51 protein-coding genes, 2 tRNA genes and 1 pseudogene (1 of these 54 only partly in view) are annotated in these 55,866 nt (G+C 70.8%); 24 read left to right on the top strand and 30 right to left on the bottom strand.

The genetic code is table 11. The features are described 5' to 3' along the window. Window positions 1-563: the 3' portion of a DsbE family thiol:disulfide interchange protein gene (locus ACFSOX_RS10570; RefSeq protein ID WP_378477773.1), read on the top strand. The gene continues 31 nt to the left of window position 1, outside the view; only the last 563 of its 594 coding nucleotides appear in the window; the start codon falls outside the window, past its left edge; its stop codon occupies window positions 561-563. 248 nt (window positions 564-811) lie between these two features. Further along, a complete protein-coding gene (locus tag ACFSOX_RS10565) occupies window positions 812-946 on the top strand; it encodes a hypothetical protein (protein WP_378477772.1) in 135 nt (44 codons plus the stop codon). Between the two features lie 409 nt (window positions 947-1,355). On the opposite strand, the gene proB is transcribed toward ACFSOX_RS10565, so the two are convergent. Then, entirely contained in the window at window positions 1,356-2,531 is a 1,176-nt protein-coding gene (gene proB / locus ACFSOX_RS10560; RefSeq protein ID WP_378477771.1) for a glutamate 5-kinase, read from the bottom strand. A gap of 282 nt (window positions 2,532-2,813) precedes the next feature. Between proB and ACFSOX_RS10555 the strand changes: the two genes are divergently transcribed. Continuing rightward, window positions 2,814-3,554 (top strand): DUF72 domain-containing protein, encoded by a 741-nt coding sequence (locus tag ACFSOX_RS10555; protein ID WP_378477770.1) that lies wholly within the window; start codon window positions 2,814-2,816, stop codon window positions 3,552-3,554. A 186-nt stretch (window positions 3,555-3,740) separates the two neighbouring features. On the opposite strand, the gene ACFSOX_RS10550 is transcribed toward ACFSOX_RS10555, so the two are convergent. Beyond that, on the bottom strand, window positions 3,741-4,652 hold the full coding sequence (locus tag ACFSOX_RS10550; protein ID WP_378477769.1) for a PepSY domain-containing protein: 912 nt from the start codon (window positions 4,650-4,652) through the stop codon (window positions 3,741-3,743). 222 nt (window positions 4,653-4,874) lie between these two features. Between ACFSOX_RS10550 and ACFSOX_RS10545 the strand changes: the two genes are divergently transcribed. Continuing rightward, window positions 4,875-5,459: an MOSC domain-containing protein gene (locus ACFSOX_RS10545; RefSeq protein WP_378477768.1), complete on the top strand. Its 585-nt coding sequence runs from the start codon at window positions 4,875-4,877 to the stop codon at window positions 5,457-5,459. A gap of 245 nt (window positions 5,460-5,704) precedes the next feature. Here the strand turns inward: ACFSOX_RS10545 and ACFSOX_RS10540 are convergent, their stop codons facing one another. Next, entirely contained in the window at window positions 5,705-7,327 is a 1,623-nt protein-coding gene (locus ACFSOX_RS10540) for an ABC-F family ATP-binding cassette domain-containing protein (protein WP_378477767.1), read from the bottom strand. A 115-nt stretch (window positions 7,328-7,442) separates the two neighbouring features. Continuing rightward, window positions 7,443-7,532, bottom strand: a tRNA-Ser gene (locus tag ACFSOX_RS10535). A 383-nt stretch (window positions 7,533-7,915) separates the two neighbouring features. On the opposite strand from ACFSOX_RS10535, the gene rplU reads away from it, so the two are divergent. The 6 genes from rplU to obgE all read left to right on the top strand — a co-directional run bounded on the left by rplU (window position 7,916) and on the right by obgE (window position 11,224). Further along, the gene (rplU, locus tag ACFSOX_RS10530) at window positions 7,916-8,272 is read left to right on the top strand and encodes a 50S ribosomal protein L21 (RefSeq protein WP_378477766.1); all 357 of its coding nucleotides are present in this window, start codon (window positions 7,916-7,918) and stop codon (window positions 8,270-8,272) included. 100 nt (window positions 8,273-8,372) lie between these two features. Further along, window positions 8,373-8,648 carry a 50S ribosomal protein L27 gene (rpmA, locus tag ACFSOX_RS10525; RefSeq protein WP_378477765.1) on the top strand — a complete coding sequence of 92 codons (276 nt, stop codon included), beginning with the start codon at window positions 8,373-8,375 and terminating at the stop codon, window positions 8,646-8,648. Between the two features lie 157 nt (window positions 8,649-8,805). Then, complete coding sequence (locus ACFSOX_RS10520; RefSeq protein ID WP_378477764.1) at window positions 8,806-9,420, top strand: GNAT family N-acetyltransferase; 615 nt, start codon at window positions 8,806-8,808, stop codon at window positions 9,418-9,420. An 82-nt stretch (window positions 9,421-9,502) separates the two neighbouring features. Then, window positions 9,503-9,742, top strand: coding sequence for a type II toxin-antitoxin system Phd/YefM family antitoxin (locus ACFSOX_RS10515; protein WP_378477763.1), 240 nt, complete (start codon window positions 9,503-9,505; stop codon window positions 9,740-9,742). After that, entirely contained in the window at window positions 9,739-10,176 is a 438-nt protein-coding gene (locus tag ACFSOX_RS10510) for a type II toxin-antitoxin system VapC family toxin (RefSeq protein ID WP_378477762.1), read from the top strand. Before ACFSOX_RS10515 ends, ACFSOX_RS10510 begins: the two co-directional genes overlap by 4 nt. Window positions 10,177-10,183: 7 nt before the next feature. Further along, window positions 10,184-11,224 carry a GTPase ObgE gene (obgE, locus tag ACFSOX_RS10505; RefSeq protein WP_378477761.1) on the top strand — a complete coding sequence of 347 codons (1,041 nt, stop codon included), beginning with the start codon at window positions 10,184-10,186 and terminating at the stop codon, window positions 11,222-11,224. A gap of 25 nt (window positions 11,225-11,249) precedes the next feature. Here the strand turns inward: obgE and ACFSOX_RS10500 are convergent, their stop codons facing one another. Then, on the bottom strand, window positions 11,250-11,828 hold the full coding sequence (locus ACFSOX_RS10500; protein WP_378477760.1) for a L,D-transpeptidase family protein: 579 nt from the start codon (window positions 11,826-11,828) through the stop codon (window positions 11,250-11,252). A gap of 123 nt (window positions 11,829-11,951) precedes the next feature. Between ACFSOX_RS10500 and ACFSOX_RS10495 the strand changes: the two genes are divergently transcribed. Beyond that, window positions 11,952-12,638, top strand: a complete 687-nt coding sequence (locus ACFSOX_RS10495; RefSeq protein WP_111358883.1) for a response regulator transcription factor — start codon at window positions 11,952-11,954, stop codon at window positions 12,636-12,638. 256 nt (window positions 12,639-12,894) lie between these two features. Next, the gene (locus ACFSOX_RS10490; protein WP_378477759.1) at window positions 12,895-13,350 is read left to right on the top strand and encodes a cyclic nucleotide-binding domain-containing protein; all 456 of its coding nucleotides are present in this window, start codon (window positions 12,895-12,897) and stop codon (window positions 13,348-13,350) included. A gap of 62 nt (window positions 13,351-13,412) precedes the next feature. Here the strand turns inward: ACFSOX_RS10490 and ACFSOX_RS10485 are convergent, their stop codons facing one another. The 8 genes from ACFSOX_RS10485 to tesB form a co-directional block, all read right to left on the bottom strand. Beyond that, entirely contained in the window at window positions 13,413-14,228 is an 816-nt protein-coding gene (locus ACFSOX_RS10485) for an exodeoxyribonuclease III (protein WP_378477758.1), read from the bottom strand. 250 nt (window positions 14,229-14,478) lie between these two features. Then, window positions 14,479-15,270, bottom strand: a complete 792-nt coding sequence (locus ACFSOX_RS10480; protein ID WP_378477757.1) for an outer membrane lipoprotein carrier protein LolA — start codon at window positions 15,268-15,270, stop codon at window positions 14,479-14,481. Window positions 15,271-15,462: 192 nt separating this feature from the next. Continuing rightward, a complete protein-coding gene (locus ACFSOX_RS10475) occupies window positions 15,463-17,994 on the bottom strand; it encodes a DNA translocase FtsK (RefSeq protein WP_378477756.1) in 2,532 nt (843 codons plus the stop codon). 63 nt (window positions 17,995-18,057) lie between these two features. Further along, window positions 18,058-19,287, bottom strand: a complete 1,230-nt coding sequence (locus tag ACFSOX_RS10470; protein WP_378477755.1) for an aminotransferase class I/II-fold pyridoxal phosphate-dependent enzyme — start codon at window positions 19,285-19,287, stop codon at window positions 18,058-18,060. Window positions 19,288-19,697: 410 nt separating this feature from the next. Beyond that, a complete protein-coding gene (locus tag ACFSOX_RS10465) occupies window positions 19,698-21,140 on the bottom strand; it encodes an ammonium transporter (RefSeq protein ID WP_378477754.1) in 1,443 nt (480 codons plus the stop codon). Window positions 21,141-21,168: 28 nt separating this feature from the next. After that, on the bottom strand, window positions 21,169-21,507 hold the full coding sequence (locus ACFSOX_RS10460) for a P-II family nitrogen regulator (protein WP_111359962.1): 339 nt from the start codon (window positions 21,505-21,507) through the stop codon (window positions 21,169-21,171). Window positions 21,508-22,061: 554 nt separating this feature from the next. After that, the gene (locus tag ACFSOX_RS10455; RefSeq protein ID WP_378477753.1) at window positions 22,062-22,400 is read right to left on the bottom strand and encodes a P-II family nitrogen regulator; all 339 of its coding nucleotides are present in this window, start codon (window positions 22,398-22,400) and stop codon (window positions 22,062-22,064) included. A gap of 374 nt (window positions 22,401-22,774) precedes the next feature. Beyond that, on the bottom strand, window positions 22,775-23,644 hold the full coding sequence (gene tesB, locus ACFSOX_RS10450; RefSeq protein ID WP_378477752.1) for an acyl-CoA thioesterase II: 870 nt from the start codon (window positions 23,642-23,644) through the stop codon (window positions 22,775-22,777). Window positions 23,645-23,860: 216 nt separating this feature from the next. Between tesB and ACFSOX_RS10445 the strand changes: the two genes are divergently transcribed. Further along, window positions 23,861-25,081, top strand: a complete 1,221-nt coding sequence (locus tag ACFSOX_RS10445) for a ubiquinone biosynthesis hydroxylase (RefSeq protein ID WP_378477751.1) — start codon at window positions 23,861-23,863, stop codon at window positions 25,079-25,081. A gap of 150 nt (window positions 25,082-25,231) precedes the next feature. On the opposite strand, the gene ACFSOX_RS10440 is transcribed toward ACFSOX_RS10445, so the two are convergent. From ACFSOX_RS10440 to ACFSOX_RS10420, 5 genes are all read right to left on the bottom strand, one after another. Next, complete coding sequence (locus ACFSOX_RS10440) at window positions 25,232-25,858, bottom strand: glutathione S-transferase family protein (RefSeq protein WP_378477750.1); 627 nt, start codon at window positions 25,856-25,858, stop codon at window positions 25,232-25,234. A 158-nt stretch (window positions 25,859-26,016) separates the two neighbouring features. Further along, window positions 26,017-26,217 (bottom strand): Trm112 family protein, encoded by a 201-nt coding sequence (locus tag ACFSOX_RS10435; RefSeq protein ID WP_378477749.1) that lies wholly within the window; start codon window positions 26,215-26,217, stop codon window positions 26,017-26,019. Window positions 26,218-26,386: 169 nt separating this feature from the next. Beyond that, the gene (locus ACFSOX_RS10430; protein WP_378477748.1) at window positions 26,387-27,061 is read right to left on the bottom strand and encodes an LON peptidase substrate-binding domain-containing protein; all 675 of its coding nucleotides are present in this window, start codon (window positions 27,059-27,061) and stop codon (window positions 26,387-26,389) included. A gap of 62 nt (window positions 27,062-27,123) precedes the next feature. Continuing rightward, window positions 27,124-28,035 carry a tetratricopeptide repeat protein gene (locus ACFSOX_RS10425; RefSeq protein WP_378477747.1) on the bottom strand — a complete coding sequence of 304 codons (912 nt, stop codon included), beginning with the start codon at window positions 28,033-28,035 and terminating at the stop codon, window positions 27,124-27,126. 82 nt (window positions 28,036-28,117) lie between these two features. After that, window positions 28,118-28,693, bottom strand: a complete 576-nt coding sequence (locus ACFSOX_RS10420) for a prolyl-tRNA synthetase associated domain-containing protein (RefSeq protein WP_378477746.1) — start codon at window positions 28,691-28,693, stop codon at window positions 28,118-28,120. A gap of 219 nt (window positions 28,694-28,912) precedes the next feature. Between ACFSOX_RS10420 and ACFSOX_RS10415 the strand changes: the two genes are divergently transcribed. Beyond that, window positions 28,913-28,987 (top strand) — tRNA-Gly (locus ACFSOX_RS10415). 426 nt (window positions 28,988-29,413) lie between these two features. Here the strand turns inward: ACFSOX_RS10415 and ggt are convergent. After that, window positions 29,414-31,144 (bottom strand): gamma-glutamyltransferase, encoded by a 1,731-nt coding sequence (ggt, locus tag ACFSOX_RS10410; RefSeq protein WP_378477745.1) that lies wholly within the window; start codon window positions 31,142-31,144, stop codon window positions 29,414-29,416. Between the two features lie 251 nt (window positions 31,145-31,395). On the opposite strand from ggt, the gene ACFSOX_RS10405 reads away from it, so the two are divergent. Together ACFSOX_RS10405 and ACFSOX_RS10400 are read left to right on the top strand one after the other, a co-directional pair. Beyond that, a complete protein-coding gene (locus tag ACFSOX_RS10405) occupies window positions 31,396-36,306 on the top strand; it encodes an NAD-glutamate dehydrogenase (RefSeq protein ID WP_378477744.1) in 4,911 nt (1,636 codons plus the stop codon). An 89-nt stretch (window positions 36,307-36,395) separates the two neighbouring features. Continuing rightward, window positions 36,396-36,743: a hypothetical protein gene (locus ACFSOX_RS10400; RefSeq protein ID WP_378477743.1), complete on the top strand. Its 348-nt coding sequence runs from the start codon at window positions 36,396-36,398 to the stop codon at window positions 36,741-36,743. Here ACFSOX_RS10400 and ACFSOX_RS10395 read toward each other — a convergent pair. The 7 genes from ACFSOX_RS10395 to rsfS form a co-directional block, all read right to left on the bottom strand. After that, window positions 36,688-37,191, bottom strand: a complete 504-nt coding sequence (locus tag ACFSOX_RS10395) for an RNA pyrophosphohydrolase (protein WP_378477742.1) — start codon at window positions 37,189-37,191, stop codon at window positions 36,688-36,690. The two genes, ACFSOX_RS10400 and ACFSOX_RS10395, sit on opposite strands and share 56 nt — an antisense overlap. Before the next feature lie 210 nt (window positions 37,192-37,401). Continuing rightward, window positions 37,402-38,364, bottom strand: a complete 963-nt coding sequence (locus ACFSOX_RS10390) for a tripartite tricarboxylate transporter substrate-binding protein (RefSeq protein ID WP_378477741.1) — start codon at window positions 38,362-38,364, stop codon at window positions 37,402-37,404. Between the two features lie 168 nt (window positions 38,365-38,532). Then, on the bottom strand, window positions 38,533-39,819 hold the full coding sequence (locus ACFSOX_RS10385) for a divergent polysaccharide deacetylase family protein (protein WP_378477740.1): 1,287 nt from the start codon (window positions 39,817-39,819) through the stop codon (window positions 38,533-38,535). A 205-nt stretch (window positions 39,820-40,024) separates the two neighbouring features. Next, window positions 40,025-41,374: a S41 family peptidase gene (locus tag ACFSOX_RS10380; RefSeq protein ID WP_378477739.1), complete on the bottom strand. Its 1,350-nt coding sequence runs from the start codon at window positions 41,372-41,374 to the stop codon at window positions 40,025-40,027. Continuing rightward, window positions 41,371-42,699, bottom strand: coding sequence for a murein hydrolase activator EnvC family protein (locus tag ACFSOX_RS10375; protein WP_378477738.1), 1,329 nt, complete (start codon window positions 42,697-42,699; stop codon window positions 41,371-41,373). The genes ACFSOX_RS10380 and ACFSOX_RS10375 overlap by 4 nt, the downstream gene beginning before the upstream one ends. Before the next feature lie 147 nt (window positions 42,700-42,846). Continuing rightward, window positions 42,847-43,329 (bottom strand): 23S rRNA (pseudouridine(1915)-N(3))-methyltransferase RlmH, encoded by a 483-nt coding sequence (rlmH, locus tag ACFSOX_RS10370; RefSeq protein WP_378477737.1) that lies wholly within the window; start codon window positions 43,327-43,329, stop codon window positions 42,847-42,849. A gap of 16 nt (window positions 43,330-43,345) precedes the next feature. Next, window positions 43,346-43,744: a ribosome silencing factor gene (gene rsfS, locus ACFSOX_RS10365; protein WP_378477736.1), complete on the bottom strand. Its 399-nt coding sequence runs from the start codon at window positions 43,742-43,744 to the stop codon at window positions 43,346-43,348. Between rsfS and ACFSOX_RS10360 the strand changes: the two genes are divergently transcribed. Then, the gene (locus tag ACFSOX_RS10360; RefSeq protein WP_378477735.1) at window positions 43,725-43,961 is read left to right on the top strand and encodes a hypothetical protein; all 237 of its coding nucleotides are present in this window, start codon (window positions 43,725-43,727) and stop codon (window positions 43,959-43,961) included. The genes rsfS and ACFSOX_RS10360 overlap by 20 nt on opposite strands. 6 nt (window positions 43,962-43,967) lie before the next feature. Here the strand turns inward: ACFSOX_RS10360 and ACFSOX_RS10355 are convergent, their stop codons facing one another. Together ACFSOX_RS10355 and ACFSOX_RS10350 are read right to left on the bottom strand one after the other, a co-directional pair. Next, window positions 43,968-44,765: a nicotinate-nucleotide adenylyltransferase gene (locus tag ACFSOX_RS10355; RefSeq protein ID WP_378477734.1), complete on the bottom strand. Its 798-nt coding sequence runs from the start codon at window positions 44,763-44,765 to the stop codon at window positions 43,968-43,970. Between the two features lie 61 nt (window positions 44,766-44,826). Further along, window positions 44,827-46,137 (bottom strand): glutamate-5-semialdehyde dehydrogenase, encoded by a 1,311-nt coding sequence (locus tag ACFSOX_RS10350; RefSeq protein ID WP_378477733.1) that lies wholly within the window; start codon window positions 46,135-46,137, stop codon window positions 44,827-44,829. 243 nt (window positions 46,138-46,380) lie between these two features. Here ACFSOX_RS10350 and ACFSOX_RS10345 point away from each other — a divergent pair, with 243 nt between their 5' ends. Together ACFSOX_RS10345 and ACFSOX_RS10340 are read left to right on the top strand one after the other, a co-directional pair. After that, a complete protein-coding gene (locus ACFSOX_RS10345; protein ID WP_378477732.1) occupies window positions 46,381-46,635 on the top strand; it encodes a hypothetical protein in 255 nt (84 codons plus the stop codon). Between the two features lie 103 nt (window positions 46,636-46,738). Beyond that, window positions 46,739-47,770 (top strand): hypothetical protein, encoded by a 1,032-nt coding sequence (locus ACFSOX_RS10340; protein ID WP_378477731.1) that lies wholly within the window; start codon window positions 46,739-46,741, stop codon window positions 47,768-47,770. Window positions 47,771-47,846: 76 nt separating this feature from the next. On the opposite strand, the gene grpE is transcribed toward ACFSOX_RS10340, so the two are convergent. After that, window positions 47,847-48,584 carry a nucleotide exchange factor GrpE gene (gene grpE, locus ACFSOX_RS10335; RefSeq protein WP_378477730.1) on the bottom strand — a complete coding sequence of 246 codons (738 nt, stop codon included), beginning with the start codon at window positions 48,582-48,584 and terminating at the stop codon, window positions 47,847-47,849. A 118-nt stretch (window positions 48,585-48,702) separates the two neighbouring features. After that, a complete protein-coding gene (gene hrcA, locus ACFSOX_RS10330) occupies window positions 48,703-49,776 on the bottom strand; it encodes a heat-inducible transcriptional repressor HrcA (RefSeq protein ID WP_378477729.1) in 1,074 nt (357 codons plus the stop codon). A 253-nt stretch (window positions 49,777-50,029) separates the two neighbouring features. Here hrcA and rph point away from each other — a divergent pair, with 253 nt between their 5' ends. The 5 genes and pseudogenes from rph to ACFSOX_RS10305 all read left to right on the top strand — a co-directional run bounded on the left by rph (window position 50,030) and on the right by ACFSOX_RS10305 (window position 55,721). Next, window positions 50,030-50,743 (top strand): ribonuclease PH, encoded by a 714-nt coding sequence (rph, locus tag ACFSOX_RS10325; protein ID WP_378477728.1) that lies wholly within the window; start codon window positions 50,030-50,032, stop codon window positions 50,741-50,743. Window positions 50,744-50,897: 154 nt separating this feature from the next. Then, window positions 50,898-51,545 (top strand): RdgB/HAM1 family non-canonical purine NTP pyrophosphatase, encoded by a 648-nt coding sequence (gene rdgB / locus ACFSOX_RS10320; RefSeq protein WP_378477727.1) that lies wholly within the window; start codon window positions 50,898-50,900, stop codon window positions 51,543-51,545. Window positions 51,546-51,549: 4 nt separating this feature from the next. After that, window positions 51,550-52,737: a radical SAM family heme chaperone HemW gene (gene hemW, locus ACFSOX_RS10315; RefSeq protein ID WP_378477856.1), complete on the top strand. Its 1,188-nt coding sequence runs from the start codon at window positions 51,550-51,552 to the stop codon at window positions 52,735-52,737. An 858-nt stretch (window positions 52,738-53,595) separates the two neighbouring features. Then, window positions 53,596-54,315 carry a prolipoprotein diacylglyceryl transferase family protein gene (locus ACFSOX_RS10310; protein WP_378477726.1) on the top strand — a complete coding sequence of 240 codons (720 nt, stop codon included), beginning with the start codon at window positions 53,596-53,598 and terminating at the stop codon, window positions 54,313-54,315. Next, window positions 54,312-55,721, top strand: a pseudogene (locus tag ACFSOX_RS10305) (radical SAM protein). Before ACFSOX_RS10310 ends, ACFSOX_RS10305 begins: the two are co-directional and overlap by 4 nt. The last annotated feature ends 145 nt before the right edge of the window (window positions 55,722-55,866 follow it).

Genomic DNA, 55,866 nt, shown 5'->3' with positions numbered 1-55,866 from the left:
CGCGACGGCGCTGGATCCTGCTGCTGCCGCTGGTGATCTTCATCGCGCTCGCCGGCCTGTTCCTCTACCGGCTCGGCGCCGGCGACCCCTCGGCCCTGCCCTCCGCCCTGATCGGCCAGCCGGCGCCCGCCACCACGCTGCCCGGCATCCCCGGGCTGGAGCGCGACGGCACGCCGGTGCCCGGCATCGACACCGCCGATCTCAAGGGCGCCGTCACGGTGTTCAACGTGTGGGCGTCGTGGTGCGTGCCGTGCCGGGACGAGGCGCCGCTCCTGATGCGGCTCGCCGAGGACAAGCGCATCCGCATCGTCGGGCTGAACTACAAGGACGAGCCGGCCAATGCGATCAAGTTCCTGGAGCGCTACGGCAACCCCTATCACGCCACGGGCGCCGATTCGCGCGGCCGCGCCGGCATCGAATGGGGCGTCTACGGCGTCCCCGAGACCTTCGTGCTCGCCCGCGACGGCACCATCGCCTACAAGCTGGTCGGCCCGATCACGGCCAAGAACCTCGACACGGTGCTGAAGCCGGAGATCGAGAAGGTCTTGGCGAAGGGGTCGTAGCTCGGCTGTGGCGTCGACCGTTATCCGTCACCCTGAGGCGCCCGGCGAAGCCGGGCCTCGAAGGGCGACGGCCCGAGCGCCGATGCCGTTTCTGGTGGCCACATCCTTCGAGGCTCGACCACGCAAGTCGGCTGTAGCCGACTTGCGCACTTCCGTGCTGATCTCGGGTAAACCCGAGATCAGTGGCCGAGCACCTCAGGTGAGGGGAAATTCTCGATCTGACGCGACGGTTCGGTTCGGAGCGAGCCATGATTGATCCGAAGCAGTCCGAGGAGCCCGAGGAGGTCGAGGATCCGTTCGTGATGTTCACCGAATGGGCGAGCGAGGCTGATGAGGCAGCATATTCCTGCCTCTCAGACACCAACGCAGCCGAGCCTCGTTGATCATCTGACGTGATTTTTCATCAGCGCAATTAGCATCTCGACTCCGTTGGAGGATGTTCCAACCATCTGTAAAAGAATGAAAAAGCAGATTGCACGACTAAAGATCAAAAGCGCAAAGGCGGCTACACCGGGCCAACCGCGCCCTTTGTGTCTACGGTTTCCCCAGCTCGGAAACTCAAAGTCGGGCTGCATGGCTCGCTCCTCCGCTAAAGGCGTCGCCACGTCTGTGCTCGCGGCGATTCAACAGCGCGAGCATCCCACGGTCTGAGCGGCGTCAAGCGATACGCTTGAGGAGTTCTCTCTCACACATAAGATTATCTTCTTATACCTAGAGCGTGTTCTACGCCTGTTCCTCTGGTCGAGTGTCAAGCGATACCGATCAAGGGTTTGCTGAGACGGCGCTGACGCCCTACCCCCACGCCACGACGAGATCGTCGCGGTGGATGACGGCGGTGCGGCCGTGGGTGCCGAGGATCTTCGGGATGTCGGCCGAGGAGTGGCCACGCAGGCGCTCGGCATCGGCGGCGTCGTAGGCGACGAGGCCGCGGCCGATCTCGTGGCCGTCCGGCCCGCGCACCAGCACGGCGTCGCCGCGGGAGAACTCGCCGTCGATGCGCACGATCCCGGCCGGCAGCAGGCTCTTGCCGCGGCGCAGCGCCGCGACGGCGCCCGCGTCGATATGGAGCGTGCCCTTCGGCTCCAGCGAGCCGGCGATCCACTTCTTGCGCGACGTGACGGGATTGCCGGCCGCCAGGAACCAGGTGGCGCGCGCCCCGTCGGCGACGGCGCGCAGCGGGTGGTCGACCCGGCCCGAGGCGATCACCATGTGGGTGCCGCCCGTGGTGGCGATCTTGGCGGCCTCGATCTTGGTGCGCATGCCGCCCTTGGAGAGCTCCGAGGCCGACTCGCCCGCCATGCCCTCGATCTCCGGCGTGATGCCCTCGACCACCGGGATCAGCGTGGCGTCCGGGTTCTGGCCGGGCGGGGCCGTGTAGAGGCCGTCGATGTCGGAGAGGAGCACCAGCAGGTCGGCGCTCGCCATGGTGGCGACGCGCGCCGCGAGGCGGTCGTTGTCGCCGTAGCGGATCTCGTTGGTGGCGACGGTGTCGTTCTCGTTGATCACCGGCACGGCCCGCCAATCGAGCAGGCGTGCCATGGTGGAGCGGGCGTTGAGGTAGCGGCGGCGCTCCTCGGTGTCGCCGAGCGTCACCAGGATCTGCCCCGCCGTGATGCCGTGGCGACCGAGCGCCTCGGCCCAGATGCGGGCGAGCGCGATCTGGCCGATCGCCGCCGCCGCCTGGCTGTCCTCCAGCGCCAGCGGCCCGCGCGGCAGCCGCAGCATCGAGCGGCCGAGCGCGATGGCCCCCGAGGAGACGACCAGCACGTCGCGGCCCTCCTGGTGGAGGCCGGCGATGTCCTCGACCAGCGAGGCGAGCCACGTCTCCTTCAGCCCGGTCTCCTGGTCGACCAGCAGGGCCGAGCCGACCTTGACGACGATGCGGCCGAAGTCGCGCAGCGCCGGCAGCCGGCCGGGCGGCGCGGTCGCGGCGCCGGGGGCGGTGTCGGAGGGGACGGAGCCGGACATCTGGCGGACGACGGTTCTTCTGGTCGAGGACGGGTGACGGGTCACGGACGGCACGGCGAGCAGAGCCTGACAACGACAGCGATGGGCCTGGCATCCCACACCGGGCGCGGGTTGGCAATCGAGCCGAGCGCGCCTGCGACCCGCCCCGGCGGTGCCGCGGTAAGGGCTTGCGATCGCGCCGAAACCGAGTTGCGCCGCCGGGGTTTACACCGCGAGAGCGGCCGTCTGGTGCCGCCGTGGCGTGGCCGCCGAGCGCCGCGCGAGAAAAAAGGAGGCCGGCCCGTGCCCGAGACGTCGACGGTCCATATCGGAACCTCGGGCTGGAGCCACGACGGCTGGCGCGGCGTGTTCTTTCCGAGCGACCTGCCGAAGCGCAAATGGCTCGCCTGGTACGGCGGCCGCTTCGACACCACCGAGATCAACGGCTCGTTCTATCGCACGCCGCCGCTCGGCGCCGTCTCCGCCTGGCGCGACCAGACGCCCGAAAACTTCGTCTTCGCCTGGAAGGCGTCGCGCTTCATCACCCACTGGAAGCGGCTGTCGCCACGCACCGCCGAGAGCCTGAAGCTGATGGAGACGCGGCTCGCCATGCTCGGGCCGAAGGCGGGACCGGTGCTGTTCCAGCTCCCGGCTCGCTTCGGCGTCGACCACGAGCGGCTACGCGTCTTCCTGGATCTGCTGTCGCCCGGCCGCCCCTATGTGCTGGAGGTGCGCGACCCGAGCTGGTTCGACGACGAGGTCTTCGCGCTGCTGCGACGGCACGACGTGGCGCTGTGCCTCTCCGACCATCGCGACGCCCGCACGCCGTGGCAGCTCACCGCCCGCCACGTCTATGTGCGCGGCCACGGCCCGCCGGGCGACGACCACGACCGCTACCCCGAGGCGACGCTGCGCGACTGGGCCGACCACATCCGCACCTGGCAGCGGCAGATGCGCACCGTCTACGTCTATTTCGACAACGACCGGAAAAGTGCCGCCCCGCACGACGCACAGCGCCTGAAGGAGATTTTACAGGAGGGGTGAGGCCACGGTCATCCCGGGGCGCGAACCGCAGGTCCGCGGGCCCGGGATCCATACTCCCGGTGCGGGTGGCCCGCGAGAAACTTTGGTATAGGGGTCCGGCCGCGGCGCTTTCGCGCCGCCCCGGGACGACGGAGACCGGACGTCATCGACTCACGCCGAGCACCACCGTTCAGGTCGGTCCGCACCTCACGCCGCCGCCGTCTTGGCCCCCGCCCGGCTCCGGTTGCGCAGCCGCCTCACCTGCCGGCGACCCCACAGCCAGACGCCCGTGACCATCAGGCCGATCAGCGCGACGGACGTGATCACGTTGATCAGGGCCGACCAGGCGCCCGCCCAGTTGCCCTCGTGGATCAGCCGCGGCCAGTTGCGCCCGGTCTCGACCAGACCGGCGCGGCCGACCGCGTAGACCTTGTACTCGCCGCCGTCGTCGACGCGGGCGAGCAGCGCCCGGCCGCGCTGGCGCAGCCACAGGAGCGATGCAGCGTCGTGCCGGGCCGTCACCATGCCGACCGCCTCGCGCAACGGCACCACCGGGCCGGCCGCCGGCGGCGCCCCGGTGAACGAGATGCCGAAGGCGAGCGCCAGCCCGGTGAGCGGGCTCAGGATCACGAGCGGCAGGCCGATCCACGCCACCCCCTTGTGCCAACCGGCAAGGTTGTTGGCGAGGCGCGGCCAGCCCATGAGAACGCCCAGCACGGCGACCACCAGCATGGCGACGGTGCTCGCCGTCACCAGCCAGCCGAGATCCCAGATCAGCCGCTCGTGCATCTGGCGCGCGGTCAGCAGCACGCGGGCGAGCGGCCCGATGTCGGCGCGCTCGGCACCGGTCGAAAGGTCGACGACGATCGGTTGGGCGCGCACGCCGGAAATCACCAGCGAGCCGTCATAGGGCCGCAGCGCGACGCCGCGCGCCTTGCCGTCGGGATCGTGGCGGGCGATCAGCGCGTCGAGCTGCGCCGCCGTGACCGCGCCGGGCGAAGAGCCGGCGATCATCGGCTCGAACGACAGGATCAGCCCGGTGACGAGCACGACGGCGAGCGGCAACGCGAACACGAGGGTGATCCAGCGATGCAGCCGAAGAAGCAGCGGACGCGACATGACGGCTCCGATGGTGCCTCGCGCCGCGCGCGGGCAGCGGCCCGGTCGGGCGAGTCTCGTGACCTTTCGGCCCCCTTATTGCGGCACCGCCCCTGACGACCGGCTGACGACGGCTCGGGACAGCGGGTCGGGACGGCGGGTCGGGACGGCGGCTTGGATCGCGGCCGCCGATGGGCTACGCCTCTCGCCCGGGGCTCGCGACCGACAGCCAGAGGATGATCCGTGCCGACCGATGCGCCTGCGCGACCCTTCGTCTCCTCGGTTCACGCCGCCGCGAGGCACAGCTTCGGCAAGCCCCCGACCCTGTGGATCCGCCTGATCGAGAACCTGGGCGTCGAAGGCGACGCCCATGCCGGCGCGACCGACCAGCACCTCTATCACATCCGCCGCTTCGGCCCGACCCCGAACCTGCGCCAGGTGCATCTGATCGCGGCGGAGACGCTGGAGGAACTGGCCGGCAAGGGCCATGCCGTGCGACCAGGCGATCTCGGCGAAAACATCTCGACCCGGAACATCGACCTGCCGGCACTGCCGACCGGCACACGGCTGCAGCTCGGATCCGACGCCGTGATCGAGCTGACCGGCCTGCGGAACCCGTGCGTGCAGATCGACAATTTCCAGAAGGGCCTCTTGAAGCACCTGGTCGAGCGCGGCCCCGCCGGGGTCGCTCTCAAATGCGGCGTGATGAGCATCGTGATCCGGGGCGGCGAGGTGCGCCCGAACGACGCGATCACGATCGAGCTGCCGCCGCTGCCGCACCGTCCGCTGGTCTACGCGCCGCCGGTGCCGGCCGACGCGAAGGTGTGATTTTCGCCTCTCCGTCACCTCTCCCCAGCGGGGAGAGGTCGACGCGCGCAGCGCGTCGGGTGAGGGGGTGCCACCCTCTCGATCAAGACAATCGGCGTCGGCACCCCCTCACCCCAACCCTCTCCCCGCCGGGGAGAGGGAGCCGCGCAGCATACGCCGCGGCTTCAGAGGATACTTGCAGCACTGTATCCGTGCTGACCGGCAGCGTAGGCGCGTGCCGCACGGCCCATATTGAGGCGACCTGATCAGTTCCGCAGGCCCGGCGCCTCGTGGCCGGTGCGGGCGACGTATTCGGTGTAACCGCCGCCGTACTGGTGGACGCCGTCCGGCGTCAGCTCCAGCACCCGGTTCGACAGCGCGGCGAGAAAATGCCGGTCGTGCGAGACGAACAGCATGGTGCCTTCGTAGTTCGCCAGCGCGCCGATCAGCATCTGCTTGGTCGCGATGTCGAGATGGTTGGTCGGCTCGTCGAGCACCAGGAAGTTGGGCGGATCGTAGAGCATCAGCGCCATCACGAGCCGCGCCTTCTCGCCGCCGGAGAGCACGCGGCAGCGCTTCTCGACGTCGTCGCCCGAGAAGCCGAAGCAGCCGGCGAGCGTGCGCAGCGAGCCCTGGCCGGCCTGCGGGAACGCGTCTTCCAGCTGCTCGAACACGGTGCGGTCGCCATCGAGCAGATCCATGGCGTGCTGGGCGAAGTAGCCCATCTTGACGCTGCCGCCGACCGTGACGGTGCCGGCGTCGGGCGCGGTCGCGCCGGCGACGAGCTTGAGAAGCGTCGACTTGCCGGCGCCGTTGACGCCCATCACGCACCAGCGCTCGCGCCGCCGCACCATGAAGTCGAGGCCCTCGTAGATGCGCTTCGACCCGTAGCCCTTGTGCACGCCCTTGAGACTCACGACGTCCTCGCCGGAGCGCGGCGCCGGCGGAAAGTCGAACAGCACGGTCTGGCGCCGCCGCGGCGGCTCGACCTTCTCGATCTTGTCGAGCTTCTTCACCCGACTCTGAACTTGCGCCGCGTGCGAGGCCCGCGCCTTGAAGCGCTCGATGAACTTGATCTCCTTGGCCAGCATCGCCTGCTGGCGCTCGAACTGCGCCTGCTGCTGCTTCTCGGCGAGCGCGCGCTGGCCCTCGTAGAACTCGTAGTCGCCCGTGTAGGTGGTGAGCGCGCCGCCGTCGATCTCGACGATCTTGTTCACGACGCGGTTCATGAAGGCGCGGTCGTGCGAGGTCATCACCAGGGCGCCCTCGTAGCCCTTCAGGAACTGCTCGAGCCAGATCAGGCTCTCGATGTCGAGATGGTTCGACGGCTCGTCGAGCAGCATGGCGTCGGGGCGCATCAGCAGGATCCGGGCGAGCGCCACCCGCATCTTCCAGCCGCCCGACAGCGCGCCGACGTCCCCCTCCTGCATGGCCTCGTCGAAGCCGAGCCCGGCGAGCACCTCTCGGGCACGCGCCTCGAGTGTGTAGCCGTCGAGCTCCTGGAACCGGTGCTGCACCTCGCCGTAGCGCTCGATGATCGCCTCCATCTCGTCGGCGCGATCGGGATCGGCGAGCGCATGCTCGAGCTCCTTCAGCTCGGCCGCGACGGCGCTCACCGGGCCGGCGCCGTCCATCACCTCGTAGAGGGCGCTGCGGCCGGCCATCTCGCCGACGTCCTGGCTGAAGTAGCCGATGGTGACGCCGCGATCGACCGCCACCTGGCCCTCGTCGGGCGGCTCCTCGCCGGTGATCATCCGGAACAGCGTCGTCTTGCCGGCGCCGTTGGGGCCGACCAGCCCCACCTTCTCGCCGCGCTGGATCGCCGCCGAGGCCTCGACGAACAGGAGATGGTGACCGTTCTGCTTGGAGACGGAATCGAGGCGGATCATGCGGACGGGCTTTTCGGACCATGCGGACGGCGGCCGGTCCGGGCCCGCGACGGCGGCGCGTCGCAGCGGCGAGACCGGGGCGCCGTCGATGTTTAAGGAATCGGTGGAGCGCGAGTGGCGGAGAGGGGGAGATTCGAACTCCCGATACGGTTACCCGTATGCCGCATTTCGAGTGCGGTGCATTCAACCACTCTGCCACCTCTCCGCGGGGCCGAGTGCGGGCGTCGCCGCCCGGCGGGACGGACTTCTACAGAACCGGCCGCGCCGACACAAGGGGCCACGCGAACGGCGGCGCGAGCGGTGAGGCAGGTCGGCCGATGCGTGACCGGACAACGGGTTCGGAGGCGACAACCGTCGGCCGAATCGACGCGCCTTCCTTGACTCGGCCGGGAGCCGTCGCCATAAAACCGTCGTGCGGCGCGGGCCCTCCGGGGCCCGCGCCTTCCCACATGGCCGCGCCGGCCCGCGCTCTCCGGGTGCAAGCCTCTGGCAAGGCTTCAGAATTCGGCCGTTCGCGCGGTCGAGATGTGCAACCGACTGAAAGAAGCCGGCCCCTCAAAGGTCGGATCCGAACACGAGGACAGAAAGATGTTCGCAGTCATCAAGACCGGCGGTAAGCAGTACCGCGTGGTCGCCGACGACCTGCTGCAGGTCGATTCCGTCGCGGGCGAAGCCGGCGACACCGTCACGTTCGGCGAGGTGCTGGTGGTCGGCGGGGACGAGACCCTGCTCGGCGTCCCGACCGTCGCGGGCGCCTCGGTGGCCGGGACGATCGTCCGCCAGGGCCGTGGTCCCAAGGTGATCGCCTTCAAGAAGCGCCGCCGCAAGAACTCGCGGCGCAAGCGCGGCCATCGCCAGGACTTCACGCTGGTCCGCATCACCGAGATCCTGACCGACGGCAAGGCGCCGTCGCGCCAGCCCGAGGCCGCCCCGACGGCGGAGTGAGGCGGGAGCAGGGCCGGCGCGGTTAACTCTTCGTGTCCGGCCCGGTGATGATTTGGTCACAGTTCGTCGATAGACCCCTAGATCGAAACGGATTCGAGCCATGGCTCACAAAAAAGCAGGCGGCTCCTCGCGCAACGGCCGCGATTCGGCAGGCCAGCGCCTGGGCGTGAAGATGTTCGGTGGCGAGCGCTGCCGGGCGGGAAACATCATCGTGCGTCAACGCGGCACCAAGTGGCATCCGGGCGTGAACGTCGGCCTCGGCAAGGACCACACTCTCTTCGCGCTCGTCGACGGCACGATCGCGTATCGGACCAAAGCCAAGGGCCGCACCTACGTGTCGGTGGTACCGGCGACGACGCAGGCCGCGGCCGAGTAGACGGTGGATCACTTCGGGGTCCGCCGGCGCAAGTCTCCCGGCGGATCCGCGAAGGACAAGCGGGTTCCGAGAAGGGGAGACCGGAGAGCGCCGGCCTCCCCTTCTCTTTTGGCCTTCCAGGTCGGATGGCCTTCCAGTTCGGAAAACGGAGCCCGCCATGACCATCCTCGAACGACCCAGGGGCGACCTGCACGAGGCGTGTAGCCTCGTCCTCGAGACCGACCGGCTGATTCTGCGAGCGCCGCGCCTCGAGGACGCAAAAGCCGTAGCGACGCTCGCCGACGACCGCCGGATCGCCGAGAACACGTTGCGTATTCCGCATCCCTACGGTCTCGGCGACGCCGAGGACTGGATCGCCGTCAGCAATCTCGACGGCGGCGAGGACACGTTCCTGATCACCCGGGCCGACGACGGCGCCGTGCTCGGCTCCTGCGCCCTGCGCTGGACGACCGACGAGACCCCGGAGATCGGCTACTGGCTCGGCGCCCCCCATTGGGGCCGCGGCTACGCCACCGAGGCGGCCCGCGCGCTGATCGACCACGCCTTCGGCGAGCACCGCGTCGAGGCGATCGTCGCCGGCGCCCGCACCTCGAACCCGGGGTCGCGCCGGGTGCTGGAGAAGTGCGGCTTCCAGTGGACCGGGGTCGAGCTGCACCGCATCCGCGCCATCCGCTCGTCGGCGCCGTTCGACCGCTTCCGCCTGGAGCGCGCCATCTGGACGTCGCTGAAAGGCTGGGGCCGCACCGCCACCAGGGTGCGCTGCTCGGCGTGAGGCCGGGCCCATCCGGGCGTCGACCGGACGTCGACGCCCGAATCCGGTTGGAGTCGGCGAAATTCGAGCCTATTTTTCAACCATGGGCACCCACAGGGTCGAAGCGACAGACCAGCTCACCGATCTGATCGACCGCGCCGAACGGGGCGAGGAGGTCGTCCTGACGCGTCAAGGCCGGCCAGTGGCCACCATCACCCCGGTGGAGAAGCCAGTGTCGGCGGAAGCCGTGCAATGGCTCATCGCGAACCGGGTCAAGGGACGGAAGGGACGTCTCGATGCGGGCGCTCTGCTCCGGGAGATTCGTGACGAGGGAGAGCGGTGAGGGTTTACTTGGACGCCAGCGTCCTGGTCGCGGCGTTCACGGACGACCTCCACAGCGGCACGGCAGACGCCCTGCTCCTGACGGCGCCGAGCCTCGTCGTCAGCGACTTCGCCGCGGCCGAATTCGCTTCGGTGATCGCACGGCAGGTCAGGATGCAAGCGCTCACGGTCGACGACGCCCGCATCGTGTTCGACAATTTCGACGATTGGGTCGCGCGTGAAGCACGACGGGTCGAGGTAACGGCGAGCGACGTCGCGCTTTGTACGACGTTCATTCGTCGCCTCGACCTCAACCTGCGGGCTCCGGACGCGATCAACATCGCGATCGCCCAGCGAATCGGGGCTCGACTCCTGACCTTCGATGTCGGTATGGAGGCGGTCGCGCGAAAACTCGGCGTTCCAGTCCTGGAGCACGGCGCGACCAACCCGCCGTGATGAGCGCATGAAATTCCTCGACCAGGCCAAGATCTACATCCGCTCCGGCGACGGCGGGGCGGGCTGCGTCTCGTTCCGGCGCGAGAAGTTCATCGAGTTCGGCGGCCCGAACGGCGGCGACGGCGGCCGCGGCGGCGACGTCGTGGCCGAGTGCGTCGACGGCCTCAACACGCTGATCGACTATCGTTATCAGCAGCACTTCAAGGCCAAGACCGGCACCCACGGGATGGGCAAGAACCGCGCCGGCGGGCGCGGCGCCGACGTCGTGCTGCGCGTGCCGGTCGGCACCCAGATCTTCGACGAGGACAACGAGACGCTGCTCGCCGACCTCACCGCGGTCGGCCAGCGCGTCGTCATCGCCAAGGGCGGCAACGGCGGCTTCGGCAACGCCCATTTCAAGTCGTCCACCAACCAGGCGCCGCGCCGTGCCAACCCCGGCCAGCCGGGCGAGGAGCGCACCATCTGGCTGCGCCTCAAGCTGATCGCCGACGCCGGCCTGGTCGGCCTGCCGAACGCCGGCAAGTCGACGTTTCTCGCCGCGGTGAGCGCCGCGAAGCCGAAGATCGCCGACTATCCGTTCACGACCCTGCATCCGCAGCTCGGCGTCGTCTCGATCGACGGCCGCGAGTTCGTGCTGGCCGACATCCCGGGCCTGATCGAGGGGGCGAGCGAAGGCGCCGGCCTCGGCACCCGCTTCCTGGGCCATGTGGAGCGCTGTCGCGTTCTCTTGCACCTCGTCGACGGCACCTGCGAGCACGCCGGCAAGGCCTACAAGACGGTGCGGGGCGAGCTCTCGGCCTACGAGCACGACCTCGACCAGAAGCCCGAGATCGTCGCGCTCAACAAGATCGACGCGCTGTCGCCCGAGGATCTCAAGCAGCAGGTCGCCCGCCTCAAGCGTGCCGCCAAGACGACGCCCCTCCTGCTCTCCGGCGCCACCGGCAAGGGCGTGCCCGAGGTGCTGCGCGCCGTGCTGGCCGTGGTCGACGGCGAACGCGCCGCCGAGACCGGCGACCAAGAGGCCGAGGCCGCCGGCTGGCGGCCCTGAGTTCCGCGGATCGGCGCCTCCTCCTTCACCCGACGACGATCCGGGTCCGCGGCCCGATCTTTTCCAGGAGCCGGCGCAGATCGCGCGGGGCGAGCGCGATGCAGCCGGCGGTCGGCGCGAATCCCTCGCGGGCGACGTGGATGAACACGGCGCTGCCCCGTCCCGCGATCCGGGGCCGGCGGTTGTGGTCGATCTCGATCACCACGTCGTAGAGCCGGTCGTCGCGCCACAGCATGTCGCCGGGCTCGACCGTTCCGTCGGCCCGCCGGACGCGGCGGAACGGCCGGTTGTAGCGGCGGTCGGCGGGATCCTCGCACCACGCGAGGTCCGGCGTGATGCGCCTCGCCGGCAGGCCGCTGCGCGGGATCGGCCCGCGGTCGGCCCGCCACCAGAGCCGCACCGGGCGGTATCGGCCGCGCGGCGTACCGCCGTCGCCCTCGCGCTTGTCGGTCTTCAGCCCCGTCCGACCGAGGGCGACCGGCAGGCGCAACGGTCCGGCGATCAGCCAGCCGCGGGTCGGGGCGCCGGGGCGCGCCGTCACCACGATGCGGGAGAGGGGCCGGCTCCGGCCCTCCACCTTTCGTCCATGGGTCTGAGGAATCAAGGGTATGGCCACCTTCCGGTGCGTCGGGACGCTTGCTCTTTTATGCCCGAATGCTCTACTTCGCGCACACTCGCGTGATTTGTGCGCGTCCCGTGCGTGCGCGTGCGCCAGAGGCCTCGACCGATGCCGAATGCCCGGAAGATCCTGATCGTCGACGACGAGGCCGAGCTGCGCGAGGCCCTGGTGGAGCAGCTCTCGCTCCACGACGAGTTCGAGCCCGAAGCCGTCGACACCGGCGCCAAGGCCGTGCAGGCCGCCAAGGCCGGGCCGTTCGATCTGGTGCTGATGGATGTCGGTCTGCCCGACATCGACGGCCGCGAGGCGGTGCGCATCCTGCGCAAGAACGGCTTCAAGGCGCCGATCATCATGCTGACCGGCCACGACACCGACTCCGACACGATCCTCGGGCTCGAATCGGGCGCCAACGACTACGTGCCGAAGCCCTTTCGGTTCGCGGTCCTGCTCGCGCGCATCCGCGCCCAGCTCCGCCAGCACGAGGCGAGCGAGGACGCGGTCTTCGCCATCGGCCCCTACACGTTCCGGCCGAGCTCCAAGCTCCTGGTCAGCCCGAAGGGCAACAAGGTGCGGCTGACCGAGAAGGAGACGGCGATCCTGCGCTTCCTCTACCGGGCCGGGCAGAAGCCGGTGTCGCGCGACGTGCTGCTGCAGGAGGTCTGGGGCTACAATTCGGGCGTCACCACCCACACGCTCGAGACCCACATCTACCGGCTCCGCCAGAAGGTCGAGCGCGACGCCGCCAATCCGGCCATCCTGGTCACCGAGGCGGGCGGGTACAAGCTGGTGCCGTGAGCGGGGCGCCGGCCAGAGGCCGCCGGCAGCCCGGCCCGAACCGTTCGCCCGCAGCCCCGGGAGACCGGGCGGGACGGGAATTTCTGTTTAAGGTTATCGGATTACGATTCGGCTGCGGGGAAGTTCGGAATCCACTTTCGCCGAACTCGCGGTAAATTCGAGTGAGCCGGTCGCCGGGGGCGCGGCCGGTCCTGCCCTCACGGAACCGGCCGTCCCGGAAATCGCCCCCACTGTCCGGCAGCGTCGCTTCGCCCCAATGAGCATCGAGGACGATATCGGCTTCCTGGCGAGCGTGCCGACGTTCCGCCTGCTCGGGCCGGGTGCGCTGCGGATTCTCGCGATCGGCTGCGAGAGCCGGTCGCTCGATTCCGGCGACGTGCTGTTTCGGGCCGACGAGCCCGCCGACTGCGGCTACGTGGTTCAGGAGGGGGCCTTCCGGCTCGACTCGGGCCGCCCCGACGGGCCGCTGGTTTCGGTCGGCCCCGGGGTGCTGCTCGGCGAGATGGCGCTCCTGATCGACACGATCCGACCGGTCACCGCCACGGCGACCGAGCCTTCGACCGTGATGCGCATCCCGCGCCAGCTCTTCCTCAAGATGCTGGAAGGCTTTCCGGACGCCGCCTTCCGGCTGCGCGACCACCTCGCCAGCCGGGCACTGGAGACCGCGGAGGACATCGCCCAGGTGCGAGCCCATCTCGACATCGGGCGGTGAGCATTTTCGGCCAGTGATGCATCAAATCTCCCAGTGATGCATCACTGTGCGATTCTGGAACCTCAAATCTCCAGCTTCACCGTCACGGGCACGTGGTCGGAGGGCTGGGGCCAGCCGCGCGCCGCGCGGGTGACGGTCATGGACGACACCCGGTCGCCGAGCACCGGGCTCACCCAGACGTGGTCGAGCCGTCGGCCGCGGTCGGAGGCGGCCCAGTCGGCCGCCCGGTAGCTCCACCACGTGTAGAGCTTCTCGCTCGGCGGCACATGCGCCCGCATGGCGTCGATCCAGGCGCCCGCCTTCTGCACGGCGACGAGCTTCTCGCACTCGACCGGGGTGTGCGAGACCACCTTCAGCATCTGCTTGTGGCTCCACACGTCGTGCTCCAGCGGGGCGACGTTGAGGTCGCCGACCAGGATGGCGCGGGCGCCGTTCGCCGGATGCAAGCCGTCGGCGACGCGCATCTCGTCGAGGAACTGCAGCTTGTGGGCGAACTTCGTGTTCGCCACCGGGTCGGGCTCGTCGCCGCCGGCCGGGACGTAGAAGTTGTGCAGCGTCGCCGGATCCTTGAGGCCCGTCGTCTCGCCGAACGTCACGGCGACGTGGCGGCAGTCCTGCTTGTCGCAGAACGCGCGCGTTGCGGTCGCCTCGAACGGCAGGCGGGAGACGATGGCGACGCCGTGATAGCCTTTCTGGCCGCTCATCGCGACATGGCCATAGCCGAGCTTCGCCAGCCTTTTCAGCGGGAAAGCATCGTCCGGGCACTTGGTCTCCTGTAGGCAGAGGACGTCCGGCCGGGTCGCCTTCAGAAATTTCGCCACGAGCTCGATCCGCAGCCGGACCGAGTTGATGTTCCAGGTGGAGATGGTGAGGGGCATCGGAACCTTCGTTTCGGTCCCTTGATAGCCCGGATGCGGGCCGGAGCAAGGCCGAAACCCATAGCGATGCGGCCTATCGCCCAGCGTTCCACGGACCCGTCGCCCCTGGTCGGAATTTATACGACCTTGAGCGCCCTTGCCCTGCTCCGAGGGACACCGATGTCGTCGTCCGAGACGATCGGCATCCCCGTGACGGGCGACCTGCTGCGGGCGACCCGCGACAGCGTCGCGGCGGCCCCGCCGCGCGCCCCTACTGCAGCACGCGCTCGTAGTTGATCTTGAACAGGCCGGGGTCGGGCTTGGCGCTCGGGTCGAGATTGTAGACCGCGACCGTGGTGTCGTAGCCTTGGGGGTCGGTCACGGTCCACTGCTTGAGCTGCATGTCCTTGGCGCCGAACATCATCATCAGCTTGTGGGTGCCGGTGAGCGCCTGCTTCTCCTCGATCACGATGGTGACGAACACGTCGTCGGCCGAGACCGAGACCACGTTGGTGTCCTTGGTGAGGTCGATCTTGTCGACCAGCAGATAGCGCAGCGGCGTCTGCGACAGCGGATAGAGATCCTGGGTGGCGAGCTTGCGGTCGCGCACCACCACCGAGTTGCCGTCGGCGACGACGTCGATCGGGCTCGGCGGGTTGTACTCGAACCGCACCTTGCCGGGCTTCTGGATGTAGAACTGGCCCTCGGTGCGGCCGCCGTCGGGGCCGACCTGGATGAAGTTTCCGGTGAGGGCGTGGACGCCCGACAGATAGCCGCTGACCTTGTCGGCCAGCAGCTTCTGCGAGCCGTCGAGGCCGCGACCCTGGGCCGGTGCGGCGACCGGGACGATCGAGCCGGTGGGCGGGGTGCCGGTCAGGGTCGGCGCCGACAGCGGCGCACGCGCCGGGGGCGTCGCCTGGGCGACACGCTTCTTGGGCGAGGGCACCGGCAGCGGAACCGTCTCGGCCGCCGAGACAGCGGTGGCGCCGACCAGGCAGGCGGCGAGCAGGCACGTCCCGAGCGTCAAGCTGCCGATCCGCGCGGCCGCCCCCGAAGTCCGCATGTTCATCTCCGATTCACCCCATCCTCAGAGACAAGACCTGTCGTCCAGGTCTATGGCGATTTCGCGGCCCGGGGGCCACGGCGCGGCGGCCCGACGGGCCACCGGCCTCCCAATGTGCTCCGATCCCGATGCTCCGACCCCGGCGTTCCGGCGCGACTCGCGGCGCGGCCTTCGGCCAGCATAGCGGGTCGCTCAGAAACTGTCCTCGCCGCCCTCGCCGCCCACCAGAATCTCGCGCTTTCCCGCGTGGTTGGCCTGGCCGACGATGCCCTCCTGCTCCATCCGCTCCATCAGCGAGGCGGCCTTGTTGTAGCCGACCTGGAGGCGGCGCTGGATGTAGCTCGTGGACGCCTTGCGGTCGCGCAGGACGACCTGGACGGCCTGCTGGTAGAGGTCGCCGCCCTCCTGGCCCATGGCGGTGCCGTCGAACACGGCCTCGCCGTCGCCCTCGGGCTCCTCGGCCGTGACCTCCTCGACATATTGCGGGGTGCCTTGCGCCTGCAGGTGGCGGACGATCTTCTCCACCTCCTCGTCGGACACGAACGGACCATGGACGCGGCTGATGCGGCCGCCGCCCGCCATGTAGAGCATGTCGCCCTGGCCGAGCAGCTGCTCGGCGCCCTGCTCGCCCAGAATGGTCCGGCTGTCGATCTTCGACGTCACCTGGAAGGAGATGCGGGTCGGGAAGTTGGCCTTGATGGTGCCGGTGATGACGTCGACCGAGGGACGTTGCGTCGCGATGATGACGTGGATGCCGGCGGCACGCGCCATCTGGGCGAGGCGCTGCACGGCGCCCTCGATGTCCTTGCCGGCGACCATCATCAGGTCGGCCATCTCGTCGACCACCACGACGATGTAGGGCAGCGGCTCGAGGTCGAGCTCCTCGGTCTCGTATATGGCCGTGCCGGTCTCCTTGTCGTAGCCGGTGTGCACGGTGCGCGACAGCCGCTCGCCCTTCGCCTTCGCCTCCTGGAGGCGGGCGTTGTAGCCGTCGATGTTGCGCACGCCGACCTTGGAGAGCTTCTTGTAGCGGCTCTCCATCTCGCGCACCGCCCATTTGAGCGCGACCACGGCCTTCTTCGGGTCGGTGACGACAGGCGTGAGGAGATGCGGGATGCCGTCGTACACGGACAACTCGAGCATCTTGGGATCGACCATGATCAGCCGGCACTGGTCCGGCCGCAGCCGGTACAGGAGGCTGAGGATCATGGTGTTGACGGCGACCGACTTGCCCGAGCCGGTGGTGCCGGCGATCAGGAGATGCGGCATGCGGGCGAGGTCGACGATGACGGGATCGCCGCCGATCGTCTTGCCGAGGCAGAGCGGCAGCTTGGCCGAGGAGTCGTGATACTGCTCGGCGGCCAGCATCTCGCGCAGATAGATCTTCTCGCGCGTGGCGTTGGGCAGCTCGATGCCGATCACGTTGCGGCCCGGCACCACGGCGACGCGCGCCGACACGGCACTCATCGAGCGGGCGATGTCGTCGGCGAGCCCGATCACCCGCGACGATTTGATGCCCGGCGCCGGCTCCAGCTCGTAGAGCGTGACGACCGGCCCCGGATGCGCATCGAGAATCTCGCCGCGCACGCCGAAGTCGCCCAGCACGGTCTGCAGCGCCGCCTCGTTGGCCTTGATCAGGTCCATCGAGGGCGCGTGACGGTCCGACGCCTTGGGCGCGGCGAGCAGGTTGACGGAGGGCAGCTCGTACTCGCTCGCCTTCGCCTTGGCGGGCGGCTTCTTGGGCGGCGGAAGCTTCTTGGCCGCACGCCGGGGCGCCGGCTCCTCCTCGGCCTCGTCCTCGACCTCCGGCTCCTCGGCCGCGTCGAAGGGCGGCGCCTCGTCGTAGGCGCGCCGCTCGGCCGGGTCGCCGGTGTCGCCGTCGAAGCGCGGCTCGCGCCGCTCGAAGGTGCGGTGGTCGATGTCGGGCTCGCGCGTCGTCTTCAGGAGCTTGACGCCGGCCAGCACGCCGTGCCGGGCGAGCCGCAGCGCCCGTGCCTTCAGGCTGAGCAGCGAATGCACGACCAAGCCGAGCGAGATCGAGGCGCGGTCGCGACCCGTGTCGTCCTCCTCGTCCTCCTCGCCGTCGCGCGCAACGGGCGGCGGCGGGGCGGCCTTCCTGGCCGCCGGCTTCGCCGGCGCAGGCGCATCGGGATCGACCGCGGCGAAGCCGACGCCGCTGGCGAACAGGAGAGCCGCGACAGCCAGCACACCGTAGACGGCCGCCAGGACCATGGTGCCGGTGCCGGCCGGCAACAGCGACACCGGGCCGCGCACCAGAAAATCCCCGATCACGCCGCCGAGCCCGCTCGGCAGTGGCCAGGCGGCGCTGCGCGGCAGGCAGGCCGCGAAGCCGGCGGCGAGCGGCGCGCCGAGCGCCCAGGCCAGCACCCGCCACCTCTCGCGATCGAACCGGCGCAGATGGGCGAGCCGCCAGCCCCAGGCGGCGACCGGGCCGACCAGCGCCAGGGTGGCGAGGCCGAACAGCTGCATGAACAGGTCGGCCGCGATGGCGCCCGGGGCGCCGAGCAGGTTGCGCACCGGCGCCGCGGTGGCGTGGCTGAGGCTCGGATCCTTCACCGACCAGGTGACGAGCGCCGCCGTGCACAGCATCGCGAGGCCGACCAGCACGAGCCCGACGAGCTGGCGGATGCGCCGCTCCAGCCCGGCCCGGAGCTCGTCCGGCAGCAGGGTCGCCGCTCCGACTCGGCGCTGCAGTGCGGGCATTGCGTCCCCGTGTCTGCCCGGGCGCCCGCGGAATGCGGTCGCCGTGTCCTCGAAAGATCGAGCTCAGTCCAGCACGGCGACGAGGCGATGCAGCGCCTCGGCCGTGGTCTCCTCGTCCTGAACCATCGCGAGCCGGATGTAGTCGGCCCCCGGATTGCTGCCGTCGGCCTGATCGCGCGCGATGTAACGGCCCGGCAGCACGCGCACGCCGGCCTCCCGCCACAGCGTCAGCGTCACGGCCTCGCTGCCGCCGAGGGCGGCGACGTCGAGCCACAGATAGAAGCCGCCGGCCGGCCGCACATAGCCCCAACGGTCGCCGACGATCTGGTCGGCGAGGTCGAATTTTCGCCCGTAGAGACGCCGGTTCTCCTCCACGTGCGCCTCGTCCGCGTAGGCCGCGGCGGCGACGGCCTGGGCGACGCCCGGCACCTGCGGCGCGGCGACGTTGCGCAGATCGAGGAACTTCTGGAGGAACGCCGCCTCGCCGGCCACGAAGCCGACGCGCAGGCCGGGCAGGTTCGAGCGCTTCGACAGCGACTGGAACACCACCGCGTTGGAGAAGTCGGCGCCGGCCGCCTGCAGGATGCCGGGCGGCGGCTCGCGGGTGTAGATCTCCGAGTAGCATTCGTCGGCGAAGACGAGAAAACCGTGCTTGCGCGCGAGCCCCAGCAGGCGGGCCAGATAGTCGAGGTCGGCGACGGCCCCCTGCGGATTGGCCGGCGAGGCGATGTAGAGCGCCACGGTGCGGGCGAGCAGCGCGTCGTCGAGGGCGTCGAGATCGGGCAGGAAGCCGTTCTGCTTCAAGGCCGGCATGTAGACGACCTCGCAGTCGGCCACCGTGCCGCCGGCCGGATAGGCGGCATAGAACGGGTTCGGCACCAGGACGGCGGGCTTGCCGGGCCGCGGACCGCGGCGCGCCTCGACGAAGCGCTTCGCCGCGATGGCGCCGAGGAACAGCCCCTCGCGGGTGCCGCACAGGACCAGCACCTCGCTCCCCGCATCGACGGGGCGCGGCAGGCCGTAGCGCCGCGTCAGCCAGCCGGCGGCGGCCTCGCGGAACGCGTCGGTGCCCTTGCCGGCCGGATAGCGGCCGAGCGAGGCGAGGTCGGCGACGAGCGCGTCCTTCACGAAGGGCGGGATCGGGTGCTGCGGCTCGCCGATCGACAGGTTGATGGGGGCCTGCGCCGGCACGACGCCCGCGAGCAGCTCGGTGAGCCGCACGAAGGGCGAGCGGGTGTCGGGCGGCCTCGCGGGCGAGGCCGAGGGCGCGCAGGCGGCGGAGGTCATGGACATCGGATCGTGCGGCTCGTGGGCGGGCGCGCCGGACGGCGCGGCCACGTCGGGGTGAAGCTTAGAGGGGGCGAGGTTAAGGCGCGATTAACCATCGACCGTCAAGGGGCGGGGGCGATGGGATGGATCTGACGACCTGGCCGCGAGCGTCCCTCGTTGCCGTCGTTCCGGGGCGCGGCCCGATCGGTCCGCGAGTCCGGAATCCAGCGGCAAGCTCCACAGTCCGGGCTGGATTCCGGGTCCGCCGCGGGCGCGCCGTCCCGGAATGACGGCACATAAAACGGCCCATAAAAAGGAGGCCCCGACACAGGGTCGGGGCCTCCCAGCGGACGGGGCGGTGCCGGGTCTCCACCCCGTCCGTATCGGGCCGCGATGCGTGTCCCGAAGGACGCGCATCGCGGGTGAGACCGGTCTCACATGTTGTAGGCGCGCTCGCCGTGGTCGGCGAGGTCGAGGCCCTCGCGCTCCTGCTCGGCGGTCGGCCGCAGGCCGACGACGAGGTCGACGATCTTGTAGAGGATCGCCGAGCCGACGCCCGACCACACGATGGTCAGGCCGACGGCCTTGAGCTGCGAGATGAGCTGCGCCATCTGGTCGAAGTCGGCGACCTTGGCGGCGACGTAGTCGTAGACGCCGGTGCCGCCGAGCGCCGGGTTGACCAGGATGCCGGTGCCGATGGCGCCGATGATGCCGCCGACGCAGTGGATGCCGAACACGTCGAGGGCGTCGTCGTAGCCGAAGGCGTTCTTCACGACCGAGCAGAAGAACAGGCAGACGATGCCGACGATCAGGCCGAGCACGATGGCGCCCATCGGGCCCGCGAAGCCGGCCGCCGGGGTGACGGCGACGAGGCCGGCGATGCAGCCCGACAGCGCGCCGAGCAGCGACGGCTTGCCCTTGACGATCCACTCCGCGAACATCCACGACAGCGCGGCGGCGGCGGTGGCGACGAAGGTGTTCAGCATCGCGAGCGCGGCCGCGCCGGAGGCCTCCAGCGCCGAGCCGGCATTGAAGCCGAACCAGCCCACCCACAGCAGGGCGGCGCCGATCATCGTCTGGGTCAGCGAGTGGGGGGGCATCAGCTCCTTGCCGAAGCCGATGCGGCGGCCGACGATCAAGGCACCGACGATGCCGGCGATGCCGGCGTTGATATGCACCACGGTGCCGCCGGCGAAGTCGAGCGCGCCCCACGAGAAGATCTGGCCGGCGTCGGCCATCACCTCGTCGAGCTTGGCCTGGGCGGCCGCCTTGGCGGCCTCGTCGGTCGCGGCGGCGACCGCGGCGGCGGCCTCGGCGATCGCGTCGGGGCCGGCCCAGTACCACACCATGTGGGCGATCGGGAAGTAGATCAGCGTGACCCACAGCGGGATGAACAGGGCGAGCGCCGAAAACTTCATGCGCTCCGCGAAGGCGCCGACGATCAGGGCGGGCGTGATCGCCGCGAAGGTCATCTGGAAGCAGACGTAGATCATCTCGGAGATGTTGGCGCCGACCGTGAAGGTGCCGGCCGCCGATTCCGGCGTCACGCCCGAGAGGAACAGCTTGGAGAAGCCGCCGATGAACGGCGAGCCGCCCGTGAAGGTGACGCTGTAGCCGTAGATCGCCCAGATCACGCAGCAGATGCAGACCGTGTAGAACACATGGGCCAGCACCGACAGCATGTTCTTGGAGCGCACCAGGCCGCCGTAGAACAGCGCGAGGCCCGGGATCGTCATCAGCAGCACCAGCACGGCCGACGTCATCATCCAGGCGTTGTCGCCCTTGTTGATGGTCGGCGCCGCCCAGGCGGAGCTCGTCGCCAGCGTCGCCACCGCGAAAGCCGCGATGCCCGCACGATACGGATTCTTTGTTGTCATCATGTCACTCCTGTCCGTTGGGTGCGGATCACAGCGCCGCATTGTCGGTTTCGCCGGTCCGGATGCGGACCGCCTGATCGATGCCGACGACGAAGATCTTGCCGTCGCCGATCTGGCCGGTCTTGGCGGCGCCCGAGATCGTCTCGATCACCTTCTCGACCTGATTGCTCGGCACCGCGATCTCCACCTTCACCTTCGGCAGGAAGCTCACGGCGTATTCGGTGCCACGATAGATTTCGGTATGGCCCTTCTGGCGCCCGTAGCCTTTCACCTCGGTGACGGTCATGCCGTAGACGCCGATGGAGGTGAGCGCATCGCGGACCTCGTCGAGCTTGAATGGCTTGATGATGGCCATGACGATTTTCATAGAATCGATCCCCGCTGGAGCCCCCTCTGGCCGAGGCGGGCTGAAATAACGGCTCGGCGCGCGAGATCGCCCCCCGCAGGCTTAGCCGGGGGAAGCCGAATCAAACCGCGTGCCAACCCGGGTTCCCTTCGGGGGATCCATGATTCCGCGGTGCTTTGTCGCGTGGCCGTCGGAGGGGCGCGACGCCGGGTGCGCCGGAGGGGGTGAAAAGGCGGGCAGTCGCCGCGCGACGGCCACACGCTGCGCAATCGGCGGGCGTTTTCTGCCCAATTAATGATCAGAGAGGGGGCGGACGTTACCGCGGCGTAAACCGCACGCGACCAAAGGATGATCGCCGAGGGGCGGCGGCCGCGAGACGAGCTCGCAGGTGCCGCGCCTCGCACGGTCCGTCATCCCGGCGGGCGACCGAAGATCCGCGAGCCCGGGATCCGTAATCCCGGTATCGGTGGCCCGCGACAGGCAGGGCAGTTCGGATCCCGGGCACGGGCCCTTGCGGGCCCCGCGCCGTGGGACGACGGCGCACTTCTGCAACGCCCCGCGCGGGCGCGCGACGGCTACAGCGCGTCGGCGTCGGACTCGCCGGTGCGGATGCGCATCGCCCGGTCCACCTTGGTGACGAAGATCTTGCCGTCGCCGATCTGGCCGGTGCGGGCGGCGCCGCTGATCGCCTCGATCACGCTGTCGACCCGGTCGGCCGGCACCACCACGTCGATGCGCACCTTGGGCAGGAAGCTCACCGCGTATTCGGCGCCCCTGTAGATCTCGGTGTGCCCCTTCTGGCGGCCGTAGCCCTTCACCTCGGCGACCGTCATGCCGGTGACCCCGATGCGGGTCAGCGCCTGGTGCACGTCGTCGAGCTTGAACGGCTTGATCACCGCGATCACGAGCTTCATGGCGGCCCCCTCTGTCGTGTTCGGCGGCCGTGCGGCCGCCGGGCGGTGCCGTGCCCGGCTCGGCCGACGGCACCGCGATGGACGAAGCATGGAAATGACGTCCGTGCGCCGAAAAACCGCGCCGACGCCGGAAGAGCGAGCCGTCACACTACGACAAGGAAACGCCGCCGTCAGCCGCCCTGTGGGCCGACCGGCCGCGCCGGCCGGCGCACCGATCAGACCGATTCCGGCACGTCCCACCCGGGGGTCTGTCCGAGGCGGCGCGCAGCGCCGAAGCCGGGCTCCCGCCGAGAGCTGCGAGCGCGCCGCTGGATTCGGGGTTCGCGGCGATGCCGCGCCCCGGAATGACAGAGACCCGTCGAGCGGATATCGACTCAGCCGTGACGTGGCCGCACCACGCCCTCCTGCGCCACCGAGGCGACCAGCGTCCCGTCGCGCGCGAAGATCAGGCCGCGGCCCAGCCCGCGGGCGCCGTGCGCGTTCGGGCTGTCCTGGCAGTAGAGCAGCCACTCGTCGGCCCGGAACGGCCGGTGGAACCACATCGCGTGGTCGAGGCTCGCCGCCATGATGTCCTTCTCGAACAGGGTGCGGCCGTGCGGGATCATCGAGGCGTCGAGCAGCAGCATGTCGGACGCGTAGGCGAGCACGCAGCGGTGGATCGCCGGCTCGTCGGGCAGCCGCCCGGTGGTGCGGATCCACACGTGGAAGCGACCCTCCGGATGCGCCTTGCCGAGATAGCGCTCGAACTCGACCGGGCGCAGCTCGATCGGCCGCTCGCGCTCGTAATAGCCGCGCACCGGATCGGGCATCAGCGGCAGGATGCGCTCCTTCAGCTCGAGCTCGCTCGGCAGGTTCTCGGGGCCCGCCACGTCGGGCATCGCGAACTGATGCTCGAAGCCCTCCTCGGGGCGATGGAACGACACCATGGCCGAGTAGATCGGCCGGCCGTGCTGGATCGCGGTGACGCGCCGTGTCGTGTAGCTCTTGCCGTCGCGCAGCCGCTCGACCTCGTAGATGATCGGCACCTTGGGATCGCCGGCGAGCAGGAAGTAGGCGTGCAGCGAATGCGGCGGCCGCTCGGCGATCTCCGCCACGGTGCGGCAGGCGGCGACCAGCGCCTGGCCGATCACCTGGCCACCGAAGACGCGCTGCCAGCCCGACTGCGGCGAGCGTCCGCGAAAGAGGTTCACCTCGAGCGGCTCGAGATCGATGACGGACAGAAGGTGCTGGACGGCGGACGCCATGAGTTCACGACCTGTCGTTTCGCTGGGATGTCGCAGTGACGCCGGCGCAGCCCCCGAAGTCAAGGCACCGCGCGTGGCGCCGCGCGTCTCCGCGACAGCGGGCGCGACGGTGCGGGGGCACAGGTCGCATGGCCCGGGCCGGCGAAGCGGTGCTATAGGTCGCGATCGAGGCGGCCTGCTGCGCGTCGATGCGCGGCCGAAGGATGCGGTGACGAGATGACGGTCGAACGGACCCATGTGGTGATCGCCGGCGGCGGCTTCGCCGGCTTGGCGCTGGCGCTGGCACTGCGCCAGTCGCTCGGGCCGACCTTCGAGGTGGTGGTCGCCGATCCGGCCGTGGCGCGGCCCGCCGTCGACGCGCGCGCCTCGGCGATCGCGGCGGCGACCCGGCGCATGCTGGAGACGCTCGGCGTGTGGCCGTCCGTCGCCGCGCAGGCCCAGGACATCCTCGACATGGTGATCACCGACAGCCGGCTCGACGACGCCGTGCGGCCGGTCTTCCTCACCTTCGCGGGCGAGGTGGCGCCCGGCGAGCCCTTCGCTCAGATGGTCGAGAACGCGGTTCTGCTGAAGGCGCTGCTCGCGCGCGCCGAGGTCGACGGCCTCGATCTGCGCCCGACCAGCGTCACCGGCTACGAGACCGGACCGCAGGGCGTCACCGTGACGCTCGGCGACGGCGCCGTGGTGGAGGCGAGCCTGCTGGTCGCCGCCGACGGCGTGCGCTCGCGGCTGCGCGACCTCGCCGGAATCACGGTGGTCGGCTGGGAGTATGGCCAGTCGGCGATCGTCACCACGGTGAAGCACGAGCGCGACCACGGCGGCCGCGCCACCGAGCATTTTTTACCGGCCGGTCCCTTCGCGATTCTGCCGTTGACCGACAACCGGTCGTCACTCGTCTGGGTCGAGACGACCGACGAGGCGACGCGCATCGTCGCGCTGCCCGACGCCGCCTTCCACGACGAGCTGGAAAAGCGCTTCGGCCTGCATCTCGGCGCGCTCGAAGCGGTCGGGCCGCGCCAGCACTATCCGCTCGGCCTCGGCGTCGCCCGCGCCTTCGTGGCGGAGCGCCTCGCGCTGATCGGCGACGCCGCGCATCGCGTCCATCCGATCGCCGGCCAGGGGCTCAATCTCGGGCTTCGTGATTCGGCGGCGCTCGCCGAGGCGGTCGCCGACGCGGCCCGGCTCGGCCTCGACATCGGCGGGCCGGACGTGCTGGAGCGCTACCAGCGCTGGCGGCGCTTCGACACCATGACGATGGGCATCGCCACCGACGGCCTCAACCGCCTGTTCTCCAACCGCTCCGACGTGCTGCGCCTGGTGCGCGATCTCGGCCTCGGCCTCGTCGACCGAGCGCCCGTCCTCAAGCGCGTCTTCGTGCGCGAGGCCGCCGGCCTCTCCGGCGAGGTGCCGAAGCTCCTGAAGGGCGAGGCGCTGTAGGGAGGGCTTTCACGACCTTCTCTGACTCGGTCATGGCCGGGCTTGTCCCGGCCATCCACGTCTTTGCCTTCGCGCCGCCCGAAGGGCGTGGATGGCCGGCACGAGGCCGGCCATGACGGCGGCGGTGCTTACGGCCGCCCCCTCAGACCATCACACCATCGGAATCGAGGCGACGTGCTGCTGGAAGGCGGGGCGTGAGTCGATGGCGCCGTACCAGCGCTCGAGATTCGGCAGGGTCGGCCGCTCCGGCACCAGCTCCAGGAAGCGCCGCGCCATGATGGCGAGCGGGATGTCGCCGTAGGAGAACGAGTCGCCGGCCAGATAGGCGGACTGCGCCAGCGCCGCGTCGACGATCCCGAAGGCCGCGATGCTCTTCTCCTTGCCGGCCGCGATCGCCGCCGCGTCGCGCTTCTCCGGCGGCGTGCGCACGAGCTGCCAGAACACCGGGATGATGGCCGGCGCCGCCACGGTGAGCTGCCAGTCCATCCACTGGCCCGCCAGGGCGCGGCCGCGCGCGTCGGCGGGCTCCAGCGGCTCCGGCCCGTGCGTCGCGGCGAGGTGGCGGACGATCGCGTTCGACTCCCACAGCACGAAGCCGTCGTCGTCGCGCATCGTCGGGATCAGGCCGTTGGGGTTCAGCGCCAGATACTCGGGATCCCGGTTGCCGCCGAACGGCCCGCCGAGATCGATGCGCTCGTGCGCGAGGCCGAGCTCGCCGATCGCCCACATCACCTTCTGCACGTTGGACGAGGTCGTCCGCCCCCAGATCGTCAGCATGTTTTGTCCCGGCTTCGGCGTTCCGCCATGGTCGTTCCGGGGCGCGGGCGAACGCTCGCGAATCCGGACTCCCGAGGCGACGAACATGGTCGGCGCTGGTCCCGGCGTCGCGCTTTCGGCGCGCTCCGGGATGACGGCTCGGCGATCGTGGCCGCGCCTCAGTCGAGGCGGCGGGCCTCGTCGACCAGCATGATCGGGATGCCGTCGCGGATCGGATAGGCGAGGCGGGCCGCCCGCGACACCAGCTCCTGGCGCTCGGCGTCGTATTCGAGCGGGCCCTTGGTCAGCGGGCAGACGAGAATGTCGAGAAGCTTCGGGTCGACGGCGCCGGCGGCGCGGTCGGAAGACGTCGAGGTCATGGGGTCGATCCGTTCGTGAACATCCGCCGCCGACCGAGATGGTCCGGCGAGGCCGGACGATCCGGCGCGGCGGGCCGGGCGGGGCACCATACTCTCGGGCTCGTGGGGCGCCAACGGCCGGGCGAGGTGCCGGGTTCCGTCCGCCGCCCGCGCCGGCGGACCGCCGCCCTCACTGCAGGGGGGCGTCGCCCGAGTTGCGGCCCTTGGCGAGCTCGATCTCGGTGACGGCGACCAGGATCTCGGCCCGGGTCTTGAGGTCGGGGGCCTCCAGGAGGGCCTGCTTCTCGGCCGGGCCGTAGGGCGACATCATCGCCAGCGCGTTGACCAGCGCCTCGTTGGGGGCGCTCTCGATGCCGTCCCAATCGGCCTTGAGCTTGTTGGCCTCGAGGAAGTCGCGCAGTGCCCGCAGGAGCGCGGCGCGGTCGACCGCCTTCTCGCCCTTGCGGGCGACGAAGTCGTCGGCGAACGGCGCGTAGGAGACGAGGCACTGGCGGTAGGGCGTGTCGACGGCGAGCTCGTGCTCCAGCCGGAAGCGCGACACCCCGGTGAGCTGCAGCAGATAGCGCCCGTCGCCGCTCTCGGCGAACTGGGTGATGCGGCCGACGCAGCCGACACGGAACAGGGTCGGCTTGTCCTCCGGCCCCGGATGGGCGCTGTCCGGCTGGATCATGCCGATCAGCCGGTGGCCGCTCCTGAGCGCGTCGTCGACCATCGCGAGATAGCGCGGCTCGAAGATGTTGAGCGGCATCTGGCCGCGCGGCAGCAGGAGCGCGCCCGGCAGCGGGAACACCGGCAGGGTGGAGGGCAGGTCCGCCGGGCCCCGATACGTCGCGTTCATGGGCATGGCCGATCTCCGGGTCCGGTCCGGCGCGCCGGATCGACCGGCGCCGGTCCGGCGATGGACACTCAGGCGAACAGGATCGAGGACAGGCGGCGGCGGCCCGAGACGGTCGCCTCGTCGGTCGGCCCCCAGGCCTCGAAGAGCTGGACGAGCTGCTTGCGGGCGCCGTCGTCGTTCCACTTGCGGTCGCGCCGCACGATCTCGAGCAGGTGATCGACCGTCTCGCCCTTGCGGCCCTTCGCATTGAGGGCGAGGGCGAGGTCGTAGCGCGCCTGATGGTCGAGCGGATCGGCCGCGACCTTCTTCTCCAGCTCGACCAGCGGTCCGAGCGCGGCGGCCTGCTCGGCGACCTCGAGGGCGGCCGCCGCGGCGGCGACCGGCGCCTGGGCGCGCTTGCCCTCCGGCACCATGGCGAGCGTCTGCCGGGCCTGGTCGAGCGCGCCGGTCTCGACATAGCAGCGCACCAGGCCGGCCATCGCGTGCAGGTTCTCGGGGTCGTGCTGGAGCACCTCGGCATAAATCTGCGCGGCCGAGGCGGCGTCGCCGTCGACCAGGGCGGCGTCGGCCGCCTCCAGGGCCTCGGCGACCGGATCGCCCTCGGGCGCCGCGCGGCCGCGGGTCAGCCGGTCCAGGAAGGCGACCACCTGGCTCTCCGGCAGGGCGCCCATGAAGCCGTCGGCCGGGCGGCCGTCGACGAAGGCGATCACGGCCGGGATCGACTGGATGCCCATCTGGCGCGGGATGGCGCCGTGCTCGTCGATGTTCATCTTGACGAGCTTGACCCTGCCGCGCGCCGCCTTGACCACCTTCTCGAGGATCGGCGTGAGCTGCTTGCAGGGCTGGCACCACGGCGCCCAGAAGTCGACCAGCACGGGCTGCCGGCGCGACTCCTCGATCACGTCGGCCACGAAGCCCTGGGTGGTCGTGTCCTTGATGAGCCCGTCCGCGGCCACCGCCGCTCCGCCGTCCTGAAGCATCTGGAGTGTCCTTGTATCGGGGTGCCGCCGCCCCCATCGAGCGACTAGATGGGGAAGCACGGAACTCATTGCAATCGCGTCGTCAATCGGCCGGGTGGCCGAGCCCCTGCGCGGCCGCTTCGGAGACCGTGACGAGGCGCGGCTCGTGGCCCGTGTGGCGCAGGAATCGCAGGAGGTCGGCGGGTGCGATCGCCGTCGTCATGGTGTTGACCAGCGGATGATAGTTGAGCGGATCACGCGCCAGCATGGGCTCGTCCAGCACGACGGTGACCCGCAGGGCGGTGTCGTTGATGACCGCGAACGGGGTCACCGAGCCGGGCGTCACCCCGAGAACCTCCTGCATCAGCGCGGCCGAGCCGAACGAGAGCCGGCCGGCCGACTGACCGGTCGACGCCGACTCACCGGACGAGAGCCGCCGGTGCAGGCCCTTGAGGTCGATCACGGCGTCTTCGAGCGCCACCACCAGGAACAGCGTGCCCCGCTTGTCCTTGAGAAACAAGTTCTTCGTGTGCCCGCCCGGGATCGTGCCGCGGAGCGCCTGCGATTCCTCGACCGTGAACAGCGGCGGATGCGACACGGTGCGATGCGCGACGCCGAGGCGATCGAGGCAGGCGAACAGGTCGTCGGGGGCGGCGGGGCGGGAGAAGGCGGGCGGCATGGCGGGCGGGCTCGGCGGGCGGGCTCGGCGGGCGAACGGGGATCCTGGTCGGGCGGCGGCACTGGACCCTGCCGGACGCCCCGGCGTCAACCCCGCAGGCGATGCGCGACGGCGCCACGGACGGTCCGGCGCGGATCTGGAATTCGGTGCGACGGGACGGTTGCCAAGCCATCCGAGTTTGGGTAGAGAAGCGCTCCGGCGGCGCTGCCGCCCACGGATGCGGGTGTAGCTCAGGGGTAGAGCACAACCTTGCCAAGGTTGGGGTCGAGGGTTCGAATCCCTTCGCCCGCTCCAGTTCTCCCGGGTGCGATTGGCCCGGTCGCTTTCGCGAAAGACGTTTTGCAGACATCGATTGCACCGGGACGACCGCAATGTTTCGGGTGTTGTTGCGCTCCCTGAAGTCTCCCGCCGGCTCCTCCGATCCCGTCGCCGGCCGCTGCAAGACCGCTCCGCTCTTCGTCCCGTCCTATCGCAGCAGCGGCGCGATCCGCGTCAATGCGCGCCCCTCCCGGCCGACACTCGATCGCCGCAAGCTCGGCCGCCTGATCGAGGCTCGCCGCCGGGCGAGCTGAGCGGACGTTCCGGTCGATCGCGTTCTGGTCATTCCCGGGCGCGGGCGTCAGCGCGCGAACCCGGACTCCAGCGAAGACGTCCGACCTCGCGGCCGGATTCCGGATCGCCCCGGGGCGCGAGGCGTCCGGATCGACGGCGCCGGTCGACTCACTCCGCCGCCGCGCCGGCGCCGCGTGCCCGGCGGTCGGCGACACCGACGACGCCGTCCGGCGTGACGACGACGGTGTGGGCCGAGCCCGAGGTGGCGCCGACCTCGACCATGTGGCCCATCGCGGCGAGCGCCCGGGCGGTCGCGGGCGGGATCGCCCGCTCGAGCAGCAGCACGTCGGGCCGCCACTGGTGATGGACGCGCGGCGCCGCGACCGCGGCGGCCGGCGACAGGTCGAAGTCGAGCCGGCCGAGAATCACCTGCAGCACCGTCGAGATGATCCGGCTGCCGCCGGGCGCGCCGGTGACGAGCACGGTGGTCCCGTCCTTCAAGACGATGGCCGGCGTCATCGAGGACAGCGGCCGCTTGCCTGGCGCCGGGGCGTTGGCGGCGCTGCCGATAAGGCCAAAAGCGTTCGGGGCGCCGGGCTTGGCCGAAAAATCGTCCATGGTGTTGTTGAGCAGCACGCCGGTGCCGTCGGCGACCAGCCCCATGCCGTAGTTGAAGTTGAGCGACGTGGTCAGCGCCACGGCGTTGCCGTCGCGGTCGACGACCGAGAGATGCGTGGTGTTCGCCCCGCCGCCACCGAGCGCCGGGCTGTCCGGCCGGATCGTCGCGGCCGGCCGCGCCGTCTGTGGGTCGATGCCACGACGCAGCTCGGCCGCGTAGGCCTTGGACAGCAGCTGGCCCAGCGGCACGTCGACCTGGTCGGCGTCGCCCAGGAACGCCGCGCGGTCCGCATAGGCGAGCTTCATGGCCTCGACGACGAGATGCAGGGTGGCCGACGCGCCGGCGCCGAGCGCCTTCAGGTCGTAGCCTTCGAGGATGTTCAGCATCTCGATCAGATGAACGCCCCCCGAGGAGGGCGGCGGCATCGACAGGATCTCGTAGCCCCGATAGGTGCCGCGCACCGGCGGCCGCACCACGGCCCGGTAGCCGGCGAGATCCTCGGCCGTCAGGAGGCCGCCCGCCGCCCGCACGGTCGAGACGATCTTGTCCGCCACCGGCCCGCGATAGAAGCCGGCCGGCCCCGCGACGGCGATCCGCTCCAGCGTCTCGGCGAGATCGGGCTGGCGCAGCAGGCTGCCCTCGGCCGGCGCCTTGCCGCCGGGGAGAAAGACCTTGGCCGACGACGGCCACTGGCCCAGCCGCCGCTCGGCGAGCGTCAGCGTCTCGAACAGGTCGCCCGTCACCGGAATGCCGTCGCGCGCCAGCTGCACGGCCGGCCCGATCAGCTCGGCGAGCGACAGCTTGCCCGACCCGTACCGCTCGTGCGCCAGCGCGAGGCCGGCGACGCTGCCCGGCACCGCGATGGCGCTGGCGCTGAACCGCGCCTTCAGCGGATCGGCATTGCCGGCCGCGTCGAGGAACATGTTCGGGGTCGCCGCCGCCGGCGCGGTCTCGCGGAAATCGATGGTCACCGGCTCGCCGCCGGCCCGGTGCAGCACCAGAAACCCGCCGCCGCCGAGATTGCCGGCACGCGGCAGCGTGACGGCGAGCGCGAAGGCGGTGGCGACGGCGGCGTCGACGGCGTTGCCGCCGCGCGCCAGCACGGCGGCACCGATGCGGCTCGCCTGCGCCTCCTGGCTCGCCACCATGCCGTGCCGCCCCGTGACGGCGCTGGCGTCGATCTCGCCCGTGCTGGGCGACACGTCGGTCGCCTGCTGGGCGGCGGCGGGCGGCGACGCCGCGAGGACGAGCGACAGGAGGAGCGCGAGAGCGAGACGCATCGGACGGATCGGCCTTTTCGGACGGAGCGTTGGGGGCAGGACAATGCCCGATATGGGAGGCCGGCGGGCGAAATGCCCGGCCGGCCAGTGTCGCCCCGGACCTGCCCGGCGATCGCGTCGCCGGCGTGACGCCGCCCCCCGGCCGACGCAAGGCCGATCCGCATACGTAATCGGCGCTCTGCCGTAATCGTGTGCAGAGGTTTACATGGGGACCGGCTCGAACCCCGAGCCGATGTCGCGAGGAGCACGCCATGGATGCGGACACGGCGGGAGCCGGAGCGGGCTTCGGGTCAGGATTCGGAACGGGACCGACCCACGACGAATCGCGTGCGAGGCACGTGATCGCGGCGGCCGATGCGATCCTGGCGGCCCGCCACGGGGACGCCGCGGCCGGGCTGGCCGGCGTGCTGTTCGGCGCGGTCGCGTTCGAGGATCTCGCCGAGTACGACGCGGACGAGCTCGCCGCGCTGGCGGACGACGCCCTCGCCTTCGTGACGGAGCGGACGCCCGGTGCGCCGAAGATCCGGATCGTGACGCCCGACGCCGTCGCGGCGCCGGCGCCCGTGTCGGTGATCGAGATCGTCAACGACGACATGCCGTTCCTGGTCGACTCGGTGCTCGGCGCGCTGCGCGATCACGGGCTCGATCCGCTGCTCGTCGCCCATCCGGTTCTCGCCGTGACGCGCGATGCCGACGCCCGCCTGCAGGCGTGGGCGCCCGCGGCTGCGGCCACGACCCCGGGAACCGCGCGCGAAAGCCTGATCCACATCCATGTCGGGCGCATCGTCGATGCCGCCCGCCGCGACGTGATCGTCGCCGCGCTCGTGACGACGCTCGCCGACGTGCGGCTCGCCGTGACGGACTGGCGCGCCATGCGGGCGCGGCTCGAGGAGGTGATCGCGACGCTCGAGCGCGACCCGCCGCCGCTGCCGGACGGCGAGGTCGCCGAGGCGACCGCCTTCCTGCGCTGGCTCGCCGACGACAACTTCACGTTCCTCGGCATGCGGGCGCACGCGATCGGCGACACCACCGCCGCGCCGGGCGAGGCGGAGGAGGCCGCGTCCACCGACGCGCTCGGCATCCTGCGTCAGCACGACGTGCGGGTGCTGCGCCGCGGCCGCGACTTCGTGACGATGACACCGGAGGTGATGGAGTTCCTGCAGGAGCCGAAGGCCCTGATCATCACCAAGGCGAACGCGCGCTCGCGCGTCCATCGCCGCGTCCACATGGACTATGTCGGCATCAAGCGCTTCGACGCGAGCGGCCGCGTGGTCGGCGAGCTGCGCCTCGTCGGCCTGTTCACGGCGACCGCCTACACGCGCTCGGCCCGCGGCATCCCGTATCTGCGGCGCAAGGTCGAGGCCGTGCTGGCGCGCGCCGGCTTCGCGCCGGCCAGCCATTCGGCCCGCGTGCTCGCCAACGTGCTCAAGACCTATCCGCGCGACGAGCTGTTCCAGATCGACGAGGACACGCTGCTTCGCTTCGCGCTGATCGTCATGCATCTCGGCGAGCGGCCGCGGGTGCGCGTGCTGCCGCGGCTCGATCGCTTCGACCGCTTCGTCTCGGTGATCGTCTACGTGCCGCGCGACCGCTACGACTCGACCATCCGCGAGGCGATCGGGACGTATCTCGCCGCCGTCTACACGGGCCGCATCGTCGCCTTCTATCCGTGGTTCCCGGACGGGCCGCTGGTGCGGGTCCACTACATCGTCGGCCGCTTCGCCGGCGCGACGCCGCGCCCGAGCCGCGCCGCCCTGGAGGACGCCGTCTCCGCCATCGTGCTGACCTGGCAGGACCGGCTCGCCGCGGCGCTCGCCGCCAGCCACGAGCCGGCCCGTGCCGCGGCCCTGCGGGAGAGATACGCCGAGGCGTTCTCGCGCGCCTATCGCACCGCCTTCACGCCGTCGACGGCGGTCGAGGACATCAAGATCCTGGAGCGTCTGACGCCGGAGCGACCGCTCGGCGTCGACTTCTATCGCAACGCCACCGACGCGGCGGCCTGCGCCCGCCTGAAGGTGTGGAGCCAGGGCCGGCCGATCCCGCTGTCCGAGCGCGTGCCAGTGCTCGAGCACATGGGCTTCCGGGTCGTCGAGGAGAGCACGTTCCGGGTGGCGACGCCTTCCAGCGACGCCGCACCGGAGGGCGCGGCGTCCCATGCTTCGGTGTGGCTGCACGACATGCTGCTGGAGCGACTCGGCGGCGGCGCCGTCGACCTCGACCTGCTCGGCCGAAGGCTCGAGGCCGTCTTCCTGATGGCGATGCGGGGCGTCGCCGAGGACGACGGCTACAATGCGCTGGCGCTGGTCGCCGCCATGCCGTGGCGCGACATCGCGCTGGTGCGCATGCTGTCGCGGGCGCTGCGCCAGTTCGGCATCCGCTACTCGCAGGACTACATGTGGGCGACGCTGACCCGCCACCCGGCCATCGCCGAGCGGATCGTCGCGTTGTTCCATGCCCGCTTCGCCCCGCGCCAGGGCCTGTCGGTCGACGACCGCGCCGACCACGAGACCGAGATCCTGCACGAGATCGACACGGCGCTCGACGCCGTCGACAGCCTCGACGAGGACCGCATCCTGCGCCGCTTCGTCAATCTCGTCCTCGCGGCGGTGCGCACGACGTATTATCAGCTCGATCGCGACGGCCTGCCCAAGCCCGTGATGGCGATCAAGTTCGACAGCCGCCGCATCGACGACCTGCCGCTGCCGCGGCCGCTCTACGAGGTGTTCGTCTACTCGCCGCGGCTGGAGGCCGTGCATCTGCGCTTCGGCAAGGTGGCGCGCGGCGGCATCCGCTGGTCGGATCGGCCCCAGGACTTCCGCACCGAGGTGCTGGGCCTGGTGAAGGCCCAGCAGGTGAAGAACGCCGTCATCGTGCCGGTCGGCGCCAAGGGCGGCTTCGTGCCCAAACAGCTTCCCGCCGGCGGCAGCCGCGAGGCCGTGCAGGCCGAGGCGATCGCCAGCTACGAGCTGTTCATGGGTGCGCTGCTCGATCTCACCGACACGATCGCGCCCGACGGCCGCGTGATCGCGGCCGACACGGTGCGGCACGACGGCGACGATCCCTACCTGGTCGTCGCCGCCGACAAGGGCACGGCGACCTTCTCGGACATCGCCAACGGCATCGCCCGGGCGCACGGCTTCTGGCTCGACGACGCCTTCGCGTCGGGCGGCTCGGCCGGCTACGACCACAAGGCGATGGGTATCACGGCGCGCGGCGCCTGGGAGGCGGTGAAGCGCCACTTCCGCGAGATGAACGTCGACATCGGCAAGGTGCCGTTCACGGCGGTCGGCGTCGGTGACATGTCGGGCGACGTGTTCGGCAACGGCATGCTGCGCGAGCGCACGACGAAGCTGATCGCGGCCTTCGACCACCGCGACATCTTCATCGACCCGACGCCCGATCCGGAGCGCAGCTTCAAGGAGCGGGCGCGACTGTTCGCCCTGCCGCGATCGAGCTGGCAGGACTACGACAAGGCGCTGATCTCCGCCGGCGGCGGCGTGTTCCCGCGCAGCGCCAAGGAAATCACGCTCTCGAAGGAGGCCCAGGCGGCGATCGGGCTCAAGAAGGAGCGCGTCACCCCGGCCGAGCTGATGAGCGCCATCCTGAAGGCGCCCGTCGATCTTCTGTTCTTCGGCGGCATCGGCACCTATGTGCGCGCGCCCGAGGAGACCAACGACCAGGCCGGCGACCGCGCCAACGATTCGATCCGCATCACCGGCCCGGAGCTGCGCTGCAAGGTGATCGGCGAGGGCGCCAATCTCGGCCTGACGCAGCGCGGCCGGATCAGCGCGGCGTTCGCCGGCGTGCGGCTCAACACCGACGCGATCGACAACTCGGCCGGCGTCAACACGTCCGACGTCGAGGTGAATCTGAAGATCGCGCTCGGCCGGCCGCTGCGCGACGGTCGGCTCGACCGTCCGGGCCGCGACGCGCTGCTCGCCTCGCTGACCGACGACGTCGCCCGCGTCGTGCTGCGCAACAACTACCAGCAGACCCAGGCGCTCTCGCTGGCGCAGCGCCGCGGCCTGGAAGACCTCGGCTTCCAGCAGCGGCTGATGCAGACGCTGGAGCGCCGCGGCCTCCTCGACCGCGCCGTCGAGATGCTGCCCGACGACGTCGAGATCGCCGAGCGGCGCAGCCGCGGCGTGCCGCTGACGCGGCCCGAGCTCGCCGTGCTGCTCGCCTACGCGAAGCTGTCGCTCTCGCACGACCTCTTGGAGTCGTCGATTCCCGACGACGCCTATCTGGGTCGCGAGCTCGGTCGCTACTTCCCGCCGGTCGTCGGCGAACGGTTTCCCGACGCGCTCGCCGAGCACCGGCTGCGCCGCGACATCATCGTGACGCAGCTCGCCAACTCGATGATCAACCGCGGCGGCCCGACCCTGATCGTGCGCATCGCCGACCAGACCGGTGCGGGACCGGACCGCATCGCCGCCGCCTTCGCGGCGGTGCGCGACTCGTTCGACATGGTGGCCCTCAACACGGCGATCGAGGCGCTCGACAACCGCATCCCGGGCGACCTGCAGCTCGCGCTCTTGGAGCAGGTGCAGAACCTGCTGCTCGACCGCATGGTGTGGGTGCTGCGCCGGCTCGATCTCTCCGGCGGCCTCGCCGGCATCGTCGAGCATCACCGGGCCGGCATCGCCGCCATCGAGGCGGCGCTCGACCATGTGCTGCCGAAGCCCGCCCAGGTGGCGCGCGCCTCCCGCACCTCAGAGCTCGCCGCCGCCGGGGTGCCCGAGGCGCTGGCGCAGCGGCTCGCCGACATGCCGCAGATCGGCGGCGCGCTCGACGCGATCCGGGTCGCCGACCGGGTCGGCCGCCCGGTCGAGGACGCCGCGGCGACCTGGTTCGCGGTCGCGGCGCAATTCGACATCGACCGCCTCTCGGCCGCGGCCCGCAAGATCGTCGTCGCCGACTATTTCGATCGCCTCGCGCTCGACCGGGCGCTCGATCAGATCGGCGACGCGGCGCGCCGCATCACGGCCGAGACGATGGTGGACGGGCGCTCCGGCGCCGCCGCCGTGGAGGCCTGGACGACGGCGCGCGGCAGCGCGGTCGACCGGGTGCGGGCCGCCGTGCAGGAGATCGCCGCGTCGGGCCTGACGCTGTCGCGTCTCTCCGTCGCGGCGAGCGTCCTGGGTGACCTCGCGCCGGGGTGATCGCCGGTGGGGCACGGGCGATGCGCCGAGAGGAGCGATCTGGTACGACGGGAGCCGGGACGAGAGGACCGGGTCCGAAGGAGCTCGCCATGACGACCCCCGCCGCGCATCTCACGTTGCAGTTCCTCGGCTGGCTCGCCGAGGCGCCGCGCAGTTACGCCGCCGTGATGGAGGCGTGGCGGACGAGCTGCCCGCGTCTGTCGATCTGGGAGGACGCGCTGATCGACGGGCTGGTCGAGATCGGCGCCGGCGCGCCGAGCCGCGACGCCGCCCCGGTGCGCCTCACGGCGCGCGGCCGCGCGTTGCTCGCGAGCGCCGGCGCCATGGCGGCCGCGACGACGACGACAGCGGCCGAGGCGATCGCCTCGCAGAGCGCGCCCGTCAGCGCGCGAACCTCGAAAACTCCGCGACGACGCGCTCGTAGACGGGCCGCTTGAACGGGATGATCAGCCCGGGGAGATTGTCCACCGGCTCCCAGCGCCACTCGGCGAACTCGGCCGGGTGGGCGCCGCCGCCCGGCGTGAGAATGTCGATCTCGCGCTCGTCGCCGGTGAAGCGCAGCGCGTACCATTTCTGCGTCTGGCCACGATACTTGCCCTTCCAGGCCTGGCCGACGATCTCGCGCGGGATGTCGTAGGTGAGCCACTCCTCGATCTCGCCGAGCTTCTCGACCGAGCGGATCGAGGTCTCCTCGTAGAGCTCGCGCAGCGCCGCCGGCCACGGATCCTCGCCCGGATCGACGCCGCCCTGCGGCATCTGCCAGGCGTGGACGTCGTCGACATGCTCGGGCCCCTCGGTGCGCCGCCCGATGAAGGCGAGACCGTCGCGATTGAGCACCATCACGCCGACGCAGGGACGGTAGGGAAGATCTTCGAAGCGGGTCATTGTTTGCTCACAGGGACGCGGAAGTCGTGATGACGGCGAAAACCCTCGATCCGTCATCCTGAGGCGCCCGGCGAAGCCGGGCCTCCAAGGATGCGGCCCGAAAGTCGACACCAGGCCCCCGGGCCGTCGCCCGTCGAGGCTCGCTGCGCGAGCGCCTCAGGGTGACGGCGAGAGACAGGATCGTAGCACGTCGTCAAATCAGCTCGGCCCTCACTGCGCCGGGCCCAGCACCTTGCGGTACTTCTCGATCTCGGAGACGACGAGGCGGCCGGCGGCGCCCGGATCCATCTCCTCCTCGGTGGCCGGGATCGAGCCGAGATCGTCCATGCGCTTCTGCAGGGCGTCGCTCGCCACCGCCTTGCGCAGCGCGGCGTTGAGCTTGGCGATGGCGGCGGGCGGCGTGCCCTTCGGCGCGAACAGGGCGTTCCAGCCCTGCTGCTGCCACTCGGGTAGGCCCGCCTCGGCGGCGGTCGGCACGTCGGGAATGGTGCGCATGCGATGCGGCGCCGAGACGACGAGGCCGCGCACCAGGCCGTTCTGGATCGCCCCCGACACCGAGGCGGCGGCGTCGCAGACGCCGTCGACCTGACCGCCCATCAGGTCGTTGAGGGCGGGCGCCGCGCCGCGATAGCTCACCAGCGTCACGTCGATCCCGGCCGCCGCCATGAAGGTCTTGCAGATGAGATAGTTCGACGAGCCGATGCCGGCATGGCCGAGATTGACCTTGCCGGGATTGGCCTTCGCGTGGGCGATGAAGCTCTTCAGATCGGTCGCCGGGAAGTCCTTGCGGATGGCGATCACCGGCACGGTCTTGGCGGCGAGCCCGATCGGGACGAAGTCGTCGTTGGTGTACTTGATCTCGGGATAGATCGCGTAGGCGGCCGCGTTGGTGCCGACATTGCCGATGGCGATCATGTAGCCGTCGGCCGGAGCGCGGGCGACACGGGCGAGCGCCGTCGAGCCGCCGGCGCCGGGGACGTTCTCGTTGACGATGCGCTGGCCGAGCACCTGGCCCATCTGCTCGGAGACGACGCGGGCGATCACGTCCGAGGTGCCGCCGGCGGCGAACGGCACCACCATGGTGACGGGGCGGGTGGGGAAGTCGTCGGCGGCGAGAGCGGGCAGGGGGACGGCCAGCATCGCGACGGCGACGAGGCGGGCGACGACGATCATGGCGGGGCTCCGGGGCATCCGGGGATCGGTTCGGTGGGCGGCGGGCGGTCCTGCGCGCCGACCCCGACGCGGCGCCGCGCGGGACGCGCGAAAAGCGCGCCACGATAGCGGGTTTCGGGACGGCGCGGGAGCCGGTCGCGGCGGAAAATCACGCCGCCCGGGACGCTCTCAGCTCGCCTTGGCACGGGTCGTGACGGCCGTGATCGGCACCAGCACGATGCCGCGGCCCTCGGCCTGCCTGATCCACTGCGTCAGGCGTTCGATCGACAGCGGCAGGGCACGGGCGATGCCGACCGCGCTGCCGGTCTCGCGCGCCGTCGCCTCCAGCCTGGCGAGCGCCCGATCGATCTCGGCGTTGGACGGCACCGCGTCGATCACCACGGCGGCCTTGGCGAAAGGCAGGTTGTTGGCGCCGGCGAACTGGCTGGCGAGGCTGCGCGGCGAGGTGCCGTCGTCGACATAGACGAGCCCGCGCTTGGCCACCTCCCGCAGCACCGGGCCGATCGCCGTCTCGGTCGAGGTGAAGCGGCCGCCCATGTAGTTGACCACGCCGACATAGCCCTGCATGCGGCTCATCGCCCACTGCATGCGGTCGACGTTCTGCTCCGGCGTCAGCGAGGTGAGCAGCGTCTGCGGCCCCGGATCGTTGTCCGGATAGTCGAACGGCTCCATCGGGAGCTGCAGCAGGATCTCGTGGCCCTGGCCCCGCGCCTTGGCGGCGAGCGACCCGACCTCGGTCCCGTAGGGCACGAAGGCGAGCGAGACGACCGGCGGCAGCTTCTCCAGCGCCTTCGCGCTGCCGCTGCTGCCGACGCCCAGCCCACCGACGACGAGAGCGACCCGGACGGCCGCCTCGCTGGCCGGCGGCGCCTTGCGGGCATAGACGACGGACGGGCGGGTGCCGTCGAGGGCGATGCGTGGCACATGGCCGTGGCGGGTCGCCTCGAGCAGCGACTGCTCGATCGCCGCGACCTTGACGTCCGGCTTCTGGCCGGAGGGCTTGCCGTCCGCCTTCGCGTCTGCCTTGCCGTCGCCGACGTCGGGCTTGCCCTCGCCCGCGCCGACCGACACCTGCTGGCGCTTGCCGGTCGAGCCGTCGATGATGGTCACGGTCTGGCCGCCGGCCGGCTCGCTCGGCGCCGCGGCCTTCGGGGGGGCGGCGGCCTTCGACTTGTCGGCGGCGGCCGCCGCGGGCTCGGCCGTCGGGGCGGCGGCGTTCGGGGTCGCCGGGATGGTGCCGGGCGGCAGCGCGACGACGGCGGTCGGCTCGCCGCCGAGCGGATCGTCGACCACGACGGCCCATCCGAAGAAGCCGACGAGACACAGCGCCAGCAGCGCCGCGATCGGCAGCCCGACCGGGACGTAGCGGCGCCTGCGCCGCGGCACGCCGTTGTGCGCGCCCGCCTCGTCCGGCTCGGGCACGCCGAGCGGCTTCTCCAGATCGTCGCCGGCCACCGTTGACTCCCTGCGAATCACGGCTGGGAGTGTAGCACGCGCGATTCGCCCCGGTGCGGTGCCAACGCGCTGATCCGGCAGCGCAAGCCGCGAGGCTCCGGCCCCGGACGCCGCCGGGCCGGCAGCGATCGTGCGGAAGCCGCCCGCAATGCGAAAAGGGCGGCCTCGCGGCCGCCCCTTGTCGATTTCCGGTGTCGACGCGTTCTCAGTTCGGGACGGCGGCCGACTTGCCGCTGGGCGGGAAGGCGGCGTTGACCTGGGTGCCGCGCATCAGGTCGAGGGCCATGCCCAGGGCCTTGTCGTCCTTGGCCTCCGGCGGCACGTAGGACTGCGACCCGGCCTGCTCCTCGCCGTCCGCCTTGAGGTGGCCGCGCAGCGAGGACTCGCCGCGCATCTCGGCGCGCGACTTCACCTCGTCCGGCACGTCCTGCAGAACCTCGATATCCGGCACGATGCCCTTGGCCTGGATCGAGCGGCCGGCCGGCGTGTAGTAGCGCGCCGTGGTCAGCCGCAGCGCGCCGTTGCCGGCGCCGAGCGGGATGATGGTCTGCACCGAGCCCTTGCCGAACGAGCGGGTGCCGATCAGGGTCGCGCGCTTGTGGTCCTGCAGCGCGCCGGCGACGATCTCGGAGGCCGAGGCGGAGCCGCCGTTGACCAGCACGATCACCGGCTTGCCCTTGGTCAGGTCGCCCGGACGGGCGTTGAACCGCTGGGTCTCGTCGGGATCGCGGCCGCGGGTGGAGACGATCTCGCCGCGGTCGAGGAACGCGTCCGACACCGAGATGGCCTGGTCGAGCAGACCGCCCGGATTGTTGCGCAGGTCGATGACGAAGCCGCGCAGCTTGTCGGCCGGGATCTGGGCCGAGAGGTCGCCGAGTGCCTTCTTGAGCCCCTCGGTGGTCTGCTCGTTGAACTGGGTGATGCGGATGTAACCGACGTCGTTGCCCTCGATGCGGCTCCGCACCGAGCGGACCCGGATGATGTCGCGCGTGATGGCGATGTCGAGCGGCTTCTCGGCGCCCTTGCGCATCACCTTGAGGTTGATCTTGGTGTTGACCGGGCCGCGCATCTTCTCGACCGCCTGGTTCAGGGTCATGCCCTGCACGGCCTCGCCGTCGAGATGCGTGATCACGTCGTTGGCGCGGATGCCCGCCTTGGCGGCCGGCGTGTCGTCGATCGGCGCGACGACCTTGACGAGCCCGTCCTCCATGGTGACCTCGATGCCGAGCCCGCCGAACTCGCCGCGGGTCTGCACCTGCATGTCACGGAAGCTCTTCGGGTCCATGTAGCTCGAATGCGGATCGAGCCCGGACAGCATGCCGTTGATCGCCGACTCGACGAGCTTGGAGTCGTCGGGCTTCTCGACATAGTGCGAGCGCACCCGCTCGAAGATGTCCCCGAACAGGTTGAGCTGACGATAGGTGTCGGACGAGGCGGCCTTGGCGCTCGACCACAGCAGATTGTCGGCGAGGCCGGTCGGGATCTGGGTCGCGAGGCCGGTCAGGGCGGCGCCAGCGGCGGCCCCGAGCAGAACCAGTGAAGTCTTTCGCATCATCCGCGGACCTTCTCGCTCTCGTTGGTTGCCCACCAGGGGGACGGATCGACCGGGAGCCCGTCCTTGCGGAACTCCACGTAAAGCACAGGGGGTGACGGCCCGCCGGCGGCCGCACTCGCCATCGCCGGGCCGCTGCTTCCCATCGTCCCGACGGGCTCTCCGGTCAGGACGAATTGGCCGAGATCGACCGTGATCCGTTCCATGCCTGCCAGCAGCACATGATATCCACCGCCGGCATTCAGGATCAAGAGTTGCCCATAGGAACGGTACGGGGCGGCGTAGACCACCCAGCCGTCGCACGGCGCCGTGACCTGGGCGCCGGCCCGGGCGGTAATGGAAAGCCCCTTCTCGGTGCCGCCGTGCATATCGGCGGCGCCGAACTCGCGCAGCCGCATGCCGTTGACGGGCAGCGGCAGCGTCCCCTTGGCCGCGGCGAAGGCGACCGCCGGGGCGAGCCGGCCCGGATCCTTGAGGGCGGCCAGATCGGCCCTGGAGCCGACCGCCGCCTGGTGCTCGGCCTGGGCGCGCGCCGCGCGGGCCGCGGCGTCGAGATTGTGCTCGAGACGGGCGATCAGATCCTTCAGGTTGTCGGCCTGGAGGGCGAGCTGGAGGGCGCGGCGGCGCGCCGTGTCGAGCTCCTTCTCGACCTCGCCGAGGCGCTTCTGGCGCTCCTCGATCAGCAGGCCGAGCCGGGTGCGCTCCTCGGCCAGGACGGCGAGATCGTTGGCCCGCTTGGCGCGCTCGGCGGCGCTGTCGCGGCGCACCCGCACGAGGTCGGCGAGATCGGTGGCGAGCGCCTCCGCCTCGCTCTTCAGCTCGGGCAGCACGGCGCCGAGCAGGATCGCGGTGCGCACCGACTTCAGCGCGTCCTCGGCGCTCACCAGGAAGGCCGGCGGCGGCCGACGGCCGAGCCGCTGCAAGGCGGCCAGCACCTGGGCGATGGTGGCGCGGCGCGATTCCAGCGAGCCGTTGATGCCGTGCTCGGTCGATTCGAGGAGGTCGAGCCGCGCCTCGATGGCGGCGATCGCCTGCTCGGCGCTGCGCACCCGCCCGGCCGTGTCGATCATGGTCTGGTTCAGCTTGCGGCGGTCCTCGCCGAGCCGGTCGATCTCGGCGCGAAGCTGCTTCTCGGTATCGGCGGCGCGCTTCTGCTCGGCCCGGATCGTCTCCAGCTCCTTGTCGCGCTGCCGGATGGTGTCGAGCGCCGCGGGGCCACGGGTGCGGTCCTGCGCGACGACCGGGCCGGCCGACGCGGTCGCACAGGCGAAGGCCAGCGCCAGCGACAACGCGGCGCGCGCGGGGCGGGAGGACGGGCTCGGCGTCATCGGTTGCAGCGGCGATCCGGAATCGCGAGGCACGGGAACGGGAGGCACTTACCGACGGATTGGGGCGGCTTCGCGTCGTCGCGCGAGGCCGGCGGATGAATTCGCGTCCATGCTTTCACCCGAAGGGAGAGACGCGCGGACGCCGGCTCACCCTCGGTGGTACGGATGTCCGGACAAGATCGTCACGGCACGATAGAGCTGCTCGAGCAGCATCACCCGGACGAGCTGGTGCGGCCAGGTGGCGGCGCCGAACGACAGGACGAGGTCGGTCCGCTTGCGGATTTCGTCGCCGAGCCCGTCGGCCCCGCCGATGACGAACACGGCGGCTTCGCGGCCGGTGTCGCGCCAGGTCCGGATCTCGCCCGCGAAGGCCTGGCTGTCGAGATTGCGGCCGCGCTCGTCGAGCGCCACCGTCACGGCCCCGTCCGGGATCACGTTGGCGAGTGCGATCGCCTCCTCCAGCCGGCGGCGGTCGGTCTCCTGGGCCTTGCTCTCGCGGATCTCGACGACCTCGACGTCGCGCAGGCCGATCGTCCGGCCGCTCTTCGCCAGCCGGTCGAGATAGCGCGCGCCGAGCTCGCGCTCGGCGCCCGCCTTCATCCGGCCGACCGCGGCGACCACGAGCCGCATGGCGTCACCCGCAGGTTCAGCCGGCGCGACGCGCGCCGGCCTCGCGCGGCGCCCACATCTTCTCCAGCGCGTAGAAGGCGCGGACCTCGGGCCGGAACACGTGGACGATCACGTCGCCGGCGTCGATCAGCACCCAGTCGCAATGCGGCATGCCCTCGACCTTGGTCCGCACGCCGGCCTTGTGCAGATCCTCGACCACCCGGTCGGCGATCGAGCCGACATGGCGGTTCGAGCGCCCGGTGGTGACCACCATGGTGTCGGCCAGCACGGACTTGTCGCGCAGATCGATGGTCGTCGTCTCCTCGGCCTTCATGTCGTCGAGGCGGGCGAGGACCAGGCGCAGCGTCTCGTCGGCGTCGGGACGCGGCGGTGCCGGCTGCAGCGGAGCGGTGTCGGTGTCGACCGTCTCCGGCACGACCGGCTTCGACGTCACCGTTTTCGATCGCGACGGTTTCGACGTCGACGGCTTCGGCGTGGCCGGGCCCGAGGGAGCGGCGGAGGCGGCGGGCGTTCGGGAGGCGCTCGCCCGCGAGCGCGCAGATGTCGTCAGGGGACCGTCCTTCGAGCAAGACCCGTTGAGCAAGCCCGCGCCTGTCCGGCCGGGCGACCCTCAAGATAAGGGGGTGGGGTAAACGGTTTCAACCACCCCCGGTGCCGCGCCGGAGGTTTCTTTCGGGCTCTGGCGTCCGTGCAACGATCGGGGCGCGGCTCGCGTCGTCGTCCGCCGCCGCGGCGCCGGCGTATCCGGCCGCTCCGTCACCCGCGGGCCCGGCCGGGAGCCGGCGCTGGGCGCGCAGCTGGGTCGAGGAGAGCGGCGACTTCAGGCCGTGCAGGAACGCCCAGGCGGGCGGCTTCAGATAGGGCAGCCGGACCGCCCGGTCCTCGTTGACGCGGGCGAAGGCGAGCGCCCGCCCGGCGACGCCGGAGCTCGCGTAGAGGCTCGGCCCGAGCCGGTCGACCACCACGATCGGCACCAGATCGGCGATGCCGCGCCAGTTGTTCCAGCGGTGGAAGCTGCGCAGATTGTCGGCCCCCATGATCCAGACGAAATGCACGCCGGGGCAGCGCTTCACGAGGTACCGGACCGTGTCGAAGGTGTAGCGCACCCCGACCGCCGCCTCGAGCCCGGTCACCGCGATGCGCGGATGGCGGGCGAGCCCGCGGGCCGCCTCGATCCGCTCGGCCAGCGGGGCGAGACCCGAGGTGTTCTTGAGCGGGTTGCCGGGCGTCACCAGCCACCACACGCGGTCGAGCCGCAGCCGCCGCATGGCGAGCAGGCAGGCGGCGAGATGCGCCTCGTGCGGCGGATCGAAGGTGCCGCCGAACAGGCCGATCCGCATTCCCGGCGCGTAGGGCGGAACACGATAGTCGCGGCCGCGAAGCGCCGCCTCGTCCCCCGCCGAGACGGGCCGGAGCGAATGATACGCCATGGGCATGGAAGTCTCGGGATCCTCCGGCTCCGCGTGCTGCCTCCCGGGCCGGGAGGATCGGTCGACCCTATGGACGGGTCTGACCCGAGCCGCGGATGCGGTACTTGAACGTGGTGAGCTGCTCGACGCCGACCGGGCCGCGGGCATGCAGCCGGCCGGTGGCGATTCCGATCTCGGCCCCGAACCCGAACTCGCCGCCGTCGGCGAACTGGGTCGAGGCGTTGTGAACGACGATGGCCGAGTCCACCTCGGCCAGGAAGCGCTCGGCCGCGGCCTGATCGGCCGTGACGATCGCGTCGGTGTGGTGCGAGCCGAAGCGGTTGATGTGGCGGATCGCGTCGTCGACGCCGTCGACCACCTTGGCGGCGATGATGGCGTCGAGATACTCGGTCGCCCAGTCGGCCTCGGTCGCCGCCTTCACCCGCGCATCGACGGCCCGGGTCGCCTCGTCGCCCCGCACCTCGCAGCCGGCGTCGAGCAACATGGTCACCAGCGGCGCCAGATGGGTCGCGGCGACGGCGCGGTCGACCAGCAGGGTCTCGGCCGCCCCGCACACGCCGGTGCGCCGCAACTTGGCGTTCATCAGGATCGTCTTCGCCATCGCGAGATCGGCGCCGGCGTCGACATAGACGTGGCAGTTGCCGTCGAGATGCGAGAACACCGGGACGCGCGCCTCGGCCTGGACACGGGCGACCAGATCCTTGCCGCCGCGCGGCACGATCACGTCGATGTTGCCGTCGAGGCCGCCGAGCATCAGCCCGACCGCGGCGCGGTCGCGGGTCGGCACCAGCTGGATCGCGTCCGCGGGCATCTCGGCGGCCTGCAGCCCCTCGACCAGGGCCGCATGGATGGCACGCGAGGAGCGGAAGCTGTCGGAGCCGCCGCGCAGGATCACGGCGTTGCCGGCCTTCAGGCACAGCGCGCCGGCGTCGGCCGTCACGTTCGGGCGGCTCTCGTAGATGACGCCGACGACGCCGAGCGGCACCCGCACGCGCTCGATCGCCATGCCGTTCGGCCGCGTCCACGCGTCCATGACGGCGCCGACCGGGTCGGCGAGCGCGGCGACCACCTCGATCCCCTCGGCCATCGCGGCGACGCGCTTCTCGTCGAGCTTCAAGCGATCGATCAGCGCCGCCGTGGCGCTACGACTGCGCGCCTCGCTGACGTCCTCGGCATTGGCGGCCAGGATCTCGGGGGCCGCGGCGCGCAGCGCCTCGGCCATGGCGACCAGCGCCTCGGTCTTGTCGATCGGGCTCGCCAGAGCGATCACCTGGGCAGCCGCACGGGCGCGCCGCCCGATGTCCGCCATCACGACGGTCAGGTCCGGCGTCCGACTCTCGGCGAGGCGGCTCTCGGGCGTGGTCAGGGTGGCGTTCATCGGCGACATGCCTCTGTCATGACATCTTCCTAGCATGCCGGAAGGTCCGCTGCGAAGTCGGCCATCGCGTCCCGGTCGCGGGGCAGGCTGGCGTTTCGGTCGGATCGGCGGCGCACCGACCCGGGCCTCGCGGCACGGACGCGCCGACCCCGTCGTCCGCTCTCCCGTTCCTCTGTTGCACCACGTTCACCTGCCGGATCGCGTGCTCCTGCCCGGTCGCGTTCATCTGTCGCGGAGGTCGCCATGACGCCGAAACAGCGCCTGCCCCGCCGGTTTCCGGTCGGCACCCGCCTGGTCGTCGAGGGCGAGCCCGATCGCCACGGCACGCTGCGGGTGGTGTCGCGTTATCTGGTGATGCCGAACGGCCGCCGCTACGATCTGGCGACGAACGCTTCGGCCCCGAACGGCTCGGCGCCCGACGCCCCGCATCCGGCCGGCCCCGTGCCGCCCGGCGCCGTCGGCCCGCGGCGGCGCCGCGCGCCGACGGCCCAGGCCTGATCGGCACCTCCGGCATCCGCCGGCCTGCCCGAACCGCGCCGCATTGCGCTGACATCTGTTCCCGACCCGGGCGGCGGTCGCCGCGCCGGACGAGGGAAGCGTCATGATCGAAGAGCGTCGCCCGCGCGCGCATCGTTTGCCGGACCCCGATCCGAGCCACACCCGCGGCCGCCGCAGGCGGCTCGGCCTGCTCGGCCTGCTCGGGCTTCTCGCCGCCGCCGTGCTCGGGCTCGGCGGCCCCGCCCGGGCCGCGGAACCGGTCTATCCGCCCGGCACCAAGCTCGGCCTCGTCCCGACCGCCGGACTGAAGGCGAGCGACAAGTTCCCGGGCTTCGAGGACGACGACACCGGCGCCTCGGTGCTGATGCTCGAGGTGACGGGCCAGAGCCTCGCCGACACGGCCAAACAGATCGCCCGCGACCGCCTCAAGAAGCAGGGCATCGTCGAGGAGACCCGCGAGAGCTTCCCGGCCGGCGGCCAGGGCACGCTGGTGGCGGGACGGCAGGACGCGGAGGGCAAGAAGGTCCGCAAATGGATCCTGCTGGCGCCCGCCGGCGAGGCCACCGCCCTGGTCGTCGTCCAGGTGCCGGAGGAGGCCGCCAAGACCTATCCGGACGCCACGGTGCGCACCATGCTGGCCTCGGTCGCGCGGCGCGACACGGTGCCGATCGACGAGCAGATGAGCCTGCTGCCGATCCGGCTCGACGAGTTGTCCGGGATGCGGCCCGTGCGGGTGATCGGCGGCGCCGGCGCGGTGCTGACCGAGGGTCCGAAGGACACGTTCGACGTCGCCGAGCAGCCGATGATGCTGGTCTCGGTCGGCCGCGGCGGCCCGGAGGAGACGGCGGCGCGCGACACCTTCGCCCGCAACCTCCTGGCCGGCTTCGGCGGCTACAAGGATCTGCGGGTGGTCGGCGCCGAGATGCTGCGGCTCGGCGGCGGCAGCCCCAACACCCATCAGGTGATGGCCGAGGGCAAGGATCCGAAGACCGACACGCCGATCAAGCTCGTGCAGTGGATCCGGTTCGGCTCCGGCGCCTATCTGCGGATCCTCGGCGTCGCCCGCGACGACGCCTGGTCGACCGCCTTCCCGCGCTTCCGCGCCGTGCGCGACGGGGTCAATCCGCGCGGCTGACTGCGCGCGCGGCCGAGGACGACGGCGGCGCCGAACCGAGCGACGCTCGGCGCCGTGTGGCGAAACGCCCGCCCGATCAGGCCGCGGTGCCGCCGGGCCGCACACCCTCGCCGGCGGCCGGAGCGGCCGGCTCACCGGCCGCGGCGCCGGGCGCGACCTTCGGGCCGCCCTTCGACACGCCGACCAGGGCCGGGCGCAGCACCCGCTCGCCGATCATGTAGCCGGCTTGGACCACCTGGACGACGGTGCCGTTCGGCGTCGTCGCGTCCGGGATCTCGAACATGGCCTGGTGGACGTTGGGGTCGAACCTCTGGCCCTGCGGGTCGAACCGCTTCACCCCGTTGCGCTCGAAGGCCTTCAGGAGCTCGCGCTCGGTCAGCTCGACGCCTTCGAGGAAGCTCTTCAGCGGCGCCGGCAGCGCATCGCGGTTCTCCGCGCCCACCGCCTCCAAGGCCCGGCGGAGATTGTCGGCGACGCCGAGCATGTCGCGGGCGAAGCCCGAGATCCCGTAGGTCCGCGCATCGGCGACCTCGCGCTCGGTGCGCCGGCGCAGATTCTCCATCTCGGCGAGCGTGCGCAGCAGCCGGTCCTTGTGCTCGGCGGCCTCCTTGGCCAGCGCCGCGAGGTCTGCGCCGGGGTCTTGCCCGGCCGGGTCTTGCCCGGGAGGCGTTTGCCCGGGAGGAGTTTGCGAACCGGCCGCGGCCTCGGCGTGTGCCGCCGTCGCGGCGTAGGCGGCGCTGGCCGCAGCGGTATCCGGGGCGCTCGCGCTCGTCGCCTCGTGGGCGGGCGCGGCGCCGGCCTTGTCGTCGGTCATGGCGGTCCGTCCGTCTGTCCGTTGATCCGGTTTCGTCCTCGCATATCGGGCGGCCGCGCCGGGAAATCAAGCAGTTCGGCCGCAGGCCGCGCAACCGGCGGAGCGCCGGCGCGGCGGCTCACCCCCCGAGCATCCGGCCGATCACCCGGGCCGTGTAGTCGACCATCGGAACGACACGGGCGTAGTTGAGCCGGGTCGGGCCGATCACCCCGATGACGCCGACGATGCGCCCGGTGCCGTCGCGATAGGGCGCGATGATGGTCGACGAGCCCGACAGCGAGAACAGCTTGTTCTCCGAGCCGATGAAGATGCGCACCCCTTCGGCCGATTCGGCCCGGCCGAGCAGGTCGACGAGGCCGCGCTGGGTCTCCAGCTCGTCGAACAGCTGGCGCACCCGCTCGAGATCCTCGAGCGCGTGCAGATCCTCCAAGAGATGCGCATGGCCGCGCACGATCAGCTTGCGGTCGTCGCCGTCGCCACCCGACCAGCTCGCGAGCCCGGCCGCGACGATCTTCTGGGTCAGCGCATCGAGCTCGGCCCGGCCGGCGGCGAGCCCCTGCTCGAGCGCCGCGCGGGCATCCTGGAGCGTTTGGCCGCGGATGTGGCGGTTGAGGAAGTTGGTCGCCTCGACCAGGGCGGAGCTCGGCAAGCCGGCCGGCAGATCGAGGATGCGGTTCTCCACCTGGCCGTCCTCGGCGACCAGCACGACCAGGGCGCGGGTCGGCTCCAGCCGGACGAACTCGATGTGCTTGAGGCGGGCGTTCGACTTGGTGGTCAGCACCACGCCGGCGGCCCGGGTGAGGCCGGACAGCATGGCCGACGCCTCGGTCAGCACCCCCTCCATGGAGCGGCCGGCGCCCGCCACCTGGGCCTCGATCGTGCGGCGCTCGTCCTCCGGCAGGTCACCGACCTGCATCAGCGCGTCGACGAAGAAGCGCAGGCCGAACTCGGTCGGCAGCCGGCCGGCCGAGGTGTGCGGGGCATAGATCAGCCCGGCCTGCTCGAGATCCTGCATGACGTTGCGCACCGAGGCGGGCGACAGCGTCATCGGGATGAGCCGGGCGAGGTTGCGCGACCCCACCGGCTCGCCGGTGGCGAGATAGCTGTCGACGATCCCGCGAAAAATCTCGCGGGAGCGCTCGTTGAGCTGGACCAGGCTGGGGCTGGCGCCGATCGGAACGTCCTGGGACACGGTGCTCGGCTCGGGGCTGACGGGTTCGGCCCCCAGATTTGTCCCTCGGCCGGGTCGAGCGCAAGCCGCCGGGCGATCGCCACCAGGGACCGCGGACAGCCGGCCCTTGCCGCCCGGGGCCCGGCGACCTAAAAGCGAGCCGCGATCGCTTCGCCCGCGGCCTTCTCCGCGCGGCCGGTCGCGCCATGCCCACAGCGACCCCGTCCCCGGCGACCTCGCCGTCCGTTCCGTCGCTTCGCCCGAGGAGCCGTCCATGCGTCCGAGCCACCGCCAGCCCGACGAGCTGCGTGCCGTCTCGCTCGAACGCGCCGTGGTGAAATATGCCGAGGGCTCCTGCTTCGTGAAGTTCGGCGACACCCATGTGCTGGTCACCGCCACGCTCGAGGATCGCCTGCCGCCGTGGCTGAAGGGCCAGGCGCGCGGCTGGGTGACGGCCGAGTACGGCATGCTGCCGCGCGCCACCTCGGAGCGCACGAGACGCGAGTCGTCGGCCGGCAAGCAGTCGGGCCGCACCGTCGAGATCCAGCGGCTGATCGGCCGGTCGCTCCGCGCCGTCGTCGACCTCGAGGCGCTCGGCGAGCGCCAGATCACGGTCGACTGCGACGTCATCCAGGCCGACGGCGGCACCCGCACGGCCTCGATCACGGGCGCCTGGGTGGCCCTGCACGACTGCCTCGCCTGGATGAAGGCGCGCGACATGCTGCGCGGCGAGGTCTTACGCGATCACGTCGCCGCGGTGTCGTGCGGCGTCCACAACGGGCTCGCCGTGCTCGACCTCGACTACGCCGAGGACTCGCAGGCCGACACCGACGCCAACTTCGTCCTCACCGGCAAGGGTGGGATCGTCGAGATCCAGGGCACGGCCGAGCGCGAGCCGTTCAGCGAGGCCCAGTTCCTCGCCCTTCTGGCGCTCGCCCGCAAGGGCGTCGGCCGGCTGGTGGAGCTGCAGAAAATGGCGGTGATGTGAGATCGGATCGGGCGGATATCCGGGTCGGTCATTCCGGGGCGGCGCACCGCGCCGCACCCGGAATCCAGCCGCGGATTCGGTGTTCCTGGCTGGATTCCGGGTTCGCACCTTCGGTGCGCCCCGGAACGACGCCGAACAGATCGCCGGACGTCCGATGAGCGGGACGACGCATCGTGTGCTGACCGGCCGGCTGGTCGTCGCGACCCATAATGCCGGCAAGCTGCGCGAGATGCGCGAGCTCTTGGCGCCCTACGGAATCGAGGCCGTGTCGGCCGGCGAGCTCGGCCTGCCCGAGCCGGACGAGACCGGCACCACCTTCGTCGAGAACGCCCACATCAAGGCGGCGGCGGCCGCCGCCGCGACCGGCCTGCCGGCCTTCTCGGACGACTCGGGCCTCGTGGTCGACGCGCTCGACGGCGCGCCCGGCATCCACTCGGCCCGCTGGGCCGGCCCCGACAAGAACTTCCCCCGCGCGATGGCCGACATCCACGACAAGCTCGTGGCGTGCGGCGCCACCGCGCCCGCGCAGCGCCGCGCCCATTTCGTCTCGGCCCTGTGCCTCGCCTGGCCGGACGGTCACCGCGAGGATTTTCTCGCGCGTGTCGACGGGGTTCTGGTCTGGCCGCCGCGAGGGACGCTGGGCTTCGGTTACGATCCGATGTTCTTGCCCGACGGCCACGACCGCACCTTCGGCGAGATGCCGGCCGAGGAGAAGCACGGCCTGCCGCCGCGCGGAAAAGGCCTCTCGCACCGGGCGCGCGCCTTCGTGATGCTGGCGGAGGCGTGCCTTGAGCGACGCTGACCTCATGGAGCGTGTCGTGCCGGATCGCCTGACCGAGCCCCGCGAGGAGGTGCCGTTCGGGGTCTATGTCCACTGGCCGTTCTGCCTGTCGAAGTGCCCGTACTGCGACTTCAACAGCCACGTCCGCCACGTCGCCGTCGAGCAGGACCGCTTCGCCCGCGCCTTCGCGACCGAGATCGCCACCACGGCGACGCGGATCGGGCGACGCACCGTGTCGACCATCTTCTTCGGCGGCGGCACGCCGTCGCTGATGCGGCCCGAGACGGTCGGCGCCGTTCTCGACGCCATCGCGAAGCACTGGACCGTCGCGCCCGACGCCGAGATCTCGCTCGAGGCGAACCCGACCTCGGTCGAGGCGGAGCGGTTCCGCGGGTTCCGGACGGCCGGCGTGAATCGCGTGTCACTCGGCGTCCAGGCGCTGGATGATGATTCATTGAAGGCGCTCGGGCGCCTCCACACGGCCGCCGAGGCGATGGCGGCGGTCGCCACCGCGCGAAGCATCTTCGACCGGTATTCGTTCGACCTGATCTATGCGCGGCCCGGCCAGGGCGTGGCGGCGTGGGCGACCGAGCTGCGCCGCGCTATCGCCGAGGCGGCCGAGCATCTGTCGCTCTACCAGCTCACCATCGAGCCCGACACGCCGTTCGAGGCGCTGGAGCGGGCCGGCACGCTCGCCGTGCCGGGCGACACGGTGGCCCGGCATCTGTTCGACGTCACCCAGGAGGTCTGCGGCGCCGCCGGCTTGCCGGCCTACGAGGTGTCGAACCACGCCCGACCGGGCGCCGAGTGCCGCCACAACCTCGTCTACTGGCGCTACGGCGAGTATGCCGGGATCGGGCCCGGCGCCCACGGCCGCCTCGTCGATGCCGCCGGTGGCCGCGTCGCCACGGCGACCGAGAAGCGACCCGAGGCGTGGCTCGCCAAGGTCGAGGCCGAGGGGCACGGCCTGGTGATCGACGAGGTGGTGACGCGGCCCGAGCAGGCCGACGAGTTCCTGCTGATGGGGCTGCGGCTCGCCGAAGGCATCGACCCCCGGCGCTTCGAAAAGCTCGCCGGCCGCCCGCTCGACCCGGCCCGCATCGCCGACCTGATGTCCTACGGCTTCGTCGAGACGATGCCGAACGGCCGCCTGCGGGTCACCCGCTCCGGCTTCCCGGTCCTCGACGCCGTGGTGGCGGATCTGGCGGCGTAGGCTCTTGGAATAATTCCACCACGCCTCATTGCGGCGCGTCAGAACCGCTAAAGCTAATCCTTACATTACAGCACACCCGCTCCGGAACGATCGGCATTTTGTCCGCATTGCAGACAGGGCGTCCCGCCTATGATTGTTCCGCGGATCCTCGAGCGCGGCGAGCCAGCTCCGAGCCTGATGTTGACCGACCCTGGCGCATTGGTTCGTCGACGGGAGCTCGGCCCGTCGGATGCAACGAGACTTGGGTTTGTGATCTCGATCATGGCCGAAATGTTCGTCGATCGACATGGATCGATAAACATCATCCGTCGTGCATTTCATTCGACCTCGACGAGCTGAAGAAACTCGCCGAGAGCGAACGTGCAGGGCAGCGTTTTCAAGATCCGATCGATTCCGATGCTCGTCTCGCGGTATCAGAAAAATGCATTCGGAATATGCGCTATAGACGATCGCAGCGCTTATGAATGCCACGCCTTGGAACAAAGATTTATGGACAGCCCCGTCACGGATTTTTGGAGGCATCTGCCGGGGTCGACTGAAAATCGGCTTTCCGTATTACGAATCAAAAACGAGACGCCGCTGAATCTTGCGCCTGCAAGTTTCGTCTCGCGAGCGCGGTCCTTCGGCTCGAGGTGCGAACTGTATCGGCCAGACGAGAGCAAGGAGGCCGGTCAGAGCCGCTTCAACGAATTCGAGACGTTCATCGGACATCGAACCGCCTCTCTCACCGTCGGGCGAACGCAACCGGAGGCCCGCTCGCGCCACCATCAGACCGGTCGGACCAACGGTTGCTCAGGATGACGGCGCCGATTTAAGGTACGCTGGCACGACGGGTCGCAGCCCGATACGACAGTCCCCATGTCCGGCTTCGCCCTTCACATGCTCTTCGACGTCTTCGCGTGGGCCGCCGCGGCGCTGGCTGCGCTGTGGCTGACCCGGGTGGAGAAGATCGCCTTCCCGCCCGTCACCACCGAGCTCGGCTATGTCGCCGCCCTGGTGCTCGGCGCCGGGACCGGCGCGGTGCTGTTCGGCACGCTCAACATGATCGTCTCGGGCGTCCCGGCGGTCGCCCGCTCGATCGAGGGCGCCATCGCCGGGGCGATCCTCGGCGTCGAGCTCTACAAGCAGGCGACCGGTGTCACGCTCCGCACCGGCGCCCGCTTCGCCCTGCCGCTCGCCGTCGGCGTCGCGGTCGGCCGGATCGGCTGCCATCTCGCCGGAATCGAGGACTTCACCCACGGCACGCCGACGACCGTGCCCTGGGCGCACGACTTCGGCGACGGCATCCCGCGCCATCCGGTACAGCTCTACGAGAGCGCCGCCATGGCGGCCTTCGCGGGCGTCTACGTGATCAATGTCCTGAACCGAAGGGCGTTCTGGATCGACCAAGGGTTCTATCTGGCGGTCGGAGTCTACGGGTTGCAGCGTTTCGTCTGGGAATTTCTCAAGCCCTATGGCACGATTCTCGGCCCGTTCACGGTGTTCCATCTCCTGTCCGTCGCCCTCGTGGTCTGGGCGGGCTTCATGCTGGCGACCGCGCCGGCCGATCACGGCGAGCCGATCCGGAGAGGCGCATGACCGCCACGGTGCGGAGATCGCGGCCCTACGTCTTCTGGGGCCAGACCACGTCGCTGTGCGAGATCTGCCTGGAGCTGGTGCCGGCCAAGATCCAGATCGTCGAGAACGAGGTCTGGTACGAGAAGCGCTGCAAGGCGCACGGCGTCCAGTCGACCCTGATCTCCACCGACGCGGCCTATTGGCGGCGTTGCAAGGACTATATCAAGCCGGGCGACACGCCGCTCGCCTTCTAGAGCCGCACGTCGCTCGGCTGCCCTTGGGACTGCGGCCTGTGTCCTGATCACGAGCAGCACTCCTGCCTGGCCCTGATCGAGATCAACCGGCACTGCAATCTCACCTGCCCGGTGTGCTTCGCCGAATCGTCACCGCAGCACACGACGCATCTGCCGCTCGGCACCGTCGAGCGCATGCTCGACGCGCTGGTCGCGAGCGAGGGTGAGCCGGACCTGTTGCAGATCTCCGGCGGCGAGCCGACCCTGCATCCGGAGTTCTTCGCGATTCTCGACGCGGCGCGGGCGCGGCCGATCCGCCACGTGATGATCAACACCAACGGGCTGGTGCTCGCGCAGAACCCGGACTTCTGCGCGCGCCTCGCGGAGCGCAGGCGCGGGCTCGAGGTCTACCTGCAGTTCGATTCGCTCGACCGCGACGCCCTGATGGACCTGCGCGGCGCCGATCTGCGCCGCATCCGCCAGCAGGCGTTGGAGAACCTCGAACGGCACGGGATCTCGACGACGCTGGTCGTCACCGTGAAGCGCGGCGTCAACGATCACGAGATCGGCACGATCGTGCAGCACGCGCTGACCTGGGGCTGCGTGCGCGGCGTGACGTTCCAGCCCGTGCAGGACACCGGCCGCAACGAGGGCTTCGACGCCAAACAGAACCGCATCGTTCTGTCCGAGATCCGGCGGCGCGTGATCGAGGAGTCCGGCGTGTTCGGCGAGGACGACATGATCCCGCTGCCGTGCAATCCGGAGACGATCTCGATCGCCTATGGCTTGCGTGACGGCGCGCGCGTCCTGCCCGTCACGTCGATGCTGTCGCGCGAGGATCTGGTCGCCGTGGTGCCCAACACCATCAACTTCGAGAAGCAGCCGGCGCTTCAGCAGAAGTTCGTCGAGCTGTTCTCACACTCGTCCGGCGCCATGAACGCGCCCGAGCGGCTGGCCGAGTTCCTGTGCTGCCTGCCGCGCGCCACCGTGCCGGAGGGCCTGTCCTACGCGAACGTCTTCCGGGTGGCGATCGTGTCGTTCATGGACCGCTTCGACTTCTGCCTCGGCGGCGTGAAGCGCTCCTGCATCCATTTCGTCACGCCGGAGGGCAGGATCATCCCGTTCGACACTTATAACTTGTTCTATCGCAACGGGCTGGTGGACGAGATCCGGGCGCGACGGGGAGGGATCTGATGATGACTCCGTCATGGCGGGCTCGTCCCGGCCATCCCCTTCTTGCCACGGCCGATTGCAAGGAAAGCGCGTGGATGCCCGCGACGAGCGCACGGCTGTCCGGCACGGATTGTGCTTGAAGAGGTGCACGGCATTGATTCTGCTT

The sequence above is a fragment of the Rhodoplanes azumiensis genome (assembly GCF_042682915.1).
In the GTDB taxonomy this organism is placed as follows: domain Bacteria; phylum Pseudomonadota; class Alphaproteobacteria; order Rhizobiales; family Xanthobacteraceae; genus Rhodoplanes; species Rhodoplanes azumiensis.
The sequence above is the reverse complement of the archived record's forward strand: the minus strand, read 5'-3'. Positions and strand labels throughout refer to the sequence as shown.

Coding starts and splice junctions, on each gene's coding strand:
- proB (WP_378477771.1), bottom strand. CDS start 2,531: ATGTCCGGCTCCGTCCCCTCCGACACCGCCCCCGGCGCCGCGACCGCG.
- ACFSOX_RS10355 (WP_378477734.1), bottom strand. CDS start 44,765: ATGCCCATGGCGTATCATTCGCTCCGGCCCGTCTCGGCGGGGGACGAG.
- ACFSOX_RS10480 (WP_378477757.1), bottom strand. CDS start 15,270: ATGCGGACTTCGGGGGCGGCCGCGCGGATCGGCAGCTTGACGCTCGGG.
- ACFSOX_RS10430 (WP_378477748.1), bottom strand. CDS start 27,061: ATGCCCATGAACGCGACGTATCGGGGCCCGGCGGACCTGCCCTCCACC.
- ACFSOX_RS10340 (WP_378477731.1), top strand. CDS start 46,739: ATGATCGAAGAGCGTCGCCCGCGCGCGCATCGTTTGCCGGACCCCGAT.
- ACFSOX_RS10405 (WP_378477744.1), top strand. CDS start 31,396: ATGGATGCGGACACGGCGGGAGCCGGAGCGGGCTTCGGGTCAGGATTC.
- ACFSOX_RS10565 (WP_378477772.1), top strand. CDS start 812: ATGATTGATCCGAAGCAGTCCGAGGAGCCCGAGGAGGTCGAGGATCCG.
- ACFSOX_RS10485 (WP_378477758.1), bottom strand. CDS start 14,228: ATGCCCCTCACCATCTCCACCTGGAACATCAACTCGGTCCGGCTGCGG.
- ACFSOX_RS10550 (WP_378477769.1), bottom strand. CDS start 4,652: ATGTCGCGTCCGCTGCTTCTTCGGCTGCATCGCTGGATCACCCTCGTG.
- rdgB (WP_378477727.1), top strand. CDS start 50,898: ATGAGCGGGACGACGCATCGTGTGCTGACCGGCCGGCTGGTCGTCGCG.
- rpmA (WP_378477765.1), top strand. CDS start 8,373: ATGGCTCACAAAAAAGCAGGCGGCTCCTCGCGCAACGGCCGCGATTCG.
- ACFSOX_RS10475 (WP_378477756.1), bottom strand. CDS start 17,994: ATGCCCGCACTGCAGCGCCGAGTCGGAGCGGCGACCCTGCTGCCGGAC.
- ACFSOX_RS10310 (WP_378477726.1), top strand. CDS start 53,596: ATGTCCGGCTTCGCCCTTCACATGCTCTTCGACGTCTTCGCGTGGGCC.
- hemW (WP_378477856.1), top strand. CDS start 51,550: ATGGAGCGTGTCGTGCCGGATCGCCTGACCGAGCCCCGCGAGGAGGTG.
- ACFSOX_RS10375 (WP_378477738.1), bottom strand. CDS start 42,699: ATGACGCCGAGCCCGTCCTCCCGCCCCGCGCGCGCCGCGTTGTCGCTG.
- rplU (WP_378477766.1), top strand. CDS start 7,916: ATGTTCGCAGTCATCAAGACCGGCGGTAAGCAGTACCGCGTGGTCGCC.
- ACFSOX_RS10350 (WP_378477733.1), bottom strand. CDS start 46,137: ATGAACGCCACCCTGACCACGCCCGAGAGCCGCCTCGCCGAGAGTCGG.
- ACFSOX_RS10460 (WP_111359962.1), bottom strand. CDS start 21,507: ATGAAAATCGTCATGGCCATCATCAAGCCATTCAAGCTCGACGAGGTC.
- ACFSOX_RS10420 (WP_378477746.1), bottom strand. CDS start 28,693: ATGCCGCCCGCCTTCTCCCGCCCCGCCGCCCCCGACGACCTGTTCGCC.
- ACFSOX_RS10515 (WP_378477763.1), top strand. CDS start 9,503: ATGGGCACCCACAGGGTCGAAGCGACAGACCAGCTCACCGATCTGATC.
- ACFSOX_RS10425 (WP_378477747.1), bottom strand. CDS start 28,035: ATGCTTCAGGACGGCGGAGCGGCGGTGGCCGCGGACGGGCTCATCAAG.
- ACFSOX_RS10400 (WP_378477743.1), top strand. CDS start 36,396: ATGACGACCCCCGCCGCGCATCTCACGTTGCAGTTCCTCGGCTGGCTC.
- ACFSOX_RS10540 (WP_378477767.1), bottom strand. CDS start 7,327: ATGATCCGCCTCGATTCCGTCTCCAAGCAGAACGGTCACCATCTCCTG.
- ACFSOX_RS10390 (WP_378477741.1), bottom strand. CDS start 38,364: ATGATCGTCGTCGCCCGCCTCGTCGCCGTCGCGATGCTGGCCGTCCCC.
- ACFSOX_RS10470 (WP_378477755.1), bottom strand. CDS start 19,287: ATGTCCATGACCTCCGCCGCCTGCGCGCCCTCGGCCTCGCCCGCGAGG.
- ACFSOX_RS10435 (WP_378477749.1), bottom strand. CDS start 26,217: ATGACCTCGACGTCTTCCGACCGCGCCGCCGGCGCCGTCGACCCGAAG.
- tesB (WP_378477752.1), bottom strand. CDS start 23,644: ATGGCGTCCGCCGTCCAGCACCTTCTGTCCGTCATCGATCTCGAGCCG.
- ggt (WP_378477745.1), bottom strand. CDS start 31,144: ATGCGTCTCGCTCTCGCGCTCCTCCTGTCGCTCGTCCTCGCGGCGTCG.
- ACFSOX_RS10440 (WP_378477750.1), bottom strand. CDS start 25,858: ATGCTGACGATCTGGGGGCGGACGACCTCGTCCAACGTGCAGAAGGTG.
- ACFSOX_RS10465 (WP_378477754.1), bottom strand. CDS start 21,140: ATGACAACAAAGAATCCGTATCGTGCGGGCATCGCGGCTTTCGCGGTG.
- grpE (WP_378477730.1), bottom strand. CDS start 48,584: ATGACCGACGACAAGGCCGGCGCCGCGCCCGCCCACGAGGCGACGAGC.
- ACFSOX_RS10490 (WP_378477759.1), top strand. CDS start 12,895: ATGAGCATCGAGGACGATATCGGCTTCCTGGCGAGCGTGCCGACGTTC.
- ACFSOX_RS10445 (WP_378477751.1), top strand. CDS start 23,861: ATGACGGTCGAACGGACCCATGTGGTGATCGCCGGCGGCGGCTTCGCC.
- ACFSOX_RS10455 (WP_378477753.1), bottom strand. CDS start 22,400: ATGAAGCTCGTGATCGCGGTGATCAAGCCGTTCAAGCTCGACGACGTG.
- rlmH (WP_378477737.1), bottom strand. CDS start 43,329: ATGCGGCTCGTGGTCGCCGCGGTCGGCCGGATGAAGGCGGGCGCCGAG.
- obgE (WP_378477761.1), top strand. CDS start 10,184: ATGAAATTCCTCGACCAGGCCAAGATCTACATCCGCTCCGGCGACGGC.
- ACFSOX_RS10345 (WP_378477732.1), top strand. CDS start 46,381: ATGACGCCGAAACAGCGCCTGCCCCGCCGGTTTCCGGTCGGCACCCGC.
- ACFSOX_RS10380 (WP_378477739.1), bottom strand. CDS start 41,374: ATGATGCGAAAGACTTCACTGGTTCTGCTCGGGGCCGCCGCTGGCGCC.
- ACFSOX_RS10495 (WP_111358883.1), top strand. CDS start 11,952: ATGCCGAATGCCCGGAAGATCCTGATCGTCGACGACGAGGCCGAGCTG.
- ACFSOX_RS10395 (WP_378477742.1), bottom strand. CDS start 37,191: ATGACCCGCTTCGAAGATCTTCCCTACCGTCCCTGCGTCGGCGTGATG.
- ACFSOX_RS10520 (WP_378477764.1), top strand. CDS start 8,806: ATGACCATCCTCGAACGACCCAGGGGCGACCTGCACGAGGCGTGTAGC.
- rph (WP_378477728.1), top strand. CDS start 50,030: ATGCGTCCGAGCCACCGCCAGCCCGACGAGCTGCGTGCCGTCTCGCTC.